The sequence below is a fragment of the Veillonella sp. 3627 genome (assembly GCF_003992195.1).
GTDB lineage: Bacteria > Bacillota > Negativicutes > Veillonellales > Veillonellaceae > F0422.
Genome location: NZ_RQVG01000007.1, coordinates 57672 through 115342, shown reverse-complemented (window position 1 = coordinate 115342; position 57671 = coordinate 57672). Strand labels below are relative to the sequence as shown.

Annotated in this window: 47 protein-coding genes and 1 other annotated feature (2 of these 48 cut by a window edge); of the genes, 42 read left to right on the top strand and 5 right to left on the bottom strand. The window is 39.8% G+C overall.

Annotation, left to right across the window (positions count from 1 at the left end; all coding sequences use genetic code 11):
* The 14 genes from menH to EO114_RS05000 form a co-directional block, all read left to right on the top strand.
* On the top strand, nucleotides 1–170 hold the 3' portion of the coding sequence (gene menH, locus EO114_RS05065) for a 2-succinyl-6-hydroxy-2,4-cyclohexadiene-1-carboxylate synthase (RefSeq protein WP_240629063.1). It extends 667 nt beyond the left edge of the window; the window shows 170 of its 837 coding nt (coding positions 668–837); its start codon lies beyond the left edge, outside the window; it ends in the stop codon at nucleotides 168–170.
* A gap of 117 nt (nucleotides 171–287) precedes the next feature.
* Entirely contained in the window at nucleotides 288–1427 is a 1140-nt protein-coding gene (gene menC, locus EO114_RS05060) for an o-succinylbenzoate synthase (RefSeq protein WP_127061886.1), read from the top strand.
* Nucleotides 1428–1573: 146 nt separating this feature from the next.
* Nucleotides 1574–2815, top strand: coding sequence for a serine dehydratase subunit alpha family protein (locus EO114_RS05055; RefSeq protein ID WP_127061884.1), 1242 nt, complete (start codon nucleotides 1574–1576; stop codon nucleotides 2813–2815).
* 145 nt (nucleotides 2816–2960) lie between these two features.
* Nucleotides 2961–3524 carry a redoxin domain-containing protein gene (locus EO114_RS05050; protein WP_009353870.1) on the top strand — a complete coding sequence of 188 codons (564 nt, stop codon included), beginning with the start codon at nucleotides 2961–2963 and terminating at the stop codon, nucleotides 3522–3524.
* Nucleotides 3525–3834: 310 nt separating this feature from the next.
* Nucleotides 3835–4185, top strand: coding sequence for a helix-turn-helix transcriptional regulator (locus tag EO114_RS05045; RefSeq protein WP_009353907.1), 351 nt, complete (start codon nucleotides 3835–3837; stop codon nucleotides 4183–4185).
* Nucleotide 4186: 1 nt separating this feature from the next.
* The gene (locus EO114_RS05040; RefSeq protein ID WP_127061882.1) at nucleotides 4187–5368 is read left to right on the top strand and encodes a DNA polymerase IV; all 1182 of its coding nucleotides are present in this window, start codon (nucleotides 4187–4189) and stop codon (nucleotides 5366–5368) included.
* 9 nt (nucleotides 5369–5377) lie between these two features.
* On the top strand, nucleotides 5378–6319 hold the full coding sequence (locus tag EO114_RS05035; protein WP_127061880.1) for a hypothetical protein: 942 nt from the start codon (nucleotides 5378–5380) through the stop codon (nucleotides 6317–6319).
* Between the two features lie 3 nt (nucleotides 6320–6322).
* On the top strand, nucleotides 6323–7108 hold the full coding sequence (locus EO114_RS05030; protein WP_127061878.1) for a sulfite exporter TauE/SafE family protein: 786 nt from the start codon (nucleotides 6323–6325) through the stop codon (nucleotides 7106–7108).
* Between the two features lie 32 nt (nucleotides 7109–7140).
* Nucleotides 7141–7563, top strand: a complete 423-nt coding sequence (locus EO114_RS05025) for a hypothetical protein (protein ID WP_009353899.1) — start codon at nucleotides 7141–7143, stop codon at nucleotides 7561–7563.
* 188 nt (nucleotides 7564–7751) lie between these two features.
* The gene (locus EO114_RS05020; protein ID WP_009353871.1) at nucleotides 7752–8186 is read left to right on the top strand and encodes a DNA starvation/stationary phase protection protein; all 435 of its coding nucleotides are present in this window, start codon (nucleotides 7752–7754) and stop codon (nucleotides 8184–8186) included.
* 237 nt (nucleotides 8187–8423) lie between these two features.
* Nucleotides 8424–8894 carry a hypothetical protein gene (locus EO114_RS05015; protein WP_127010306.1) on the top strand — a complete coding sequence of 157 codons (471 nt, stop codon included), beginning with the start codon at nucleotides 8424–8426 and terminating at the stop codon, nucleotides 8892–8894.
* A gap of 13 nt (nucleotides 8895–8907) precedes the next feature.
* Nucleotides 8908–10911 (top strand): molybdopterin-dependent oxidoreductase, encoded by a 2004-nt coding sequence (locus EO114_RS05010; RefSeq protein ID WP_127061895.1) that lies wholly within the window; start codon nucleotides 8908–8910, stop codon nucleotides 10909–10911.
* A gap of 214 nt (nucleotides 10912–11125) precedes the next feature.
* A complete protein-coding gene (gene brnQ / locus EO114_RS05005) occupies nucleotides 11126–12454 on the top strand; it encodes a branched-chain amino acid transport system II carrier protein (RefSeq protein WP_127061876.1) in 1329 nt (442 codons plus the stop codon).
* 232 nt (nucleotides 12455–12686) lie between these two features.
* On the top strand, nucleotides 12687–17153 hold the full coding sequence (locus EO114_RS05000; protein ID WP_127061874.1) for an autotransporter domain-containing protein: 4467 nt from the start codon (nucleotides 12687–12689) through the stop codon (nucleotides 17151–17153).
* A gap of 229 nt (nucleotides 17154–17382) precedes the next feature.
* On the opposite strand, the gene EO114_RS04995 is transcribed toward EO114_RS05000, so the two are convergent.
* Complete coding sequence (locus EO114_RS04995) at nucleotides 17383–18411, bottom strand: ribonucleotide-diphosphate reductase subunit beta (RefSeq protein WP_009353886.1); 1029 nt, start codon at nucleotides 18409–18411, stop codon at nucleotides 17383–17385.
* 292 nt (nucleotides 18412–18703) lie between these two features.
* On the opposite strand from EO114_RS04995, the gene EO114_RS04990 reads away from it, so the two are divergent.
* On the top strand, nucleotides 18704–18904 hold the full coding sequence (locus EO114_RS04990) for a hypothetical protein (RefSeq protein ID WP_126941176.1): 201 nt from the start codon (nucleotides 18704–18706) through the stop codon (nucleotides 18902–18904).
* 119 nt (nucleotides 18905–19023) lie between these two features.
* Here the strand turns inward: EO114_RS04990 and EO114_RS04985 are convergent, their stop codons facing one another.
* Nucleotides 19024–20232 (bottom strand): ATP-binding protein, encoded by a 1209-nt coding sequence (locus EO114_RS04985; protein WP_127061872.1) that lies wholly within the window; start codon nucleotides 20230–20232, stop codon nucleotides 19024–19026.
* A 621-nt stretch (nucleotides 20233–20853) separates the two neighbouring features.
* Nucleotides 20854–23136: a ribonucleoside-diphosphate reductase subunit alpha gene (locus EO114_RS04980; protein WP_127061870.1), complete on the bottom strand. Its 2283-nt coding sequence runs from the start codon at nucleotides 23134–23136 to the stop codon at nucleotides 20854–20856.
* A 932-nt stretch (nucleotides 23137–24068) separates the two neighbouring features.
* On the opposite strand from EO114_RS04980, the gene EO114_RS04975 reads away from it, so the two are divergent.
* From EO114_RS04975 to EO114_RS04950, 6 genes are all read left to right on the top strand, one after another.
* The gene (locus tag EO114_RS04975; protein ID WP_126940927.1) at nucleotides 24069–25787 is read left to right on the top strand and encodes an FAD-binding protein; all 1719 of its coding nucleotides are present in this window, start codon (nucleotides 24069–24071) and stop codon (nucleotides 25785–25787) included.
* A gap of 1 nt (nucleotide 25788) precedes the next feature.
* Nucleotides 25789–26745: a succinate dehydrogenase/fumarate reductase iron-sulfur subunit gene (locus EO114_RS04970; protein WP_127061868.1), complete on the top strand. Its 957-nt coding sequence runs from the start codon at nucleotides 25789–25791 to the stop codon at nucleotides 26743–26745.
* On the top strand, nucleotides 26745–27617 hold the full coding sequence (locus EO114_RS04965; protein WP_127061866.1) for a CoB--CoM heterodisulfide reductase iron-sulfur subunit B family protein: 873 nt from the start codon (nucleotides 26745–26747) through the stop codon (nucleotides 27615–27617). The genes EO114_RS04970 and EO114_RS04965 overlap by 1 nt, the downstream gene beginning before the upstream one ends.
* 381 nt (nucleotides 27618–27998) lie before the next feature.
* Nucleotides 27999–29261 carry a DNA repair protein gene (locus tag EO114_RS04960; protein WP_127061864.1) on the top strand — a complete coding sequence of 421 codons (1263 nt, stop codon included), beginning with the start codon at nucleotides 27999–28001 and terminating at the stop codon, nucleotides 29259–29261.
* Nucleotides 29251–29583 carry a hypothetical protein gene (locus EO114_RS04955; protein ID WP_240629062.1) on the top strand — a complete coding sequence of 111 codons (333 nt, stop codon included), beginning with the start codon at nucleotides 29251–29253 and terminating at the stop codon, nucleotides 29581–29583. Before EO114_RS04960 ends, EO114_RS04955 begins: the two co-directional genes overlap by 11 nt.
* A 96-nt stretch (nucleotides 29584–29679) precedes the next feature.
* Nucleotides 29680–31128: a glycosyl hydrolase family 28-related protein gene (locus EO114_RS04950; RefSeq protein WP_164723769.1), complete on the top strand. Its 1449-nt coding sequence runs from the start codon at nucleotides 29680–29682 to the stop codon at nucleotides 31126–31128.
* Nucleotides 31129–31191: 63 nt separating this feature from the next.
* On the opposite strand, the gene EO114_RS04945 is transcribed toward EO114_RS04950, so the two are convergent.
* Nucleotides 31192–32136, bottom strand: a complete 945-nt coding sequence (locus tag EO114_RS04945) for a diacylglycerol kinase family protein (RefSeq protein ID WP_126940931.1) — start codon at nucleotides 32134–32136, stop codon at nucleotides 31192–31194.
* 192 nt (nucleotides 32137–32328) lie between these two features.
* Between EO114_RS04945 and EO114_RS04940 the strand changes: the two genes are divergently transcribed.
* The 5 genes from EO114_RS04940 to purB all read left to right on the top strand — a co-directional run bounded on the left by EO114_RS04940 (nucleotide 32329) and on the right by purB (nucleotide 39924).
* Entirely contained in the window at nucleotides 32329–33024 is a 696-nt protein-coding gene (locus EO114_RS04940; RefSeq protein WP_009352927.1) for a GntR family transcriptional regulator, read from the top strand.
* 604 nt (nucleotides 33025–33628) lie between these two features.
* Entirely contained in the window at nucleotides 33629–35380 is a 1752-nt protein-coding gene (locus EO114_RS04935) for a 2-oxoacid:acceptor oxidoreductase subunit alpha (protein WP_009352980.1), read from the top strand.
* Nucleotides 35380–36252 carry a 2-oxoacid:ferredoxin oxidoreductase subunit beta gene (locus EO114_RS04930; protein WP_126940932.1) on the top strand — a complete coding sequence of 291 codons (873 nt, stop codon included), beginning with the start codon at nucleotides 35380–35382 and terminating at the stop codon, nucleotides 36250–36252. Before EO114_RS04935 ends, EO114_RS04930 begins: the two co-directional genes overlap by 1 nt.
* A 669-nt stretch (nucleotides 36253–36921) precedes the next feature.
* A complete protein-coding gene (locus tag EO114_RS04925) occupies nucleotides 36922–38265 on the top strand; it encodes an MFS transporter (protein WP_127061860.1) in 1344 nt (447 codons plus the stop codon).
* Between the two features lie 363 nt (nucleotides 38266–38628).
* Nucleotides 38629–39924, top strand: coding sequence for an adenylosuccinate lyase (purB, locus tag EO114_RS04920; RefSeq protein WP_009352931.1), 1296 nt, complete (start codon nucleotides 38629–38631; stop codon nucleotides 39922–39924).
* Between the two features lie 406 nt (nucleotides 39925–40330).
* Here the strand turns inward: purB and EO114_RS04915 are convergent, their stop codons facing one another.
* A complete protein-coding gene (locus EO114_RS04915) occupies nucleotides 40331–41848 on the bottom strand; it encodes an ABC transporter substrate-binding protein (protein ID WP_127061858.1) in 1518 nt (505 codons plus the stop codon).
* A gap of 231 nt (nucleotides 41849–42079) precedes the next feature.
* Here EO114_RS04915 and EO114_RS04910 point away from each other — a divergent pair, with 231 nt between their 5' ends.
* The 16 genes from EO114_RS04910 to leuC form a co-directional block, all read left to right on the top strand.
* Complete coding sequence (locus tag EO114_RS04910) at nucleotides 42080–43018, top strand: ABC transporter permease (RefSeq protein ID WP_127061856.1); 939 nt, start codon at nucleotides 42080–42082, stop codon at nucleotides 43016–43018.
* Nucleotides 43015–43824 (top strand): ABC transporter permease, encoded by an 810-nt coding sequence (locus EO114_RS04905; protein ID WP_127061854.1) that lies wholly within the window; start codon nucleotides 43015–43017, stop codon nucleotides 43822–43824. Before EO114_RS04910 ends, EO114_RS04905 begins: the two co-directional genes overlap by 4 nt.
* A 118-nt stretch (nucleotides 43825–43942) precedes the next feature.
* Nucleotides 43943–44650, top strand: a complete 708-nt coding sequence (locus EO114_RS04900; protein WP_240629061.1) for an ABC transporter ATP-binding protein — start codon at nucleotides 43943–43945, stop codon at nucleotides 44648–44650.
* A complete protein-coding gene (locus EO114_RS04895; protein WP_164723771.1) occupies nucleotides 44650–45396 on the top strand; it encodes an ATP-binding cassette domain-containing protein in 747 nt (248 codons plus the stop codon). Before EO114_RS04900 ends, EO114_RS04895 begins: the two co-directional genes overlap by 1 nt.
* 171 nt (nucleotides 45397–45567) lie before the next feature.
* Nucleotides 45568–47034 (top strand): energy-coupling factor ABC transporter ATP-binding protein, encoded by a 1467-nt coding sequence (locus EO114_RS04890; RefSeq protein ID WP_126940935.1) that lies wholly within the window; start codon nucleotides 45568–45570, stop codon nucleotides 47032–47034.
* Between the two features lies 1 nt (nucleotide 47035).
* A complete protein-coding gene (locus EO114_RS04885) occupies nucleotides 47036–47842 on the top strand; it encodes an energy-coupling factor ABC transporter ATP-binding protein (protein WP_126940936.1) in 807 nt (268 codons plus the stop codon).
* Between the two features lie 10 nt (nucleotides 47843–47852).
* Complete coding sequence (locus EO114_RS04880; RefSeq protein WP_062401109.1) at nucleotides 47853–48524, top strand: energy-coupling factor transporter transmembrane protein EcfT; 672 nt, start codon at nucleotides 47853–47855, stop codon at nucleotides 48522–48524.
* Between the two features lie 533 nt (nucleotides 48525–49057).
* Nucleotides 49058–49369 carry a PepSY domain-containing protein gene (locus tag EO114_RS04875; RefSeq protein WP_127061848.1) on the top strand — a complete coding sequence of 104 codons (312 nt, stop codon included), beginning with the start codon at nucleotides 49058–49060 and terminating at the stop codon, nucleotides 49367–49369.
* Nucleotides 49370–49850: 481 nt separating this feature from the next.
* A complete protein-coding gene (locus EO114_RS04870; protein WP_009353003.1) occupies nucleotides 49851–50369 on the top strand; it encodes a pyridoxamine 5'-phosphate oxidase family protein in 519 nt (172 codons plus the stop codon).
* 109 nt (nucleotides 50370–50478) lie between these two features.
* Entirely contained in the window at nucleotides 50479–51105 is a 627-nt protein-coding gene (locus EO114_RS04865) for a peptidylprolyl isomerase (protein ID WP_009352896.1), read from the top strand.
* A gap of 1 nt (nucleotide 51106) precedes the next feature.
* Nucleotides 51107–51379: a GIY-YIG nuclease family protein gene (locus EO114_RS04860; protein WP_009352827.1), complete on the top strand. Its 273-nt coding sequence runs from the start codon at nucleotides 51107–51109 to the stop codon at nucleotides 51377–51379.
* Nucleotides 51380–51415: 36 nt separating this feature from the next.
* Nucleotides 51416–51874 carry a DUF1934 domain-containing protein gene (locus EO114_RS04855; protein ID WP_038144345.1) on the top strand — a complete coding sequence of 153 codons (459 nt, stop codon included), beginning with the start codon at nucleotides 51416–51418 and terminating at the stop codon, nucleotides 51872–51874.
* The gene (argS, locus tag EO114_RS04850) at nucleotides 51840–53504 is read left to right on the top strand and encodes an arginine--tRNA ligase (protein ID WP_127061846.1); all 1665 of its coding nucleotides are present in this window, start codon (nucleotides 51840–51842) and stop codon (nucleotides 53502–53504) included. The genes EO114_RS04855 and argS overlap by 35 nt, the downstream gene beginning before the upstream one ends.
* 31 nt (nucleotides 53505–53535) lie before the next feature.
* Nucleotides 53536–55146 carry a CTP synthase gene (locus tag EO114_RS04845; protein WP_127061844.1) on the top strand — a complete coding sequence of 537 codons (1611 nt, stop codon included), beginning with the start codon at nucleotides 53536–53538 and terminating at the stop codon, nucleotides 55144–55146.
* Nucleotides 55147–55324: 178 nt separating this feature from the next.
* Nucleotides 55325–55525 (top strand) — a binding site (T-box leader).
* Nucleotides 55526–55988: 463 nt separating this feature from the next.
* Nucleotides 55989–57527 carry a 2-isopropylmalate synthase gene (locus tag EO114_RS04840; RefSeq protein ID WP_127061842.1) on the top strand — a complete coding sequence of 513 codons (1539 nt, stop codon included), beginning with the start codon at nucleotides 55989–55991 and terminating at the stop codon, nucleotides 57525–57527.
* Between the two features lie 4 nt (nucleotides 57528–57531).
* Nucleotides 57532–57671: the start of a 3-isopropylmalate dehydratase large subunit gene (gene leuC, locus EO114_RS04835; RefSeq protein WP_127061840.1), read on the top strand. The gene runs 1126 nt beyond the window's last position; only the first 140 of its 1266 coding nucleotides appear in the window; it begins with the start codon at nucleotides 57532–57534; its stop codon lies beyond the right edge, outside the window.

The following is a 57671-nucleotide window of genomic DNA, read 5'->3' as shown; positions in this document are numbered from 1 at the left end:
TGCCCATTTGTTATATTAGCGGTGAGCTAGATGCAAAATATACAGCCATTGGTGCTAAATATTTTGGTGATGTTCATCGTATTGTACCGCAGGTGGGTCATAATGTACATGTGGAAGCACCAGAGGCGTATCGGCAGATACTGGAACGATTTTTCTATAGTAGGTATTAGGGGATGTGTTAGTCATACAATGGAGTCTTCTATGTCATGCAGTCATAGATAGTTCATGTTATGAAGCTAACTAGGTATATACAGTTCTAGTGATATGATAGAAATGAGAGGTGTCCTATGATTACAAATATCACCCTGTACCATGTGCAACTACCGATGAAGTTTACTTTCAAAACGGCAAAGGGCGAAGTAGGTGTCAGGGATACTCTCATTGTTCGTTTGGAAGATGAAGCGGGCTATGTAGGCTACGGCGAATGCGTGGCCTTCGTAGACCCTTTTTATACAAAAGAAACGGCGGTATCTTGTTGGGATACCTTATGCACGAGGTATTTACCAAACCTGTTGGGGCAAGAAACAACAACCACATTGCCACAACAATGGCTGATGGAAGGAATGCCTATGACTGTGGCATCTGTGGAAAATGCCTTGCTCCATCTGCAATGTGCTCATTTAGGGGTCAATACGGTAGAATACGTGTTACAGCAGCCCTTAGCTTTGACCGTACCTACAGGTATTGTTATAGGTGAGGTTCCTCTGAATACTTTGGTGGATGCCGTGTCTAGTTATGTGTCACAAGGGTGTGAGCGTATTAAACTGAAAGTATCCCCTAAGGATGGCTATGAACGAGTACAGCGAGTGCGTTCAGCCTATCCAGACCTTATGTTAGCGGTGGATGCGAATCAAAGTTACACCTATGAAGATGTGGATAAGGTGCGGGTCTTACAGGGGTTTCATTTGGCCTGTATAGAAGAGCCCTTTCAAATACAAAGTTTAAAAATGTACCATCAATATAAGTCAACTCATGAATGGGATATTACGACTCCTATATGTTTAGATGAATCGATTTTGGGGTATGATGATTTGGTCTATGCCCATACGCATGGCTTGTTGGATGTACTTAATGTAAAAGTGGGTCGTTTAGGTGGTCTTCGAGAAACGGCTAAGGTCATTCAGTATTGTCGAGACCATGGAATCCAGTACTGGATTGGATCCATGGTGGAATCGAGTATTTCTAAATGGATGCATGTACAATTAGCGGCTCTAGGCGATGCCTATATGCCGGGAGATTTGTCAGATTCGTTACGCTATTTTGAGCGAGATTTGACTCGACCGCCTATTATTAGTACAATAAAAAACTGCAGTACAGAGAGACTTTCACAGTTTGTAGAGGTGCCTAATGGTGCTGGATTGGGTGTAGACGTTGATATAGAGGCGTTAGAGGCGTATTGCATACATAAGAAATTATGGCACCTATAACGGATTTATATACTTGTATAGGTTGTGGATGTGGTATGATACAATATACAAGTAGTGTATGAAACTATATGACATATACAGATATGATGCATTTCAAGTAGAGGTGGAATGTATCGTTGTTTTACATAGATACGTAGGAGGTTTGTATGACAGAGTACATAGAATTATTAAAACGTGAGGTAAAACCGGCCTTTGGTTGTACGGAGCCGATCGCCTTGGCATTTGCAGCGGCGAAAGCGGCAGAACTATTGGGCGTTCGACCAGATCACATTCATGGTCGGTTAAGTGGCAATATTATTAAGAATGCAAAAAGTGTGACCATTCCTAATTCAGAAGGTCGTACGGGTATTTATTATAGTCTTATTTTAGGCACCTTAGTAGGGACTGCGGCGAAAGAATTAGAAGTATTAGAAGACCTTACTCATGATCAAGTGGTAGAAGCAGACCGTTTATTTGAAGCGGATTACTGTGATATTGAGCTAGCAGAAGGGGTAGAAAACTTATTCATCGAAGTCACTGCCGTCGCTGGTGAACATACGTCTAAGGTCATTGTTCAAAACACACATACCACTATTTCTTACGCAGAAAAAGACGGAGAAGTGTTGATTGCCTTATCTGCAGAAGAAGTGGCTAAACACTCCATGGAATTGTGCTTTGACTCTTGCTATGAATTTGCTAGTACTGTAGATGCAAAAGAGTTGGAAGATATTTTAGGACCACAACTAGATTTGAATATGGCTATTGCTGAAGAAGGTATGAAAAACAATTATGGTTCCAACATTGGTAAATTGATTATTTCTAATTCTTCTTCCATTGCGGATAAAGCTCGTGCCTATGCAGCTGCTGGATCTGATGCACGCATGGACGGTTGTTCTATGCCGGTAATGATTAACTGCGGTAGTGGTAACCAAGGGATTACATTATCTGTACCTATTATGATGTATGCGAAAGAATACGGTATCGATCGTGACCATACGTTGCGCTCTTTAGCCTTAGCCAATGTGTTAGCCCTATACATTAAACAATATATTGGTCGTTTGAGTGCTTATTGCGGTGTAGTGAGTGCTGCTTCTGCTACAGCCGCTGGTGTAGCATTCTTGCTTAATGAATCCAAGGAAGTAGTTTGGGAAACATTATCAAATGCATTAGCAGGCACATCCGGTGTGGTTTGCGATGGAGCAAAAGCATCTTGTGCTATGAAAATTGGTATGTCCCTTGGTAATTCCTTATTAGCCTATACACAAGCAAAGACAGATAATAGCTTTAAAGCAGGCCAAGGTATTGTAAAAGAAGACATTGACCATACGGTGCAAACGGTAGCAACCATTGCCCGTGAAGGAATGAAGCAAACCGATGTTGTCATCCTAGAAACCATGTTAGAAAAGTAATCTATGCATTATTGGTATAGAGAATGAGAATAATTCTATATTGATTTTTCTAAAAATATAGTGTATGATAGATATATAGATTGATTTCATAGTCACATACTCAGTATGTGCTATGTATAGGTTGTAACAATAAAGGAGATTTAGCATGGCAATCATCGGTAAACAACTACCAGCTTTTGAATTAGATGCATTCCGTAAACCAGAAATTATTAAAGTAAGCAATAAAACTATCGAAGGTAAATGGAGCGTGTTTGTATTCTATCCAGCAGACTTCACATTTGTATGTCCAACAGAATTGGCAGACTTACAAGATCAATACGCAGAATTGAAAAATTTGGGCGTAGAAGTATTCTCCGTATCTGTTGACTCTGCGTTCGTTCACAAAGCATGGTCCGATGCATCTCCTACAATCAATAAAATCGAATACACTATGATATCCGATATTAAACATGAATTAGCTGACTTCTTCGAGACATTCTCTGAAGAGTCTGGCCAAGCGTATCGCGGTTCTTTCGTGGTAGACCCAGAAGGTATCGTTCGTGCCGCAGAAATCTGTGACATGGGTGTAGGTCGTTCCGCTGCTGAGTTAGTGCGTAAAGTACAAGCTTGCCAATTTGTTGCAAAACATGGTGAAGTGTGCCCAGCAAAATGGACTCCTGGTGAAAAAACGTTGAACCCAGCAGATCTTGGCTTAGTTGGCAAAATCTAAAGTAAATAAACAGCTCCTTTAGTAGTTTTGTGGTTGAAGGCTCCTCTCCCTCTCTCGAATCTTCAACAACACATGATGTACTAATTGAGTGTGTTGACTATATTTGTAAACTTTCCTAAGAACACATCTTAGATCCTTTACTTCCCATAAAAACGACAAAGCAATGCTTTGTCGTTTTTATCTTTCCCAAATTATATAGTTGTATTACTAAAAAGTATCCTTTATTCATTTAAATTATTAGATTTAGTTTAGAAATTTGTATATAATAAGGAGGTAAGGTTACAAATAGAATGCATATAGGAGAATGAGAATGTTAGAAGTTACATACGAACGATTGGCAGGGATTTTTAAAGCCCTTAGCGATGAAACAAGATTGCACATTGTAGACATGTTGTCTTGTAATGAATTATGTGCGTGTGATATTTTGGCTAGTTTTGAGTTATCTCAATCTACTCTTAGTTATCACATGAAAATTTTAATTGATGCAGGTATTGTGAATTCTGTGCGTAGCGGTTTGTGGACACGCTATTCCATTAATGAAGAAGCTTTTGATGAATTTGTTAAATTCTTGCCTGAATTATATAAAACAAAAGATGAGTGCATTTGTGCACAAATCAAATACTGCCGTATTGAGGATGCTCCACAAGCGGTGGCAGAATAATATGAAACGTTGGATTATGCATGTAGATATGGATGCTTTCTTTGCATCTGTAGAACAACATGATCGTCCAGAACTACAAGGTCACCCAGTTATCGTGGGTGGCCTTTCTTCACGTGGTGTGGTGGCTACGTGTAGTTATGAAGCACGGAAATTTGGGGTACGTTCTGCTATGCCTATTGGGAAGGCTAGAAAATTATGTCCAGATGGTATCTATCTATTGCCACGAATGGAACGATATCACGAAATTTCTGATCAAATTCATGATGTGTTGCATCGGTTTAGTCCCTATTTAGAGCCCATTTCTTTGGATGAGGCTTTTTTAGATATTTCAGGATTAGGAAAACTCTATGAGTCTCCTATGGCGGTGGGCCGTGCTGTGAAAGAAGAAATTAAGGACCTAACGGGGTTGGTCGCATCTGTGGGAATTGGGCCGAATAAGTTTTTAGCAAAATTAGCATCGGATTTACGAAAGCCAGATGGGTTATATATTATCCCCCATGGGCAAGAAAGCGCTCATATTAAACATTTACCGGTACGCAGGTTGTGGGGCGTAGGGGCTCATATGGAACAAGCATTACAGCGAGGCGGCTTTCATCGGATTCAAGATATTGAACAGTTAGATTCGTATCATGAGTTAGAACCCTATTGCGGTCATCAAAGTGAACGTGTGTATTTGTTGTCTAAAGGCATTGATGATCGGCCTATTGAGTGGAATCGTGAGTTGCAATCCGTAGGTAATGAACTGACCTATGAAAGGGACTTAATGGACCCAGAGGAAATCGACAATGAATGGCGATATTTTGCGCATCATGTAGCTAAGCGTTTGCGCCAGAAAGGACTTAAAGGACATACGATAGCCATCAAAGTACGATTGCCAGACTTTACCACCAAAACAAGGCAAAAACGATTATCCTATCAGACGGATAGAGAAGATGTATTGTATGAGACGGCCTGTGTATTATATAATAAACTTAATGTACAGGGGCCGTTCCGGTTATTGGGGATTACGGTCAGTGGCTTTCACCAAGAGGTGGAGCAAGAGTCGCTCTTTCAGAGTGAAGAAACAGAGCCAGATCGGTTAGCACAAGTACTAGATACTTTGGAAGAACGATTTGGAGAAGATATTGTTACCACAGGAGCTATGTGGAAACGAAAATTGAAGGATGACACGACATCGTCCTAGGAGGATAGTATGCAACAATATATATTGGACCAGGAACAGATTGAAAAGTTGTTACAAGGCTTGCAAACAGCGTATGGTCATTGCAAAGAAGTACAACAGCAATATGTGGCGAATTTAGAGGCGCACCATATGGAGTCCCCTGAAATGGCTATGGAAGTGGTAGAAGACTTAGAAAACTTTGCTCATATGTTGGCTCTATTGGGAAAACAATGGGAAGAATTACGTGGGCTCCAAAGTATGGTAACAGAGCACTATCTGTATGATATGATATCTTCCTTAGAAGAGACACCAACAGTAGAAGCTGTGGCGGATGAAGGTGTGGAAGGCTATGATGTAGGTGTGGCATTAGGCGTAGATTTTGTGATGGCTGAGCGTTGGCAAGGGGAAACGCCTGTAGAGAAGGTTGAACCGAAAGCAACATCGAGTTCTTTTATGAGTTTATTCAGCAATACCAGCGAAACGAAGCATATTAATGAGTATGACTATGATGACGATGGGGAGGATGACGACCCTAAAGACGATGAAGAGGATGCGGTCATTGAGTTAACGAAATATACTAACAAAAAATCTAACTTGTATGATATGTTTGAGATGGAGTCGTCAACAGAGACAAAAAAACAGCATAAAAAGCGTTGCAAACATTGCACAGAAGATTCTCCCATACCAGAAGAGCGAGACAAATGCTGCATTGTTAAACAAGAAAAAAAGAAAAAGAAGGAAAAAAGCAAAGATAAGTCGAAACATAAAAAAGAAGCTCCCTCTGTAGACAAGTGGGCAAAAAAATTGTCTAAATGGGAACGCTATGCAGAAGAGCATGGCGATGCATGGACAGAAAAAGTCTTGCAAAAAGTAGCAAAAAAGGCAGAGAAAAAAGCGGAAAAGCGAGGCATGAAAGCGGTCTTCAAAAAGCATAAGTTAGACCGATTTGCGAAGCTGTCTAAGGAGGATTAAGGTATGGATGTGGTAAGTGTATTAGGCTTTGTATTGCTAGGCGTAGTTGTAGCCGCATTGGGAACCACCATTGGTGCAGGTGGCGGATTGATTTTTGTGCCAGTATTTCTTTACTTCTTTCCAGAATGGACGCCAGCTATGGTAGTAGGTACATCCTTGTTTACGGTAACCTGTAATGCCATTTCGGGTACTATTGCCTATGTGCGGCAGAAGAAAATATTATATAGCGCAGCAATTCTATTCGGGATTGCCACCTTCCCAGGGTCGATTATCGGTGCTCATGTAGCGGAATATTTTGATCCTAGTGGGTTCCGATTCTGGTTTGGTTCTTTCTTGCTAATCATGTCTTTGTTCATTGGTTATAAAAATATGAATAAAGGGGAACGCAAAGAAGAGTCCTTGCAATTAGAAGAGTTGACCTATAATAAAGTGGTAGGTATCTTAATTAGCATGGGAGTAGGCTTTATTTCTAGCTTATTTGGTATCGGCGGTGGCTTGATCCATGTGCCGGCTTTCATTTATATCATGGGATTTCCTACGCATATGGCCACCGCCACTAGTCATTTTATCTTGGCTATGTCTACCTCAGTAGGGACTTTAACACATTTTTTGAGTGGTCATATTCATTTTGAAATTGCCATTCCTTGTGGTATTGGTGCCTTAGCGGGTGGTCAATTAGGGGCGTTCATTGCGAAACGATTGCGAGCAAAAACGATTTTAATTGGGTTATCCATTGGGATTGGATTACTGGCATTACGCTTAATTTACACATCTCACGTATTGTTCTAGTGTCATAGTATAGATTAAATAGAGAGGACTTTATGGGAAAGGGAAAGAAACGAAAACAACACCAACCACAGCCACAACAGACGATTACTACAGCTCGTTTGACTACTATGATTAAATGGATGTTGTTTATTAATCATTTAGCCTTGTGCTGGTTCTTTAATGGTCGGGCTGATATGAGTTTACTAGCTGCTAATATGCTAGGTGGCTTAGCCCTTTGCGGGATTTACTGGATGCGTTTTAAGAAGGAAATGTTTACCGATGAAGATGTAGAGCGTGGCATGCGTTATGTATTGTCCTATATTCTGATGACGATGACAGCTTTCTTTTATACCTTGGCGATGTATCGATCTGGGGAGTTAACGGATACTATGTATCTGATTATTACAGGAGCTAGTTTCTTTGTGTGGTTTTGTTTGTATAGCGCTACACAAGGGTTTATCAAAAAAAGTGAATAATATATACTACAAGTTCTCATTACGTTATAGGTAATGGGAACTTTTTATATTTAAATATTTCGATAAACTATATGAAAAGCTATTGCATTTTATGATTTACTATGCTAAGATATACACATAACAAATAATAATTATTAATTGCTAATTAGAATAATTAGCAAAATAACTAAAGAAAAGGAGAAACAGGTATGAAAAACTTACAAGCAGTCAATCAATATATTGCAAACTTAGCAATTTGGAACATTAAACTTCACAATTTCCATTTTAATGTAGTAGGATCTCAATTTGTGCCAGCTCACAAATATTTAGAAGAAGTCTACGATGTAGCATTTGATTATTATGATGCAGTAGCTGAGCATGTAAAAATGCAAGGTGAAGAACCTGTAGTGCATGTGGCAAAATATTTAGAAATTGCTTCTTTGAAAGAAGAACCAGGCAACAAATTCTCCGTAGAACAAGTGTACAACTTCTTAGTAGGAGATTTCGAATTGTTGAACAAAGAAGCTCGTGCTATCCGCGAAGCAGCTGATGAAGAAGGTAACTTCGGATTAGTGGCTATCATGGAAGACCACATTGCTTACTATGAAAAACAATTGTGGTTCTTACGTGCTACTTTAGGCTAATTCCTCCTGACAGTAACATCGAACCAATCACATAACACTCCCTTATATGTGATAACATCCTGAATATGACAACACTTACAACTATACTATAAACTATACCAAAGGACCCCTGCTCAGGGGTTCTTTTAGTATATAAGGCATACCTTTGAAAGGTGATAAAACGATGTATTGTAAAATTTCATTGCCAGGTGATACAATACAAGTAATGTAAGAGAGGTTGAGAAAGGGGCATAGAGGATGAATCGATTTTTACGACGAGGACAATTACAAACTATAGAACCACAGAAGGATACATCTGTGGTAGAAGACATGGATACGCTGGTGAGTGAAGTGAGTTCGGATGAGTTCTTGGACATGGTGCAACAAGAGGGGACGTCAAAGGATTTGAACCGAGCTATGGATATGGTGGAGATTGAAGAGTCAGAAGAAAACCGTGCACCTTTGGACCCTTATGAAGCAATGACGATTCGTGATTATAGTCAATTGGATGTATTGCCAGAGCATGCTGATGAAGATTATGGTTTTTCTAGTGCAAACGAAACAGAACAGGATCAATTTTTCCATAACAACTACAATGATATTATGGAAGATGAGTTAGAGTATGATCAACAAGAGGCTGATAGTTCTTATGATTACAATTCTGGAGATAGTTTTGACTTCGACTTTGACGTTGATTTTGACTTGTTTGATGACTTTGATAATGACTAGTAAGGAATGAATGATGACGAAGCCCATACATACAAGGACATCAGTATGTCCTTATGATTGCCCAGATGCCTGTGGATTGATCTTGACCATTGAGGGAGACCAGTTACAACGGGTAGAAGGTATGAAAGATCACAGCTTTACGAGAGGAACGCTGTGCCAGAAAATGCAACATTACGAACGAACAGTCCACCATAGGGAACGTCTAACAACGCCTTTGCGACGCATAGGTCCTAAGGGAAGCGGTCAATTTAAACCGATTACTTGGGACGAAGCACTAAAGGAAATTGCTCAGCAGTTTCAGCACTGTATCCATACATACGGTTCTGAAAGTATTATGCCCTATTCCTATGCAGGGACCATGGGAATCTTACAAAAGAGTGCAGGGGATCCACTCTTTGCCATACTTGGTGCGACCCGTCAAGATAAGGGGATTTGTTCCCCTGCTAAACGCTATGGTTGGGCTAGTCTTATGGGGAATACCCTAGGGAGTCGTCCACAAGATATACAATACAGTGATTGTGTGGTGTTGTGGAGCCTCAATGCAGTGGCTACGGATGTACATGTCCTACATGATGTGACCATAGCTCGCCAGCGAGGTGCCAAGCTTTGGGTGATTGATACGTACTATACGGAGACAACGAAATTAGCAGATGAAGTTATTATCATACGACCAGGTACAGATGGAGCCTTTGCGTTGGGTGTGGCCTATGTGCTTGTGGAAGAAGGATTAGTACATGAGGAATTTATTCATCAGTATGTACAAGGCTATGAAGGATTCCGCGATACTGTTATTTCTCAATATCCACCATGGAAAGTGGCTCAAATCACAGGCGTACCAGAGGAACGGATTATCCAGTTTGCTCGTGCTTATGGACAGGCAATGGCGCCATTTATTCGCTTAGGCAGTGGACTATCTCGCTATGGAAATGGAGCGAATACGGTGCGATGTGTAGTGGCACTGCCTGCCTTGGTGGGGGCATACCTACATACAGGAGGTGGACTCTTGTCGAGTGCCTCGGGTAGTCAATTTGTTGGGGGCAAGCGTGTTAGCTGGGAGCGCTTTCAGGTAAAAGAAACACGGTTGAACCCGATGATTCATTTAGGACCGATGCTAACAGAGGCGGACAAGCCACCGATTAAGGCACTCTATGTATATTCCAGCAATCCTGCGGTGACCTCACCGGACCAAACCGTGGTGCGCAAAGGATTGGCACGAGAGGATCTGTTCACGGTGGTACACGAACGGTTTATGACGGATACGGCAAAGTATGCGGATATTGTACTGCCTGCAACGACGTCCGTAGAGCATAATGATATCTATAATTCCTATGGACATTACACCATTGGTTGTGGTTATCAAGCCATACCTCCTGTAGGTGAAAGCCGCTCTAATTGGGATACCATTTGTAGTATTGCCAGAACTATGGGCATCGATGACCCTGTGTTTGCTATGTCAGAGTTGGAGATGATTGAAGATATTGTGCGACATGCTCCGATTTCAAGAGAAGTGCAAGATAGAATCTTGGCAGGGGAGCTAGTGGAGATGGATCTATCCAGTACGTATAAGCTAGAGTATGGTACACCATCGGGTAAGATTGAATTATATAACCCATTAGAGTGTGAGCCCTATCCTGTGTATCGTGAGGCTCATGGAGATACAGCGGAGTTCTTCCTCATCAATGGTGCTGATCCACGTATACTAGATTCGTCCTTTTGTGAGATACAAGAAGATACACCAAAGATGGTTGCTCGTATGCATCCTGATGATGCCCAGCGCAAGGGCGTATGGCACAGTGAATTTGTGCGTATGTATAATGAGCGAGGTTCCTTGCGGATTGCCTTAGTCATTGATGATGCGGTGCCAAAGGGGACTATTGTGAGTAGTGGCGTCTGGTGGCAATCGCAGTCCCATGATTCAGAATATACAATGAATGTATTAACTGCCTCACGATCTACCGATTATGGTTGGGGTAGTACCTTTTATGATGTGAAAGTACATGTAGAGTCTTGCGACTAAAAATGAGTAATGCTTGGTTATAGTTAATAGATGTAGTTTGACTATCAATTATAGGTCGGGTGTATATGCATAATTAGCATAGAAAAAGCCATTTTCTATAAAGAAAATGGCTTTTTATTTTACTTATAATTAGATATAATAAAAAAATAAGCATAAGAAGTGTTTTTATACAGTGTATATTTGTTATTATGGGATGTATTTGAAAGGAGATATTATGTCAGATCATACTCAACTATCGGGGCGAGCCTATATTGCTATCGGCCTGATGCTGTTCGCTTTATTCTTTGGGGCAGGTAACTTAATCTTCCCTGCTACTTTAGGTCAACATGCAGGTACCAATGTGTGGTGGGCTATCTTAGGGTTTATCGTAACTGGTGTAGGTTTACCATTGTTAGGGGTTATGGCCATGGGATACTCCGGCAGCCGTAACGTACAAAGTTTGGCAAGCCGTGTGCATCCAGTGTTTGGGGTCCTATTTACATTGGCATTATACTTATCCATTGGCCCTGCTTTTGCCATCCCTCGTACGGGGACTGTATCCTATGAAATTGCAGTGAAACCATTCTTAGGTGGCGCTGCCTCAGATACAGCACTATCCTTGTTCCTTGTGGGGTTCTTCGTAGTCACATTGTGGCTCTCTATTAATCCGCAAAAATTGGTCAATCGCATTGGTAAAATCTTAACACCAGCCTTGCTACTGACCATCGTGGTATTGATTGTTAAATCTTTGATTACTCCATTAGGCAGTTATGGTACACCGACAGAGGCGTACGCTACTAGCGGTACGGCATTCCTACAAGGATTCTTAGATGGATATAACACATTAGATGCCTTAGCATCCTTCGTATTTGGTATCTTGGTTATCGAATTTGTAACACTTTCAGGGGCACAAACACGTGATGAGATTACACGCGCCACTATGAAAGCTGGGTTAATCGCCGTAGGTTGTTTAGGTGTGGTGTACATCTTCATTGCTAGCTTAGGCGCTACCAGCGTAGAACAGTTAGGCATCTTAGATACAGGGGCGCCTGTATTGGCAGAATCTGCTCGTTTGTTATTCGGCGATTTAGGGGCCATGATCTTGGCAGTCATCGTATTGTTGGCGTGTTTGACGACGAGTATCGGACTTGTTACCTCTTGTGCACAGTATTTTAGCACACAATTTGGTGGCTTATCCTATAAAGCTTATGCAGTGCTATTCGTATTGATTTCTTTCGGTGTAGGCATGTTTGGATTGAAAACCATCATTACCGCAGCCATTCCTGTGTTGATGTTCCTCTATCCATTATCCATCGCATTGATTGTGTTGGCATTCTTACATCCGTTGTTCAACGGTCGCCAATGTGTATATGCTTGGACAGTAGGGGCAACCTTCATCACAGCTCTTGTATCTGGCTTAGAAACAGCGAGCGTAGACTTAGGTAGCTTAGGACAATTCTTTGCTACACAAGTACCGATGCATGGCATCGGTATGGACTGGCTTGTATTCGGCGGCGTAGGATTCGTGATTGGACTCATACATCGGGCGTTGGTGAAAGCGTAATAATTACATTATATTTGATATAGTTACATACATAGTAATACATATCTATTAGAAGGTCTTCTTTTGGCTTAGGTTTATAGAATCTAAGTTTATAAAGAAGACCTTTTTGCATGTGCTTTTTATGCATACAAAAGGTTAAAAATGTTGACGGGGGGGGGACATTTGCTATTATGAAGATATCATGAAGAAGTGATATGTTTTTGTAATGAATGTCAGAAAGGGAGATTATAAAATGAGAAAAAAACGACTTCGTTATGTCATTTTATCTGCTATAGCTGGGAGCGTATTATTAACACCTGTTATGGCACATAATTATGACTCTTACATTACAAATCCAAGAGAACCAGTTACGTATATTGTGGATGGTAAAGCAAATACTATGCAACTTGCTAAATTAAGTGAAAATGACCCTTATGAAGGTTATGATGGTAAGCATGCATTTAAATCTACTAACATTGAGGATCGCTTTGAATCTCGTGGGGCTGTAACACGATATACGCGACCAAACTATAAAGATGCAGATCAGGCGATAAGTGTGAATCCTCTCTTTAATACAACGAGGGATACTCCCAACGCAAATATAAGTTGGGGGCCGGGTGCACCTAAAAGTTTTAGCGATTCAGTCGATACAGGCGATGCAGAGTTTAATTATGTAGCTTTGCAAAATGGTACTAGTGACACAGTGTACACCGTAAATTACTATGGATTAAAGTCAAGAAATGCAAGACTTAATGTGCTAGAAATGTTCAGCGGTGATAATCTACATGAAATCGCTGCTGTAAATAGCGCTACAAATGCAATACAAAATCGTGTCATTCTACGTGATGTAGGACGGTTGCGAGATGTCATAGGTGCTGAAATCAATAATGGAGATGGCAGCGCCATTGATAATGATGTCTTCGTAGCTGGTGGTAAAGATATTGATATTATTTATGGAGCTAGAGCTTATAATACTTTTCCTGCAACAGGTTCTTTAAAAAATAATTTAGTTACCTTAGGAGCAGGCAAAGTAGTCACAGCATTTGGTGCTTATGCTACTACTCGAGATGAAGAAGAATCATTTTTCCAAGGAAAACCATCAACAGAAAAATCTAAGGAAGTTATTGGAAACCGAGTTCAATTAGGGTTTAATCCAGATGACAAATGGCAAGCGGACGGAAGAAGCCCAGCTACAGTAGGTCAAATCGTAGGAGGTTTTTCTGCAACCAATAAAGCTAATAAAAATACTGTCATAATCGGTGAAGGATCCATCGGTGGTCTAGGTATGTTCAAAGTAAAAAATGAACAATCTAAACATAGTGTTAATGGTGTAGATACAAATGGTATTTATACGGATGAAGTTCCTTATGGTGAGGATAACACAGTCTATAAATATTTCCGTCAACCAGGTAACTACTACATTATCGGTGGTATGAGTGATGTGGAAGCCACAGGTAATACGGTAGATATTAATAAATCAGAACCATTTGCTAATAAACAAGTTGGTATTTGGGGCGGCCATTATATCCTAGGCGGTTCTACTGGTGATATCAAATCTGGTAATACTTTGAATGTAAATAAAGTAAAAGGAATTACGTTATCTCATTTGGCAAACTTTGAAAACTATAACTTTGACTTACCTGAAAATACTGTGAATGGAGATACGATCCTTACAGTAACAGATCCACATGGTACAGATGTATCTAATACAAAAATTAATGTAGGCGTATCTGGTGCAGCTCCAGTATTACATAATGGAGATAGCATCAACCTTATCTATAATAGCAATGGTGTGAATACAACAGGTGTTCAATATGGCAAGTTACAACAAGGTATATCCTTAAGCTATGATATCACTGCTAAAGCTGGGACTGACAAAAAATCTGTTGTTGCTGTAGTAGGTAAAAATACAAGTGGTCGTCCAGCGACAACTAGCACAGATGAGGTGACAACTAATAGCTTGTCATCCTATACTAGTTACTTAGTAAATACTGCTAATAGTACCTCTCAACCAATTACATTAAATGCGGCTACCGCGTATAGAGATGCTAATGGAAAAATGGTATTTACAACTGACGATATCGGAAGTCGCATCCAATCTCGTGGGGAAGAAACGAAGTATGAACGTCCTGAAGGACCTAAGGTAGATATGAGTGTAAATCCACTTCATGAGTTTGATTCGCATGATAATGGCGAAGCAAGTACATCGAAGCCTACAACTTGGGGTCCTGAACTTGTAAATGCACGTGGAGGTAATAGTGCTAAAAATAATTATCTAGCATTAATAGATGATACAGATCAACAAGCATTTACGGCTAATGTCGATGGAAGTGGACATGCAATTGGAAATGTACTTGAATTATTCGCTTATCATAAAAGTGGTATACCAGCAGGTGTTAATAATAAAATAGATAAGTTAAGTCCATTGGATAAAGCTCCTAATGAATCTGATAAAGGTATAATAGGGGCAGCGATTGTAACTGGTAGCGGTAATGCCTCTAAAAACCAAGTTGTTATTCAAAGTGATGATAGACACTATAGTGATATTGTGGGTGCAGCTATAATTAAAGCTGAAGGAGATAACCCTAATAACGAGCCAAATGGTGATGCAGTAGATAACGAAGTAGTAAGTCTTGGTGATGCGACATTAGAAACTTTATATGGAGCGATATCCATTAACAAAAATGCTAAAGGAACTTTAAAAAATAATAGGGTTGTTATCATTAATGGATACCCAACTGTGGCATATGGTGCATTTGCAAATGTGCTAGATGAAGATGAAACTATATTCAAAGGCATTAGATCTAAACAAATATCAAAAGAAGTAGTCGGTAATTTGGTTCAGCTTGGTGCTGGAAGAAATGAAAAATCCTTAGTAAAAGGTAAGGATCCTGCTACAGTAGGCCAAATTGTAGGGGGATATTCTGCAACGAATAAAGCCAATAAAAATGCTGTGATTATTAATGACGGTATTATAGGTGGTGTTGGTGTATTCAAAGTTAAAAATGAACAAAAACAACATAATATCAATGGCGTAGATGCAAATGGTATTTATACAGATGAAGTATCGCCTATTGAAAACAACTCTGATCGTAAATATTATAATAAACCAGGTAACTACTACATCATCGGTGGTATGAGTGATGTGGAAGCCACAGGTAATACGGTAGACATCAATAAAGCAGAACCATTTGCTAACAAACAAGTTGGTATTTGGGGCGGCCATTATATCCTAGACGGTTCTACTGGTGATATTAAATCTGGTAATACCTTGAATGTAAATAAAGTAAAAGGAATTACTTTATCTCATTTAGCAAACTTTGAAAACTATAACTTTGATTTACCAGAAAATGCTGTGAATGGAGATACGATCCTTACAGTAACAGATCCACATGGTACAGATGTATCTAATACAAAAATTAATGTAGGCGTATCTGGTGCAGCTCCAGTATTACATAATGGAGATAGCATCAACCTTATCTATAATAGCAATGGTGTGAATACAACAGGTGCTCAATACGGAAAATTACAACAAGGTGTATCCTTAAGCTATGATATTACTGCTAAAGCAGGAGATGATAAAAAATCTGTTGTTGCAGTAGTAAAATCTGCTTCTGAGGAAACTCCAGAAAAACCATCTACAGGTGATGCAACAAAACCAGTAACACCAGTAGCACCAAGTACAGGTGATACAACAAAACCAGTAACACCAGTAACACCAAGTACAGGTGATACAACAAAACCAGTAACACCAGTAGTACCAAGTACAGGTGATACAACAAAACCAAGTACTGGTAATGTTTCTGTAAAAGTATTGCCACAAACTAAATCTTTAGTGGAAACTAGAACTGCTGTTTCTGGCTTTATTAACAATGGTCAAGATAGCATTACTAAAGCATTTGCAACTCATACTAGTGGAACTTCTCAAATTATTGCGGGCATTAACCATGATCGCATGAAAGTGGAAACAGGATCTTATGCAAATATCAAAGGATCCCATGCTGTTTTAGGATTAGGAAAACAGTCAGGAAGAACATATTGGGGACCATTCTTAGAAATGGGTTGGGCTCGTTATGATAGCCACTTGGATTCTGGTCTTCGTGCAGAAGGAAATGCAAAATATTATGGTGTTGGTTTGTATGGAAAAACAACACTTGATAATGGAGTATATGTAGAATCTAGTGTGCGTGGTGGACGTACGAATTATACCTATGAAAGCAATGAGTTAGTAACGGCTTCTAGCAATGTTCATGCTTCTTATGATGCGCATAACAGCTACTATGGTGCTCATTTAGGCCTTGGAAAAGTAATGTCTTATGGTAATCAATTAGAAGGCAATGTATATGCTAATGTATTCTATAGCCATCAAGGAGAGGCAAATGCTACTCTTACAGGTAAAGGGCTAGGTGAAACATATGCGTTCGATAGTGTGAATAGTGTTCGTACACGCTTAGGATATAAAGTTTCTAAACATATGAGCAATCATAATACATGGTATTTAGGTGTTGCTTATGAACGTGAATTCTCTGGTGAGGCACGTGCAACTGTTAAGGGATTAAGTACATTAGCTCCTTCTTTAGGTGGTTCTAGCGGTCTTGTAGAAGCTGGCTTTACATATGGTAGCAATAGAGATGCTTTTAGTGCTACGCTTAATGTTGAAGGCTGGTTTGGTCAAAAACGTGGGGCAACTCTCGGAGGAAGCATTAATTGGAAATACTAATCACGTCACGTTAGTAATCTGATATAAGAATATTAGCACTAGTTATATATGGCTAGTGCTAATTTTCGTTCCTATTTTAGCTGAATGATGTATAGTAAATGTATTACTAGTTACATATTAGAAGGCTGAGTCATTAAGTTCTTTCATTTATAGATGAATAGGGAAAACAAAAAGCTACACAGTAGAATATATCTACGTGTAGCTTTTATATATAACCTTACAGGCGTTCTTATTCTAAATCGTCGAAATCGAATGCAGCTGCTTTTGTATAGTTTGTAACTTTTGCTTCAAAGAAGTCAGTTTTCGTGCTGTTCAAATTGGAGAAACTTTCAATCCAAGCCATAGGATTTTCCTTGATCTCTGGATATAACGGTTGCAAGCCGATGGAGTCAGCACGTTGGTTTGCTAAGTATTTGATATAGCGCTCGATCAATGTGTTGTTGATGCCAAGAATTTTGTCATCTGTAATGTATTGCCCCCAAGCGATTTCATTTTCTGTACCTTCACGAAGCATTTGTGTCAATTCAGCTTCTAGTTCAGGAGTGAATAGTTCAGGGCGTTCGATGCGAAGCTCACGGATAATGTTTTGGAACAATACTAAGTGAGTCACTTCATCACGGTTGATGTATTTAAAAATCGTGGAAGTTGCAGTCATTTTACCTTGGCGTGCCAATGTGTAGAAGAAGCTAAATCCAGAGTAGAAATAGATGCCTTCTAAAATATAGTTTGCCATGATAGTGCGGATTAAATTGTGCTCTGATGGCTCATCGCTAAAACGTTGGTAAATGTCGGCGATGAAGCGGTTACGAGCTAGTAAATGTTCATCTGTACGCCACTCATCATAAATGCGGTCACGAGTAATTGGATTTGTTACCGTATCCAAAATGTAAGAATAGGATTGTGCGTGAATTTCTTCTTGGAAGGCTTGAATGTTCAACAAAGAAGCTACTTCAGAAGCCGTAATATAACGGCTTAAGTTTGGCAAGTTCTCGCTTTGAATGGAGTCCAAGAAATTTAAGAAAGAAATAATCTTGTCAAAGGCACGGCGCTCGCTATCCGTTAAATATGGGAATTGCTTAATATCTTCGTTCAAAGAAATTTCTTCAGGAATCCAAAAGTTGTTGAGCATCGTACGATACAATGTATTCGCCCAATCGTACTTAATACGATTCCATTCCCGTAAATTCGTCGTATTACCGCCCACCATACTTTGCGTGCCACGGTCACCATGTTCATTAAAAATCAGTTTCTTTTCCATGAAAGTTGATCCTACCTTATCTATAATAACAATATATTTATAAATTATTATGAAAGCCTGGATAGAATACATGCTTTCATAGGTATATAGTTATAAACTACCTCTTATTATACTAAAAATGCATACTAAAAAGATAGGGGGAGAGATGATTAATAGGTAGAGTGTTGTGAGCTTTGATGCAGCAGTGTATAATGATATTAGATAAAAGTTAAAACAATAGTGTATTAGTATTTAGTAGCGGTATTATAAAAATAAAGCCATTAATGAAATAAAAAAGGATAGGTATATAAATATGGGGAATATAGGTCGTGTATCTAAAAATACACATGCGGTACCAAAAGAAAATAAACCGGATACATTAGTATCCTTAGCTAGTTTATCGAAGGAAGAATTAGATAAGGAATTGCAAAAAGGAATAGATTCGTTAAAGAATGATAAAACCTATGGTATAGATGAAGTAGATGCATTTTTTATGAAGAAATATGGTATATAAAAAGCACAGGGACGCGAGCCCTGTGCTTTTGTATACTTTATATTAGAATGTGGGGGCTATTCATTTAGTACAGTCTTATATCATCATTTCTGTACATTCTTATGATAGCATTTATACATTTATAAACTGTTTTCCAACAAAAAATCAATCACATGTTTGTGAACGATTCCATCCTGGCTAAAGTCAACGGTATCCATGGAGAGAACAAACTTAGGGTAATTATCTTGTACATGCGCATAGACGCCAAACTCACGTTGTCGTGTGGATTCTGTTTCCATGAGATAGGACACTTGATAGTATATTCGTTCTTTATCTTTAGTGGCGATAAAATCGATTTCCATATCTTTTACCTTCCCAATTTCTACGGTATATCCTCTAGATATCAGCTCAATATATATGATATTTTCCAGGGTTCTTTCAATATCTTTCGTATTAGAATACCCTTTGGCAGCCCGAAATCCATGATCTGTAAGGTAATATTTCTCATCGATTTTAAGATTCTTTTTACCGACCGTATCAAATCTAGACACCTTTTTCAGGATGAAAGCTTGCTGACAATAGTCTAGATAATTTAGAATCGTATCAATGGAAACATCTCGATGCTCGCTCTTTAAATATTTTTTAATACTAGTTGCAGAAACGGGGGACCCTATATTTTGTATAGTAAATGATAGGATTCGATTGAAAATATCCACATCGCGAATTTTATTGTGTGTCAATACGTCTTTGATCAAAACCGTATGATACACATCATTTAGATATTTATAACTACTATTTTCTTCTAAGTTAAAGTATTTTAAGGTAGGCATACCACCTAATTGGATGAACTTAGTGAATAGCTCTTCTTTACTAAGCTGTTTTTCTTGGAATACTTCTACAAACTCATCAAATGTAAATGGCTGTATTTCAAACTCTACATATCTGCCAGCAAGAAGTGTAGCAAGTTCGCCAGAGATTAAGGTGGAGTTGGAACCAGTAATATAGATGTCGCAATCTTTACCAACACGTAGACCATTTACAACTTTTTCCCAATCTTCCACTAACTGTATCTCGTCAAAGAAATAGTAAAGCTTCCCATCCAAGTACTTTGTTGTTTCTATGAGATATTTTGCCAATAATGTGGCATTGTTTATCTCTAAAAATTCTAAGGATTCAAAGTTAATATAAACTTTACGTTCATTAGGTACTTCTTGTAAGATAGTGTCTTTAATTATTGTTAATAAAGTAGACTTCCCAACACGGCGCATACCTGTGAGAATTTTAATTACAGGCTTATCAATGAATGGTTCTATTTGGGTTAAGTACTTAGGACGTTTAATATATTCCATAGCTAACACCTCACTTTCATTGATTCTATTATACTCGAAACAATTAAAGATTCCAATAATGATTTCGAGTATAGTCGAAAGTGTTGCAGGTTGTACATATCGATTCGATTATACTCGAAAGGGTGGGAGAGAATTTGGTTTTGATTATAAACGAAATCCATAGAAGAGTCATCAACGTGAGTTGGGCTCATCTCTTCCTATTATGGGAGGAGGTGATACTATGACGAAATATGAAACAATCAGCTTGATCATTTCTATTTTATCATTAGTAGTTAACATTATTGCTTTATATAAATAATGAAAACGCCTAACGTAAAGAGGTATCTCACCACCTCAACACGTTAGGCAAATCACATTTCACTACTTTTGAGATGAGCCTAACGCCACCACACGTTGAAGGCTCTTCTTGTTTGTAAGTCAAGTATACCATAGTTACTTACAGAATACAAATCCGCCCCTCCCCGACAAAACGACGTCGTTCCGACTAGATTTTTGGTGGGGAATTTGCCTAATTCGAAATATATCAAAAGAGCACGGTGTGCCCCGAATAAACATCATGAAATGCCGTTTGTGAGGAGCATGCCGTGCTCTTATATGTATAAGGGTTAATCCCACCAAAGATTAGGAGGAACAGCTAGTGCATTCATCCATTTCTAAGGATTGGTTACGGATATAGTAAATTGTCTTAATGCCTTGTTTATAGGCTTCCACATATAAATCAAGAATTTCTTTTGCTTTCATTTGCGGCGTAATGTACAAATTGAAAGACTGTGCTTGGTCGATGTGGCGTTGGCGGATACCGCAAGCCTTGATAGACCATTGTTGATCAATCGTGTGGGCTTCTTTGTAGAACCACATGGTTTCGTTGCTCAAATCAGGTGCTGTTTTAGGTGTAAAGCTACCTTTTTTCTCTTCAATGAAGAATTTTTTGAAGATAGGATCGATACCAGCTGTGGTATTAGCAATGTTGGATGTACTGCCTGTTGGAGCGATAGCCATTAAGTAACCGTTACGGATACCGTATTTTGCCACATCTGCTCGCAGTTGTTGCCATCTTTCAGAGGTGTAACCACGGCGTTCAAAATATTCTCCCGTTTCCCATTGCGAACCTTTGAAAGCAGGGTAAGCACCTTTTTCTTTCGCCAATTCCATGGATGCCTTGATGGCAGCGTAGGCAATATTTTCAAACAATGTATCAGCCACAGCCAAATGCTCATCGCTTTCCCATTGTACTTTATGTTTCACCAAGTAGTGGTGGTAACCGCTAGTGCCTAAGCCGATAGCGCGATATTTTTCACTAGTTACGCGTGTTTCAGGCACAGGGAATTGGTTGATAGTAATAACGTTGTCTAACATACGGACTTGTAAGGCGATATTTTCTTCCAATTCTTCATCAGAGGTTTGACCTAGGTTGATAGAGTTCAAGTTACAGGTTACCATGTCACCTGCTTTTGTGCGAGTCACGATGGATCCATCGTCTTGGATAATTTCTTCATCTAAATCGGTGAAACCAACGTTTTGTGCGATTTCATGGCACAAGTTGGACGCATAAATCATACCTGCATGCTTATTAGGGTTCGCACGGTTCGTCGTATCTCGGAAGAAAATGAAAGGTGTACCAGTTTCTACAGCAGAACGCATGATTTTTTTCATCATATCCAAAGCACTTACTTCGATGCCGTGTAAATCTGGGCTAGCTTCACAAGCTAAATATTTTTCTGTGAACGCTTTATTCGTATCGTCATCGTAATAGTCTTCTAATTGGAAGCCCATTACACGAGATACTTCATGTGGGTCGAATAAAGTGAAGTGTTCACGGTTGATAACACGTTCCATGAAAATATCTGGTACAGATAGAGCAGGGAAGATGTCGTGCGCTTTACGACGGTCATCACCATTGTTCGTACGAAGTTCAACAAATTCGTAGAAGTCTTTATGCCACACGTCAAGTGTTACCGTAGCGCCACCTTTACGTTTACCTAGTTGGTCTACCGCAACAGCTGTGTCATTGTACAAACGAATCCAAGGGATAACACCGCCAGAAGAATTTTTATAGCCACGAATGTCGGAGTTCAAGGCACGTACTTTACCAAGATAAATACCAAGAGCGCCACCATGTTTAGACACACGGGAGAATTTTGCGTTCACATCGTAAATGGACCATAGATTATCTTCTACACCAGAAATAAAGCAAGAGCTTAGTTGATGGAATGGTGTGCCTGCATTAGCCAATGTTGGAGTAGCAGTAGTCATCTTTAACTCGCTCATTAAGTCATAGAATTTTTTCGCGTAGTGTACCTTTTTGTCGCCTTCAATGACAGCTAGGTGCATAGCGATAGCCATGAAACGTTCTTGAGGAAGTTCGTAAATTTCTTTGTTGAAGCCTTTCACTAAATAGCGATCTGCTAATAGTTTAATACCTTCATAGTTAAATAAGTAGTCACGTTTTGGCTTGATATAGTCGCCAAGTTCTTCTAATTCAGCTTCTGTATATTGTGTTAAGAAAAAGTCTGCATAACGACCAGCAGCGACTAAGGTTTTTACTAAATCAGTGAAGTTGCCATAACCAAAGGCTTTGTATTTGCGGTTGATAGCAGCTTCTTTGTATAAATCGAATAAGTATAGACGAGCAGCCACGAATTGCCAATCTTGGTTCATGCGGTTTACCATGTTGCCAAAACCATCATCTACCTTTTGGATAACTTTCTCGATGGCAGTTTGAACAAGAGTTTGTTGAATCTGTTTCGTAGTCATGCCGTCCACGAACTGCAATTTACAGTCCATTTCAAGCTCGATAGGGTCACAAGAGTCTAAGCCTAAACAAGCGAAGGCAACCATTTTCTTCGTTTTTTCTACCGACAATGGCTCATAATGGCCATCCCGTTTCTTGATCATAATGCTCATGAGAGTCTCCTTTTTCTGACGATGTAGTTTTTGTACCTGTTGTAAAAATTATCCACATATATTGAATATATGTGAAAGCATATCCGGTTAACATAATGTATTAGGCCTTGACCATAAAAGGCCTCCCATTTACGAATCGCAAATGAGAGTGCATAGATATGTTTTCACACGGACTCAATATCAATATATTGTATAGAGATAAAGTGCTTTGGCACAACATCTTCTAAAATTATACTATATCAGTCATTTTTTCACAACGCCCTCAGCATGTCAAAAATGCATACCATAATGAGGAAAAGATACTTTACAAAATACAGAGGATGAAAAATTTCGTCGTTTTTGTATAAGATAGTTTGTAGTGAGTACTTTTAGAAAAAGAAAATGGAAAAAAATAGATATGACTTGTAGTCGAGGTGTGATAAAAATCAATATATTGTAATATGAGTTTTAGTAATTTTAATAATGCAAAATAAATATATAAAAGAAAGAAAATAAATTATGAGAAAAACTATCACATAATTAAAATGAGTAATTTTAGAAATAGTAAGAGGAAATTATTTCTAAAGAAACTTTTAATAATGACAAAAAATTATATAACCTAAAAAATTGTGTAATAACAAGATAGTTGGGGGAAAAGATAAAAGTACACTGTATAAGTATAAATTGAATGAGAATTACCTTGAAAATAGTATATTGTTATATACTTACTTAAAACCTATGAAAAACGTTATCAAAACGGCTTAATCCCTTGTAAAAAGGGGGTTTTTAGGGGCTGTTGTGACAATTGTAACACTTTGGAATACCGTATATAATAAGGCTATAGATTGATGCATATATCAGTCATATATGCAGTTAAACATAGTTCCTTATTTTAAGAACAGTATGTAAGAGGTATAGTTCAAAATAAGACAAGTGTTTTTGAGGAGGTACGTATGGAACAATATGATGTTCTCGTAGTAGGTAGTGGTGGAGCAGGCCAACGAGCTGCTTTAGAAGCTGCACGACGTGATGGTTTACGTGTAGCATTGATCACAAAAATTTTCCCAACACGTTCTGCCACAGCAATGGCACAAGGTGGTGTTAATGCGGCGTTAAATAACGTAGCAAAAGAAGACTCCACAGAAGTTCATACATTCGATACTGTAAAAGGTTCTGACTATCTTGGCGACCAAGATGCTATCGAATTCTTCTGTCAACGTTGCCCAGAAGGCGTATTAGAAATGGATTTCATGGGAACTCCTTTCTCTCGTACAGACGAAGGCAAAATCGCACAACGTAACTTTGGTGGACAATCCTATCCACGTACATGCTACAGTGCGGATAAAACTGGTCACGTAATTCTTCATACAACATATGAACAATGTCTTAAAGAAGGCGTACATTTCTTACAAGAATGGTACCTATTAGATATCGTTGTAAAAGACGGTAAAGCTGGTGGTGCTATTATCTGGAATATGAAAAAAGGTAAAGTAGAAATTATCAAAGCTAAATCCATCGTATTATCCACTGGTGGTGCTGGCCGTGTATTCTGGACTCGTACAACTAACCCATTCCTTTCTACTGGTGACGGCATGGCAGTAGCTTTCCGCGCTGGTGTAGGCTTAAAAGATATGGAAATGATCCAATTCCATCCAACTGGTCTTGGTAAAACTGGTATCTTGATGTCCGAAGCTGTTCGTGGTGAAGGCGGATACTTGTTAAACGTTGAGGGCGAACGTTTCATGAAAAAATACGCTCCTAACAAAATGGAATTAGCGTCTCGTGACGTTGTAGCAAAAGCAATCGAAGATGAAATCGCAGCTGGTCGTGGTTTCAATGGTTCTGGCCTTGATGCATACGTAGTAGCTGACCTTCGTCACTTAGGACCTGAAGTTATCATCGAAAAACTTCATGGTATCCGTGACTTGGCTCTTTGCTTTGAACATTGCGATCCTTTAACAGATCCAGTGCCAATTCGTCCTACTTGCCATTACATCATGGGCGGTATCGACGTAGTTGACTACAAAACTTGTGCAACAGAAATCCCTGGTATCTTCGCATCTGGTGAAGCATCTTGTATCTCTATCCATGGTGCTAACCGTTTAGGTGGTAACTCCTTAGCTGACGGCGTTGTATTTGGTAAAGTATCTGGTGCAGGTGCTGCTGATTATGCACAAGCTAGTGCATTTGCAGATTGCGATGCTGAATTGAAAGCAAAAGCTGATGAGTGGGAAGCTAAATTCGTTGAAGTTACATCCCGTACATCTGGTCGTCCAGTAGCTGAAATTCGTGATGAATTAGCTGTGGCTATGTGGAATAAAGTAGGTATCTTCCGTAACGAAGCAGGTATCACAGAAGCTCTTGAAGTGATCGATCGTTTGACAGAAGAATATGAAACTTGCTATGTAGGTGACTCTAACCGTACTTACAATATGGCATTCGTAAACTACGTAGAAATCAAATCTATGTTGACAGTTGCGAAAGCTATCGCTTTGGGCGCTTTACACCGTAAAGAATCTCGTGGTGCTCACGTTCGTGAAGAATTCCCTAAACGTGATGATTCCCAATACTTAAAACACGCTATTTGGAAACTTGGCGAAAATGGCGAATACGTAATGTCCGAACGCGATGTAGTGTTCACTAAATATGAACCACAAGAAAGGAAGTACTAAGATGAGACAAATTACTTATCATATCCACCGCTTTAACGAAGGCCGCGCGTATGTACAGTCTTATACTTTCGATTATGAAGCAGACCGTACTATCCTTTGGGGCTTACAAAAAATTAAAGATACATTAGATCCAACATTAACTTTCGTAGCAGCTTGCCGTTCCGCAGTATGTGGCGCTTGCTCCGTGAAAGTTAACGGTCAAGCAATGCTTGGTTGTGAAGCTAAAATCGACGAAATTACAGAACGTTTTGGTTCTGATGAAATCACAGTAGCACCAATCGGTAACTTTGATGTCATCCGTGACTTAGTAGTTGACTGGGAAGCAAAAGTTAGCCGCTTGAAAGAAGTAGCTCCTTGGATCTTCGTAAAACCAGAATTCACTACTAAAACTGGTACTCGTCAAACAGCTGCAGACTTCAAAAAATTCGTTATGAATACAGAATGTATCCTTTGCGGATGCTGTGCTTCCGAATGTAACAAATTGTCTGCTAACCGTGAAGATTTCTTGGATCCATATGTATATACAAAAGCTAACCGCTTTGTAATGGATTCCCGTGATGTGTCTCCAATGGCGCATACTACACCAGCTTTCAATCATGGCTTGTGGAAATGTGTACATTGCATGAACTGTATCACTCGTTGTCCTAAACATTTGAAACCAGAAAAAGATATTTCCAACCTTCGCCGTGTAGCGACAGAAGCTGGCTTGTCCAACAAAGGTACTCGTCATGCTATCGCGTTCAAACAAGACTTGTTAAAAACTGGTCGTCTAAACGAAGTAACAATGAGCTTGAAAACAGACGGATTATTAGATTCTGCAAAACAAGGTCTATACGCTCTTCGTTTATGGAAACATGGCAAAATCAATCCATTTGAATTGGTAGTTCCTCATAAACCAGTAAATGGTATTGAAGGTGTTCGTACAATCGGTCGTGCAGTAGAGGAGGCTGGAAAATAATGAAATACGGATTTTTCCCAGGTTGCGTATTAGAAGGCGCATCTAAAGAAGACTACTTAGCAACCGTTGCAGTAGCGAAAAAATTAGGTATCGAAATCCAAGAATTAGACGGATGGACTTGCTGCGGCGCATCCCATGTTCAAGATATCGATCCATTATTGACTCTTTCCACTAACGCTCGTAACATCGCGTTGGCTGAAAAAGAAGGTCTAGATATTCTTACAGTTTGTAACACTTGTACGTTAATGCTTCGTGAAGCTAAAAAAGAGCTTGATGAGCATGAAGTAACTCGTCAAAAAGTAAACAACATTCTTGGCGAAGCAGGTATGAACTACAAAGGTACTAGCGAAGTAACACATTTCTTGTGGGTGCTTATCCGCGAATATGGTTTAGATAATTTGAAAGCAAAAGTGACTCGCCCATTGACTGGCCTTCGCGTTGCTGAATATTATGGTTGCCATATCCTTCGTCCAGAAGAAGAAATGGGCTTCGAAGATATGCAAATCCCAACAAGCTTGGCAGATTTAATTACAGCATTAGGTGCGACTCCAATCGATTTCTCCCGTAAATTAGATTGCTGTGGTTTCCATGCAGTATATCCTGCACATGATTCTGTAATGCAAATGACTGGTTCTATCAATGCTGATGCGCAAAAAGAAGGTGCTGATTGTGTCGTAACACCATGCCCACTTTGCCAAATGCAATTGGATATGTTCCAAAAAGAAGCAAAAGCAACTGTTCCAATGAATGGTGATATGCCTATCATCCACATGAGCCAATTAATTGGCCTTGCATTGGGTTGTACTCCAGCAGAAATGGGTATGACAGATCGTCACTTGGCAAGCACTGCTTCCTTGAACCGTTTCTTATAATCAGAAATACAATCGTATTACACAAACTTACAACAGGTTGTCCCTCGGGGCAACCTGTTTTTTATGTGCTCATGGAAGCCTTATATTGTAATTGTACATGTCTAACTGTGGCTTATAGGACAAAATGAGTTGGTTTTAATAGAGGTGATCCTAGTTAAATACTAGCTTTGTTGCATGTTAAAGTTGTTTTAAAAACGTTGAGGTCGGATATAATGAGATGCATTTCCTAGTGGTAAACCAAGTCAAATACAGAGTATATTGTGTAGTAATCTTTTTAAAATATAGTAAATTACTATAACTATTGTAAGATTGATATACCGAACATATATATTGAAAATATAGAACAAATATGCTACTATACTAGTATAAAGGAGGGATAGTATGGCAGTGTATATGTGTTTAGATTTGAAGAGTTTTTATGCTTCTGTGGAGTGTGCAGATTTGGGGGTAGATCCCTTTACGACCCCATTAGTTGTAGCCGATGCATCACGTGGGCTAGGAGCAATTACACTAGCTATTTCTCCGGCATTAAAGCAATTAGGCGTCAAGAATCGATGTCGGTTGTTTGAGATTCCCTCTACCATTGAGTATATGGCGGTAAGGCCTAGGATGCGACGATATATGGAAGTATCTGCCTCTATTTATGGTGTTTTATTGGACTATGTGGCACCAGAAGATATTCATGTGTACTCTATTGACGAGTATTTTATTGATGTGACTCCCTATAGCCGATTGTATAAGAAAACATGGTGGGAACTAGCATTGCTCTTCAAATATAAGGTATTAGAACAGACTCATATTCATGCTACAGTTGGATTAGGAACTAATTTATTTTTAGCTAAGGTAGCTCTCGATGTGTTGGCCAAGCATGCGCCACAGGGAATTGGTGTTCTTAATGAGAAGCTATTTGAAGAAAAAATATGGCATCATCAACCGATTACAGATATTTGGCAAATCGGAAGGGGAATCGCAAGTCGGTTGCATAAGTATGGCGTAGTGGATTTACATGGTATTACGACTGTGCCTGAGGAACGCTGGTATAAGGAATTTGGGATTAATGCGGAGCTGCTCATTGACCATGCTTGGGGGCGTGAGACATGCACTATGAAAGAGATTCATATGTACCGACCAGCGAAACACTCTCTGTCGAGAGGGCAAATTCTGCTGAGGAATTATTCCTACGAGGAGTGTTTTGTGCCTCTTCGGGAGATGGTGGAATCTTTATTGTTGGAACTGATTGCAGAGAAAGCACTGACAAAATATATTTCCTTAGGGGTGCGGTATGCAGATAAAAAGGTGAAAGGTACCGGTGGATCACGACGATTATCGAAGTATACGTGCTCCTTAGAGGTACTTTCACAGGCAGTATTGGAACTGTATAAAAAAACTACTCACCCTCATCAAGAGATTCGGCAGTTATCGGTGGGATTTGATGATTTGGTTAGTCGTGAGGCGGTACCTTGGGAAGAAGATTTGTTTTCTACGTCTCAGGATAGAGAAGAAAAAGCATACCAAGTGGAGCGGACTGTATTGTCGATTAAGGAAAAGTTTGGCGGTAATTCCATACTTCGTGCTAGCAGTTTGCAAGAAGAGGGGACCATGCAGTTTCGTAACACCTTGGTGGGAGGGCATAATGCAACATAAACGACCGAAGATGACATTGTTACAGAGGGCTAAACAATTTATGCCCTTTGCTGCATTGAAAGGATTTCAAGAGTTATTGGAGGAAACTGCACGATATAAAGAGAATCGTAAAGAACTTTCAGAGGAGCAATTGGAAGTATTGGATACACAGTGTAAGGGGCTAGTGATAGGGGACGTAGTTAGTGTAGTCTATTACAATGGACGAGTTTATGATACGGTGCAAGGGCGATTACAACAGATTGATACAGTGTATCGAACGATGACGGTAGGAGATGTGCTTGTACCTATGTCTCATATTATGCGGGTTACCATCATCGGTTGAGTATTGACCATTTTTGTAAATCATGTAGAATGGTACATATAAGCTATGTGCTAGATATGCGAGCCATAGCGAACACATGAGAACAGGATGGACATAATGAAACAAAAACGATATAGAACCTATGGGTGGTGGGCTATAGGATTGAGTCTAATCTTGGCTTTGCTAGGGTTAGGCTGGAATATGTATGTGAAATATACAACGCCGGTGACGAAATATGTGGTAGAAGCAGGCGATTTTGAATTGCAAATCCCTAAGTTAGGCACAACTAGTACAACTATCTCTTTAGCTTGGAATCCAGTAAATGATGAACGATTGGTGGGATATGATATTTACGTTAATCAAGAAAAAGTGAAAGAAATTCGTCCTAGTGCAAAGGACGTATCTATCATTCCTAGAATAGAGTTGAAGGGACTAGAATCTGATACAGTATACTTAGTGCAAGTAAAAGCTGTAGATGATACGGGCTCTACCTTGTTTGATTCTTCCAAGATACCAGTCAAAACATTACCTCAAGAACCGCGTTTAGAGGCTACCGCCTATGGCGCAGTAGGAGATGGAATCACGGACAATACGTTAGCGTTACAAAAAGCGATACGTGATACCCCAGCGGGAGGTATCTTACATATTAGTAAAGGTGTATATCTCACAGGAACGCTATTCTTGCACAGTTATATGACCTTAGAATTAGATGAGGATGCTGTACTGATGGCGGTTAATAATAGCTCTGCCTTTGTGAAACCTAATTATGTGGTGACAGGAGGTACGCCATATTTAGGACTTTTACAGTTAGAAGGCGATGAGCAAGGACCTATCGAAAACGTTGTCATTCGTGGTGGTACTATTGATGGATATGGATGGAAAGAAGACCTTTTACAAGAGGAGAATACACCTGAAGCGGATGCAGTGACGCAAGATGTGCTTGATCATACTGGTTTATTAAGTAAGTCGGAAGTACAAGCTGCTATGCGTAGAGGGGCTAGTTATGAAAAAGGTAATTCTACACGGTCTTCTTTAGTGGTTATCCATCATGGTAAGGATATTTTTCTGAAAAATACGGTGTTAAGAAATGCATCAGCTCATATGGTGGAGGCTACACAAGTGGATCAACTAAGCATCCAAGAGGTGCGTATGGAAGGTAGGCACAGTGGTGATGGCTTACATTGGGATGGTGTAGGGTTACTGACACAGAATCTTGTGATGGAACGTATGCAACAAGGGATTGTGGTATTAGCAGGACACCCTGTAGGATCCAGTGTAACGGAGCAGTGGAATGCGTACAATTTACAGATTCATCATAGTCGTGTAGGCATTGTCTTTACTAATACAGGAAATACTTGGATTCAACATATGTATTTACAAGGATTGACTATGGAAGATGTACTACTCGCTATGCGTGTTCGTGAGACTACAACCATAGGAGGCGGCATTCGTGATATTGTGGTACGAGATACTCAACTGCGAGGGATTGCACAACAAATAGATATAGGAAACAGACGAAATAGTCCTACAGAATGGATTCATACTACTGTAGAGCCCCTAAATTAACAAATAATAAAGGAGAGTTGATGTATCAACTCTCCTTTGCTATAAGTATTTTATCTCTTGAGATTAGATTTGTTTTTGTAATGGATTGTAGAATAATCCCTGTGTTTTTTTGCGGCGCTTATTAGGTACGTAGACTTGTAAAAACTTAGGCAATACTTCTAAGTCTACTGGTGCATCAGGTCCGATATCGCCATCCATATTGGTGGACGCATCCATGGTGTCACACACTTCGATGCGAGCTTGTTTGACTTTTAATATGGTTACATATTTTGAATTATAAATAGAACCACTTAGAATGAGTGGCAAGATGAAGAATAGGTTCATGATGAAGTATTCTTTGAAAATAATAATCCGCATATACCCATCATCTACGGAAGCAGTAGGCATAAAATGTTCAAAGCTAGATACCACATTGGTCAATAAGGCGATGACCAATGGGGACATAAATTCTTGGGTCCCTTCTTCGGTAGTGATGCGGAACTTATAATCCTTGGTTGTAAATAAAGCTTGTCCACCTTTGGCAAAGTAGGCTAAGGGGCCCAGTAATTGTTTTTCTTTTGGCGTGACAGAGGCTACAACCTCAGGGATGACTCCAATGGCGATATTGTTGCAAAAAAACGAATCGTTACAACGACCTACATCGACATGGCGGATGGTACTATTTTTTAAGCCGTGAATAGCTTCTAATGGTTGTAAGGGGATGCCCAGAGCACGGCTCATATCGTTGACAGTGCCAAGGGGAATGAAACCGAATTTGGAGCGACAGCCAGCTTTCACAATACCATTGACAGTTTCATTGATGGTGCCATCACCGCCCATACAAAAGATAGCATCGAACCCTTCGTTGGAGGCTTCGATGGCGAAGCGGGTGGCGTCGCCGGATTGTCGGGTAAATTTTACTTCTAAGCGATCAAAGAGCGCGCTTAGTTGCCATTGTAGTTCCATTACGTATCGGCGAGCCCGACCGCCACCTGATACAGGGTTTATAATAATTAGACAACGACTCATGGTTGATTCCTATGTTAAACATAAATATAGTAGTTATTACTATTATAGCATAGGAAATTTAATTGTGGGAAAGGGTTGTTTCTGTAGATTTCATTGATTTTTAGGACCTACTTCACGTATAATGAAAGAAATGTGTTACGTATGCCAGACTAGGTGAAAATATAGAAAAGTAACATCCTGGAGGGGGATTTGATGGATAAGACGGAAGAGTATCGTTTGCATAGTATTGACTCAATTGGGCGACTGCCGTTGAGTGAGCAAGTATATATGTCGCTAAAGCAAGCCATTTTAACGGGTTCTTTAAAGCCAAAAATGAAATTAAGTGAAGTGCGTATTGCAGAGCAATTAAATGTGAGTGCCACACCGGTACGTGAAGCATTTCGTAAATTAGCGAAAGATAATTTGGTGGTTATCAAGCCATGGAAAGGTGTGACGGTAAAAGGTTATTCTCCAGAAGAGATTGTAGCCATGTATCAATGTCGTGAAGTAATGGAAGGCTTGGGTGCTAGACTTTGTGCAGAACGATGCACAGAGGAGCAACTAGTAGAGTTACAAGAAGTGTGTGATGCAGGGATTCACACGGAAGATCCAGAAGAACGGGTGGCTATTAATAGTCGCTTTCATACGTTAATTGCAGAATTTTCTGGAAATGATCGTGTAGCAGATTATCTAGCAGATTTTCGGGAAATGGTCAATCGCGATATGTACATCAGTACATCAGATAAAACTCGAACAATCTCTTGTGACCTAGAACATCAACAAATTATGGAAGCTATCCATGATCGCAATGGACAGCTGGCAGAAGAACGAATGCGAGCTCATGTACGGAATGCGTTTGTATTTAAAAAGGCTCATGCAGAGTTATTGGCAAAACAGAAAGAGAAGTAAATATCCTATTGAAAGAATATTAATAGGCTATAATATAAATATTTTATAATGTTATATGTAAAAAATATATAAAAAAGCTTTAAATTTATGGTTCATGTGTTTACTTTTAAAGTATCATTTGCTATAATAACTCAGGCAAAGGGTTCACACTACCTTTGCTAGATAAAGATCTCTCTCTTTATCTACCTAACTTACAATAGGGAAGGGTTTATCTTATACCTTCCCAGGTAAAAGACCCTACTTTTACCGAAGGGGCGCCCCCCATTGCCCCAACAAAACATTTGAAGCTATTTCAAATGTTCTCTCTCTTTTTTCTCAAATACAAAGACCTCGGCTGTATTCTCTTGGCCGAGGTTTTTGTATTTTTTTGCTTATAGGGAATGTCTATATATAGAGAGTATTATATATGTTTAGAAAATAGATGTATAAATAGTCTTTAAGTGGCGCAAAAATAGTTTATAAATATAGGGAATATGATTGATGAAAAACGGTAAAAATGCTATTATTAAAGATGAACTTTGAGAGATTGATGTGTATCGAAAACACTTAATAAATAACAGTCTTTCTGTGGTCCTATATTACAATCCTAAGGAGGGTGAATCTCTTGCAAAAACGTAAAGATTTTATCTGGAAAATGGGCGGTCAGCAAGGTGAAGGTATTGAAAGCTGTGGCGAAATTTTAGCTACGATTCTTGCCAAAGAAGGTTATTCCTTGTACAGCCAACGTTTGTTTGCATCTCGTATCAAAGGTGGTCATACAACATTTGCATTACGTATCGCATTAGAACAAATTATGACAGTAGGCGAGCATATCGATTTCTTGGTAGCGCTTGACCAAGAAACTGTAGATATGCACGGTAAAGAAGTACGTGAAGGTGGCTTTATCATTTGCGATAGCAAAGTAAATCCTAATTTTGAAGCTTTCACAGGCACAGGTGTGACTTGTTTGGCCTTGCCAATTTCTGAAACGGCATTACAACAAGGTTCCTTGTTGATGCGTAACATCGTAGCATTGGGGATGTCTGTTGCCTTATTAGGCTTTGAAACAGAATTATTCTTAACAGCCATTAAAGCTCGCTTTGCGAAAAAATCCGAAGATATTATTAACAAAAACTTACAAGCATTCCAATTGGGTTATGATCTTGTAAAAGAACAATTGGGTGATGTAGAAGTAGATACATTGGACAAACCAACACCAAAAGATCAAATGTTCTTACTTGGTAATGAAGCCTTAGCATTAGGTGCGATTGCAGCGGGATCCCGTTTTATGGCGTCCTACCCAATTACACCGGCTTCTGAAGTAATGGAATACATGATTAAGAAAATGGATAAAGTTGGTTCTACTGTGGTACAAACAGAAGATGAGATTGCGGCATGTATGATGGCTATGGGTGGTGTATACGCTGGTGTTCGTGGCTTTACATGTACATCTGGCCCTGGCTTGAGCTTGATGGCGGAGTCTTTATCCATGGCATCTATGGCTGAATTGCCAATGCTTATCATCGATGTACAACGTTCTGGCCCATCTACAGGCATGGCTACAAAAGTAGAAACATCCGATATCGATGCAGCTTGCTACAATGCGCATGGCGATTATTCCAATATCGTTATCGCACCTACAAGCATTGAAGAATGTTTCTACGAAATTCAACATGCCTTCAACTTGGCAGAACAATACCAATGTCCAGTTATTTTCATGCCTGATTTACAACAAGGCTTGAATAAACAATCTGTACCAACATTTGATTTGAACCGTGTTGGTATTGAACGTGGTAATTTAATGAAAGAAGAAGAATTGCCAGCATTGGAAAATCCTAAGTATTTCAAACGTTTTGAAATTACTGAAAGTGGTATTTCCCCTCGTACTATCCCAGGTATGAAAAATGGTCTATTCTTGTCTACTGGTCTAGAGCATAACGAAGAAGGTAAACCAGCAGAAGCACCTTCTATGCACGTGGCACAAACAGATAAACGTTTCCGTAAATTATCTACAGTAGCAGATGTATATGAACCATTCTTAAACAATGCAAAACATGAGGAAGCAGATGTTCTTGTCATCGGTATTAACTCTAGCCGTGGTGCTATTGAAGAAGCTGTGGTGGAATTAGAGGCAGAAGGCCATAAAGTGAACCATTTACAACTTCGCTTGATTAAACCATTCCCGAAAGAACAATTGCTACCATTCTATAACAGTGCTAAAAAAGTTGTGATCTGCGAACAAAATGCTACAGGTCAATTGACTAACTTATTCCGCATCAACATGCCGAATAAAGAAAAACTTTCTAGTTGCTTAAAATATGATGGTAATCCATTTACAACATCTTATGTAAAAGCGGCAATTAAGGAGGTTTTATAATGGCTACAGCAAATGAATATAGAAATGATATCCGCCCTAACTGGTGTCCAGGTTGTGGTCATTATGGGGTACAAGCAGCCATCGCTGATGCAGTAGCTGCTCTTGATATTGCGCCTGAAAAATTGGCTGTTATCTCTGGTATCGGTTGTTCTAGCCGTATCGGTGGTTACTTCTATGCCTATGGTGCGCATACTACACATGGTCGTGCACTTCCTTATGCACAAGGTGTGAAATTAGCGAATGAAGATATGAACGTTGTGGTTTGTGGTGGTGACGGTGATGCCTTCGCTATCGGTATGGGTCATACGATTCATGCTTTCAAACGTAATGTAAATATTACCTATGTGGTTATGGATAACCATGTATATGGTTTGACAAAAGGCCAAACATCTCCTCGTTCTGATGTGGGATTTGTGACAAAAACATCTCCTCATGGTTCTTTTGAAAGTCCGTTGCCAATCTGTGAAACAGCTATCGCTTCTGGTGCTACTTTCGTGGCACAAAGCTACATGGTAAATCGTGCACAATTGGTGGATTTAATTAAACAAGGTATGCAACATGAAGGATTCTCTTTCATTAACGTGTTCAGCCCTTGCGTAACGTACAATAAACAAAATGGCTATGATTACTTTAAAGATAATCTAGTAAACTTGCCAGAAGGTTACGATCCAACAAACCGTGCACAAGCATTCGCTACATTAGGTGAAACAAATGGACTTGTAACAGGCTTGATTTATCAAGATACAACAAAACCATCCTTTGAACAAGCATTATATGCTGCTAATGGTGGTCCACATGCTCGTGCATTAGTGCATGATGTAGTGAAACCAGATGCAGAGATGTTTGCAGCTCTTTGCAACGAGTTTAAGTAGAAACGACATATCTCATTTGAGGATATGAAATGTGGCGAAAAGCCGTACAACTTCAGAAATTGTGGGAAAAGCCGCGTCACTTCTAAAAACTGCCCTACGCGAAAGTTTTTAGTAAGTAACGCGGCTTTTCTTCGTGAATATTTTGGTAAAGTGATTCAGCTTTTGGCATTATCGTATTGTATGGCGAGATATGTTGTTTCTACTGGGGGAACTCGAGGGGGAAGAAAAAGCCGCAGCGCTTCTGAAAACTGCTCTGCGCGAAAGTTTTCAGTAAGCACTACGGCTTTTCTTGGTGGATATTTTGGTGGAGTAATGTAGATTGTTATAATGCGTACATGTATTTTTGTTGTGTTAGTTATTATTTCTGTAAATGGTTAGACAGGAGATTTAAGGGTAACTAGCCTAGTATGGAGGATGCTCTCTAAAAAAGTAGAAACCCCACAGATGCCACTGTGGGGTTTTTTTGTTTCGATGGAAACACTCAACCTATATGTCTATAGTATAGCATAAGTCAAGAAGGCTGTCATATACATGTTAAACTTCTTTTTGAGGTATATGTACAATATATGCCGAAGGTTTAGATTAGTATAGCCTATAAGGTTAGTTGCTTTCAAAACCTCAATTGTATTGTTATAATGAGAGTATATTGAAACGAGGAGTGATAATTAGATGAAATCTGTTTTATATACGATGATGATAGCGGCGTTTTTGAATCCCTTTGTATCGAGCTCTCTTACGATGTCTTTTCCAGATATGATGCAAGAGTTTGGGGCTACTACGAATGATATGGCATGGGTGGTGGAATCTTTTTTACTGTGCTGTACGGTGGCGGTGATTCCTGCTGGTAAGCTAGCGGACATCTATGGAAAGCGCAAGTTGTTTTATATAGGTAGTATTGTATTTACGATGATATCTGGGTTTATGTGCTTTGTTGACTCAGTAGAGATGCTGACGGTGTATCGAGCCTTGCAAGGGATTGCCTTAGGGGTTGTATATACTACGTCTATGTCTATTTTAACTTTATCAGTACCATTAGAACGGCGCGGTTATGCATTTGGTATGATCGGAGGTATGGTCTATTTGGGATTATCCTTGGGGCCGGCCGTAGGTGGATTTCTAAATTATTATTATGGTTGGCGCAGTATTTTTGTGTTTACTACCTTACTAGGTGTTGTAGCAAATGTGATGGCTTTTCGCTCTTTGCATGAAGAATGGGTACATACACCAGATAGTAGTATTTCTACGAGAAGTTTACTTTTATACGCCTTGGGTATCAGTGCAGTGATGATTGGTATTACCGAATGGGTTCGATTTTGGTGGAGTGCCTATGCTGTGGGAGCTGGTATACTAGCATTATGCCTATTAGGTTATGTAGAGTGGAATAGTAAAGATCCACTTATACCAGTTAGAATGTTCTTGTCTAATATAGTATTTACGATGTCCAGTATAGCTGCGATGATGAACTTTAGTGCCACCTTTGGCGTAGGCTTTGTATTATCTTTATTTTTACAAATGATTATGGGATTTGATTCTCGTATGACCGGACTGATTTTGTGCATACAAACCGGAATTATGGTGTTCTTGGCACCTCGTATGGGCGCACTGTCTGACCGATATAATCCAGCGGTATTTGCTCGGTGGGGCATGGTACTCATCGGTGTAGGTTTGCTAGCTATGGCGTATGGCACTTTCACTGAAAGCATGACAATCATTATGGTGAGCTTAGCTGTTGTTGGTATTGGAGTTAGTTGCTTTGCACCGCCGAATAATAATCTAATTATGAGTTCTGTACCGAAAGAGTACATCGGTTTTGCATCGTCTACCATTTCCACAGTGCGGCTATTGGGGCAGACGTTGAGTATGGCACTTATAGGGATTATTCTTGCGTATACAATAGAAGGAAGAACGGCGCTACAAATGATGGAGTATAACAGTACTATCGCATTAGTTGTGTTTGGTATTATTTGCTTGGTTGGGGCGATTCCTGCTGGATGGAATAAAAAGAGTATATAATGCAAATGTACTTGATTATGGTTTTTTATCATGAGATAACGAATAGTAGTGCGTAGAGATTGATTAGAACAGCCATGTTGTTTCTAAAAACTTTCACGTAGGGTAGTTTTTAGAAGTGATGTGGCTGTTCTTGCCATGTGCTAGTTTGATATAGTAAGAGAGTTGATAGAGTGGTTTCTGCTGCTAAGTGGTTGTTAACTATTAGTTAACAACCACTTTATACTTGTGGGATTACGAACTAATAGCTGACAGTTGGTCCTGATTTTTGTATAATGATAAAGTAATATGGAATACCCAAAAGGTATGAACAATGGATAATAAAATATTTCTATAAGGAAATGGATTAGATAAAGGAGTTATAGTATGATTAATCGCTACACTCGTGAAGAGATGGGACATATTTGGAGCGAACGCAATGAGTTCGATACGATGTTATTAGTTGAAATTTTGGCATCGGAAGCGCAGGCGGAATTGGGGATTATCCCAAAAGAAGCGGCCGTAGCGATTCGTGAGAAAGGGGACTTTCAAGTAGAACGGATTCGTGAGATTGAACGAGAAACGAATCATGACATCATTTCCTTTGTCACTGCTGTAGGCGAATACGTAGGACCTGAGTTTGCGAAATACATTCATCTTGGCTTAACGTCCACAGATGTAAAGGATACTGCATTAGGATACATGATGAAACAAGCTTGCGACTTGTTGTTAAAAGGCTTGCGTAATTTCCGTGAGGTCCTAGCTCGCCGTGCGGTAGAGTTCAAATATACGCCGATGATTGGCCGTACGCATGGTATTCATGGAGAGCCGATTACATTTGGCGTGAAGCTAGTGAACTGGATGTCCGAAATTGACCGTGATATTGCTCGTTTAGAACAGGCTCGTCAATCTGTAGCAGTAGGTAAACTGTCTGGTGCTGTAGGAACATACTCTAATATTGATCCATTTGTGGAACAATATGTATGTGAAAAATTGGGGTTAGAACCAGTGAAAGTAGCTACACAAGTAGTATCTCGTGACCGTCATGCAGAATTGTTGTCCATGATAGCTGTTATCGGCGGTACCTTGGATCGTATCGCTTTGGAAATTCGTCACTTACAGCGTACAGAAGTGCGTGAAGCAGAAGAGTATTTCAGTCCGAAACAAAAAGGGTCCTCTGCGATGCCTCATAAACGGAACCCTATTACTTGTGAAAGAATTTGTGGTCTAGCTCGTATCTTACGTGGTCATGCACAAGCAGCCTTTGAAGACCAAGCTTTATGGCATGAGCGCGATATTTCTCACAGCTCTGTAGAACGTGTGATTTTACCAGATGCGACAATTACATTAGATTATATGATTCATCTAGCTACCCGTACGGTAGATAAATTATTGGTATATCCTGAAAATATGATGAAAAACTTGAACTTAACAGGTGGTCTTGTATTTAGCCAAACGATTTTAACGCATTTGGTGGATAAAGGTGCTGTTCGTGATGAAGCCTATCGCTGGGTACAACGTCATGCTATGGCTCGTTGGTTAGAAGGTAAAGATTTCGCTACAGGATTGAAATCTGATCCAGAGATTGCAAAATACCTAAGTGCAGAAGAAATTGATGCTTGCTTTGATCCAACACCATTGTTACGTCATGTAGATACCATTATGGCTCGCTTTGGATTATAATAAGGGATGCGGGTATATAATTAGAATAGTAAAACTAAGCATTGACTTCAACATGTTGTCAAACAAAAAGGACGGTGGCTGCCGTCCTTTTTTTACGTTCTACTTTTTGTACTACCCAGTATCCTCTGTGGTAACAAGCAAACGCGTTCATAATGCACAAGCATTCTCAATCGATTACTATTTAATGACGAAGGATATTACTGTTGACTAAATATCATCGCAAATTTTATTCATGATGTTCTTTTGATGAGAAACGTAAAACTATAAAAAAAGAAACATAAGTGAGGTTACTTTGTTATACCTGAAATCAGTTATATATCATGCATCTCACTTATGTTTCTTTTTATTTTATTATAGTTATATTTTGTACAGTTCTTGTATAAAAGAAACTGAACATAGTATACCTTTATTCTACAGTGGTATCTTTTGTAATCACATAGTAGTCAATAGGGAATACTTTTACATTTTTTACTCGTTTTGTTGTTACTACAGTGGCACTTGGATAGTATAAGAAATAACCAGCGTTATCTTCTAGCAACACATTTTGAATATCCTTGACAATCGCTGTGCGTTCTTCTTCGTTAAATGTGGTTGTCATTTTATCAATTAACTCATCAACCTTCGGATTCGAATAGTCGCCACGATTGGATTTGGCACCACTTTTGAAAGCTAGGCTAAGGAACCAATATGGATCATTTGTGGACATTGTTACCCAGTTTGTTTCTCCCATATCAAAACCATTAGGAGCTAAAGTTAATAATTCATCAGGACCTTGTACACGTTTTAATTCGACTTCAACACCAGCTCGTTTTAAATCATCTTGAAGTTTTTCGTAAACGCTACTATCTTTACCAAAAAGAGCTAGCACTAAGTGTAATGGTTTGCCATCTTTCATGTAGGTATCACCTTGTTTTGTGTAACCAGCTTGTTTTAGTAATTTATCTGCTTTAGCTAAATCTTTATGTTGTTTATTTTTTAGCTCGTCAAAGCCTAGGTTGGCTGTTGGAGGGAATGGCGCACCTCCAGTAACGGCACCATTACCGATTACTTTTGCTAATGCATCATAATCGATCATATTTGCGATAGCTGCTCGTACGGTTGGATTTGATAATACATTGCCTTCACGGACATTCAACTGTAGCATATATGTGCGAACCCCTGCGGACTCAATGATGTTATAATCACCCTTTTCAAATAAACTTCGATTAGCACTATCTACCTTTTGGATCATATCTACATCTTTAGACTGTAGAGCCATAGCACGTTTATTATTATCTTCTAGATCTTTAACTGTTAAAGAATCTAAAGCAGGTGTTCCACCCCAGTATTCTTTGAACTGCGCCAACTGAATTTCTTCTTTTTTTGTATGTTTTACAATTTTGTAAGGACCAGTCAAAATTGGCGTATTATCCATATCTGTTGTACCTTGTACATCTACGATGACAAAAGCAGGCTCAGTTAAACTAGCTAGTAAATCAACATTTGGTTCTGTTGTTTTAATAATTAGATTTTGACCATCCACTGTAATAGAGTCTATCTTTACAGCTTCTTTGGAACGCTTGCTCTCGGCGATTGTACGTTCAATAGATGCTTTTACCGCCATAGGCGTCATCATAGAACCATTATGGAATTTTACGTTTTCACGAATATGGAATTTCCATGTTAAAGGATCCACCACTTCCCAGGAATCGGCTAACTGAGGTTCAAATTTCATATCTGAACTTACCGTTGCCAACGTTTCACCCGCACCGATTCGTGTCAATGTCCACGCATCCCATTCATGTGTAGGGTTCAATGTTTCACCAAACCAATATAAACCAAGATTCAAATGCTTGCCAGTTTTGCTTGATTCATTAGAACCACAGCCAGCAATTAAACCGATAGCAACAAACAGCGTCATTGCTAGTGCAACCCATTTTTTCATATATCCTCCTTATAAAAAACTTAATAATAACTATAGTATACTGTATTTCCCTATAAAAGACAATGATTCTCATAAAAATTAATGCATATTGGGAGTATATAATTTGCTAAATGCCTTTGTAATTATATATTTAATCATAATATCACGGATAAATTAAATTTTGATATTTACAAAGAAAGGCCCTATCCTATATACTTTAAGAGAAAATATATAAAGGAAAGGTGGATTGATATGGTACGAATATTATTATATAAATTGGCATCTATGGTAGGTGTATTATTGGCAGTCACATTGGGAACGTTTCTCTTAATGCAAATGTCTTCTGTAGATCCAGTGTCGGCACGGTTTTATCTGCAAGGTATGACGCCAGATCCTACTATAGTGGAACAAATTCGACAAGAGTTAGGCCTTAATGATCCATGGTATATACAATATGGTCGTTGGTTGTGGCAAATGTTACATGGAGATTTTGGGCAGTCTATCTTCCTGAATGTGCCCGTTGTAGATTTGTTGCAAAGTGCTTTGCCAAGGACCTTATCCTTGGTGGCAGTTTCCATTGGTTTAGGCAGTATCCTATCGATAGGTTTAGGAGGACTGGCAGCGCATTATAAAGATACTTGGGTCGATTATGTGGTGCGTATAGTATCCTTTTTAGCATTGGCAGTACCAGCATTTTGGGTAGGATTGTTGTTATTATATGCGCTAGCTGTGAAGATTCCTATTTTCTCTGTGACAAATACGAAGGGGTTAAGTGCTTACGTGTTGCCGAGTATTACCTTGGCGATTTGGTTTTGTGGCTTATACATTCGTCGTGTTCGCAATGCAGTGGTGCAGGCGTATGCATCGTTACCGGTGATAGGAGCAAAAACGATGGGTATACGTACCGCATATATCTATCGTGATTACATCATTCCTCAAGTGCGCCTTGTGCTGTTATCCATGTTAGGGATTACGACCGGCGCTATGTTGGGCGGTTCTGCAGTGATTGAAACGGTATTTTCTGTCAAAGGGATGGGCCAACTCATGGTACATGGTATTATTAGTCGTGATTATATTGTGATTCAAAGTTATATCGTATGGATTTCTCTAGTCTATGTGGTGGTCAATACATCAGTGGATATATGGATGTACTTACTTCATCCTGAAAGAAGATATGGAGGGCGCCCATGATTCGTTTATGGAAACAAGATAAGCTACTCTTAGGGGCCATTTTACTGACTATACTTTGGATGGGACTCTTTCTATTTGGTTCTCAGTTAGCTCCCTTTGACCCTAATGAAACAAATTTAGGGGCTAGATTACAAGATATAAGTGCAACGCATTTACTAGGCACGGACCAATTGGGGCGTGATGTACTTTCACGGATATTATGGGGCGGACAAGATTCGTTGTTCATAGCCATATCCATCATTGCCATTAGCAGTGTCATTGGCATTTGTATCGGTGGTTTGCTAAGTATGAGTCCTTGGTATATTGATGAATTGGGATCTCGTTGCATCGATATGATACTAGGGTTCCCTAGCATGATCGTGGCTATTGCCTGTATCGGTATATTGGGGCCGTCTGTGGAAAATATTATCATTTCACTGTGCCTAACTCGTTGGGCAGAATACGCAAAGATTACGCGGAACTTGGTGAATTTGGAAAAACAAGCACAATATGTGGTTGTAGCACGTATGTCTGGGGCGTCCTTGTGGCGCATTATCCGTCGCTACATGATTCCCAATCTTCGAGGGACTCTATTGTTGGTCATCATTCAACATATGGGGGACACGATTATTACGGTGGCAAGCTTTTCCTTGATCGGTATTGGCGTACAACCGCCTACACCAGAATGGGGTGCTATCTTGCTGAATGCTCGAGATTTCTTGCAAACAGCGCCTTGGTTGTTGATCTATCCAGGGTTAGCAATTTTTATCACTGTTGTGTTATTAAATTACATTAGTGATGCCTTACAAGATGGTAGGCATGTGTAAAGGGCGAAATAGTAGCCCCAATTTAATTCTTGTGTAATGACAAAGGATAGTACCATTGACTAATACAGATTTAGTAAGCGTAGACAATTTATCCGTCTCTTACGATGGAGTAAAGGTCGTGAAAGAGGTATCTTTCACGTTAAAACAGAATGAAATCTTTGCCATCATTGGTGAAAGTGGGTCCGGAAAATCTACTGTAGCGAAAGCTTTCTTAGGTTTGTTAGAACAGGCAGACCTAACGGGAGCCATCCACTATGGGGGAGATAATTTGCTCACTTATGGACCTAAGGAATGGCAAGATGTACGTGGTGTACATATAGCCATGATTTACCAAAATCCAGGTAATTATTTAAACCCATTCAAACGTATTGGAGAGCAGATGAAAGTAATCTTAGCCTCCCATGGAAAGGCCTACGATGAAGGCGATATTTTGAACCTGCTAGAGGCGGTTTCCTTACCACAAGGAAAGGCATTACTTGCGTCCTATCCATTTCAACTGAGTGGGGGCATGCAACAACGTGTGGCTATCGTTATGAGTTTACTCATACATCCGCAACTACTTATTGCAGATGAACCGACTAGCGCTCTTGATGTATTGGTGCAACAGGATATTGTGAAAGTCCTAGAAGAGGTGCAACAGCGGTTGCAGAATACGTTGCTGTTTATCACACACAATATTCAGATAGCCCGTAGATTGGCGGATCGCGTAGGCATTATGCATGAAGGTGTGTTAGTGGAAATCGGTAAGACCGAAGAGGTTTTATCGAATCCGCAACATGAATATACGAAGCTACTTTTACAGTCCTTGCAGGAGGTGAAAGTATGATACTAGAAGTTCAGGGCGTCAGCAAACTATATACCCGCAAAGGGGAAACGGTGCCAGCACTGCAAGATGTGAGTTTGTCCGTGCAAGAACGAGAGCGCATCGGAATAGCGGGGGGCAGTGGATCTGGTAAAAGTACCTTATTGCGATTGCTATCCTTGCAAGAAGAGCCAACTTCAGGGAACCTTTCTTTGTTTGGAAAATCTACCTCCCAATGGAAAGGAAATGAGAGAGAGCTCTATCGTTCCTTGCAAGTGATGTTCCAAAACTCCTTTCACAGCATTAGCCCTCGCATGGCAGTAGGTGAATTTATGCTAGAGCCTTGCGTGAATTTTGGGATAGGCACAAGACAAGAGGCGAAAGAGCGCTGTGAATGGTGGCTTTCAAAGGTGGGATTGGATACATCGGTGTGGAAGAAATACCGCCATGAATTGAGCGGAGGCCAGTTACAGCGATTGGTTTTAGCCCGCATGATGGCAGTTGGGTCTGAGCTTGTCTTATTTGATGAGCCGACGAGTGCCCTCGATGTGTGCAATCAAGCTCGGGTCATCGAACTGATTCAAGACGTTTACGAAGAGCAACCGTTTACCTATGTGTTTGTCAGCCATGACTTAGGCGTTTTGCAAGCGCTTACCGATCGGATTATAGTGATGAAAGAAGGTGCGATTGTAGAAACCTTGACATCAAAAGACTTGGGATTGGCAACACATCCGTATACAAAACAATTATTGGCAGCTAGCCGTGGGTAAATGGCTATCGTCTATACAGTAGCAAAGACCACAACATTTCCTTGGGAAAGTGTTGTGGTCTTTTTTTGATATAAATATTATCCTAGTGATAGCATGAATCATAAAAAAATAGTATAATTGTATTTTAGAATATACGATACAAGTGATATAGAAGATGATAGGGAGGAACGTATGAAAGAAATCAAAGATGTGTCGAAACTGACTTACACGCATGTACAAGGTGGTCAGTTTCGTTGGATAACGGTGAGTACCATCATGCTAGCTTTGGGAACGATTTTACATGCTGTATCCCCAAGTGTGGCAGGGGTCACACCGAACTGGACTATAGCTACTTATTGCGTAGCTATCAACTTAACGCGTCCAACCCTTAGACAAAGTTTAGGTATTGGTTTGGTAGCGGCCTTGATTAATGTATTCACGTCAAAATCGGCATTGCCATATGGTAACCTGATTAGTGAGCCTTTGGGGGCTTTCACTTGTGCTGTGTTAGTGCATTATATTTCTAATCTGAAAATTGGTAGGCTAAATGTAATGCCGATTTTAAGTGCTTTCATCAGTACTGTAGCATCTGGTGGAGCTTTTATTACTTGCTTATATCTCGTGTTAGGATTGCCTAGCAATGTGTATTGGAATGCTATGTGGCCATTGGTGTTGATGGTATCCCTTTGTAATGCGGTAGTGGCACCATTCTTGTACATTCCAGCGCAAAAATTATTGGCTCGTCAAACTGTGAAAGGGCAAGAATTGACGGATAGCAGTGATCACAGTGATTTACACATTGTACCGTCTGTGAAAGCACCGATTGTTATCGAGCATATGAGTTATCGCTATGGGAATCAAACGCAGTATGCCGTGAAAGATATTAACTTAGTGGTGAACGAAGGGGATTTCCTTGTCATTACAGGCCCAGCAGGCTGTGGTAAATCTACCATTTGCATGGCTATGGCAGGAGCTGTACCGAAGTTCTATGGTGGTACCATGGAAGGCATGGTATTCATCAATGGAAAAGCAGTGACGCAATTAGAAATTCCAGATGTAGCAGATGATATCGGTATCGTCTTAGCCGACTATGATACACAACTAGTGACCATGACGGTGGCAGAGGAAGTAGCCTTTGCCCTTGAAAATCGTGGTTATACAGCGGAGGCGATTCAAGAGCGTACAGCCATCGTATTAGAACAAGTAGGCTTAACTGGATTGGAAGACCGCAATGTGTACAGCTTGTCTGGAGGACAACGTCAACGGTTGGCCATTGCCTCTGTATTAGCGGTCAACCCATCCATTTTAGTCTTAGATGAACCGACTAGTTCTTTAGATCCAGAAGGCACAGAAGAGTTATATCGCTTAGTAGGTTCCTTGAATCGTGACCATGGTATTACCGTTGTGGTTATTGACCATGATTTACATGCTGTCTTACCATATGCAAATCGTATGGTATTAATCGATGGTGGGGAGCTAAAAATCGACAGCTCTGTAGAAAATGTATTGTCTTATATGTATGATACGAATACATACGTAGATGCATTGCCATCCTTATTTGTGACTTATAAATCCTTAGCAGCAAAAGGGATTGCTTTAGATACCCCATGGTTGTCTTTAGCATCTGCGAAGTCTAGTCTTATGAAAGGAGAACGCTAATATGTTACAAGTTGAAAATCTGCGCTTTTCCTACGTACCGGGACAAGATATTATGAAAGATGTAACTTTCACAATTGGGAATGGTGAGTTCATCACATTAGGTGGTCGAAATGGTTGTGGAAAAACCACTGTGACCCGTTTATTAGTGGGTTTGGAAACACCTGTAGAAGGTAAGATTTCTTACGACGGCCAAGATATTACGAATATGCCTACCTCTGAAAGAGGACGTTTTATTGGCTATGTATTTCAACAACCAGATCGCCAAATGTTCCGCCAGACTGTGGCAGAAGAGGTGGCATTTGGTCCTGAACAGTTGGGATACGACAAAGCAACGGTAGATCGCATCGTACAAGATGCTCTAGAACGAGTAGGTATTTCCCATTTAGCAGAATCCTATCCATTAGGCTTACGCCGTGGAGAAAAGCAACGAGTAGCGATTGCCTCAGCGTTAGCGATGCAGTCTAAACTGTTGATTCTTGACGAACCTACTAGTGGACAAGATGGAACAGAAACAAAAGGTTTACTTGTGTTGTTACAAGAATTGCAAGCCCAAGGTTTGACCATATTACTCATTACCCATGATATGGAAATTATGGCGGAATATTCTACACGAGTGATCATTATGGGATATGGCACAAAAGCCTTCGATGGATCCCCGGAAGAATTATTTACGCATCGTGAGGATCTATTAGAACTCGGTTTAACGAAGCCACCGAGTGTAGTGCTTAGTGAAACGGTACCAGCCTTAGGGTATTGTAAATCTATGAAAGAATTTGAACTGCGCTATGCAGAGTATGTGAAAGGATAGGAGGAGACCGATGAAATTTGTACCATTAACAAAAATTTGGGCAACAATCTTCGTGTCCATCTTAGCCATTGCTATGAAAACTCCGGAACTATTGTTAGCATTATTTGGAGTAGAATTGCTGGTAATGCTGATTGGTGGTATCTTGTTGCGTCAATGGAAAGCATTATTCGCCTTAATCGGGTTTTCTGCGTTCTTAGGTATTGTACAGTATTTGGGTAGCTGGTCCGTGGACTCTGCGGTTGTAACAGCTTTGCGCATGTTGACGATGACCACCATCTTTATGATGCTCATTGTAACAACAAAAACGCAAGATTTAACAGTGGCTCTTGTACAACAATGTCGTATCCCCTATGCGTATGCCTTTATGTTTACAGCGGCGTTACGCTTTGTGCCTGACTTTTTACGTGAAAGTAAAGCGGTGCAAGAAGCACAGGCCTGTCGAGGCATGTCGTTAGAAGGGAATTGGCTGACGAAGATAAAATCTTACATGACGGTCATCCAACCGTTGATGCTGAAATCATTGAGTCGTTCGGAGACAATGGCATTATCTTTGGAACTTCGAGGCTTTGGAAATCAGCAACATACATTTATGCGGAAAGTTAGCTTGCAAGGCATTGATTATGTGGCAGTTCTTGTTATGTTGGGCATCACATATGCTGTGATACATTACATCGTACTATAAGGGTCACTGGTGATGCTATATAGCCTGTGGGGCGTCACTAGTTCCGCTATATAGCCTGTGGCGTTCTTAATTAGCATAAGGGAAGAGCACGGCATATTCCTCCGCAAACTGATACAGTGGTTAGGTTTGCTCCGGAACATGCCGTGCTCTTCTTGTGTTTGTGTGACTTAGGTAGTTAAGGGAACGCCACAAGGCTACTACTCGTAACTGCGTTCCTTAGGGGATTGGAAGACCGCAACATACTCCTTCTCAAACTGATACAGTGGTTATGTTTGTTTAGGAGCATGTTACGGTCTTCTTGTGTTTGTGTGAGTTAGGTAGTAAGGGAACGTCACAAGTCTACTACGGCTAACTGCGTTCCTTAGGGAAAAAGAGGGCTGTTTATTTTGTTATAGTTTATAACTATGCAAATTTAGCATAGAGAGATCTATGGTTATATTTGACGTCCTATTTGCATCTAATATATACTAATATCATAGGATATAGAAATATATCGATATAAAAGATAAGTTTCGTTTATTGAGGAGCATACTATGAATAAAGTAATGAAACAATTAGCGTTAGCAGTTGTGGTAGGTGCAGGTTTATTTTCAGTGGCTGTGCCAACACAAGCGGCTTTCAGTAAATATACACCGGTACAAGCGCAAGCAGCCATTAGCTATGATCGTGCGGTGGAAATTTTTAAAGCACAATATCCAGATTATCAAATTAAAGATGTTGATTTTGATGTGGACTATGGTCGCCCTCATTATGAAATTGAAGGTTTCCGTGGATACGAAGAAGTTGATGTAAAAATTGATGCGGATACGGGTGAGATTTATCGCGTGAAATATGATCGTGACTAAGTCGTCTCTTGTTTTGCTATGCAGCCTGTGGTGTTTTTAATAAGATAAAGGGAAGAGCACGATGCTCTCCTGTTGATGATTGTCACGTTCAAACAATACTATATAAAGCAAATAAAGAGCACGGCACATTCCTTCAGAAACGGTATTTCATAATGTTTCTTCAGGAACATGCCGTGCTCTTTTAGGATAGGTGTAATTATGATATAAATGAACGTGACATTACCTTAGTTTATTTGGAGCACACCGTGCTCTTCTTGCGTTTGTGTGATTTAGGTAGTAAAGGAACGCCACAAGGCTGCTACGCTTAACTGCGTTCCTCAAGGTGTGGGGTGATATGCAAACTTGCGCTTTGCTTAGTTTGCTTCGAATGTATCGTATTTACTTTGGTTGAGCTAAGTTTTTAATAATAACTTTCAAAATTATTCTGCAAGTACTTGAAATGGACATGGCTGTTAGTGCTATAATAGAATGAGGTAAGTTCGTGCAGGGGTTGAAAGGAGAATTGATGGATTATAAAGTAGCAGCTTCTTTTTGGACAGAGAAGGATAAAACTGCAAGAAAGATGGACCCACGTGAATTGCATGTTGAGATTGTTGATTTTTTGAAAGCCCATCATACGTGTGCTTTGTCGACGCATAGTGAAACGGGTGTCCGTTGCACTCCATTATCGTATACTGTGCATGGTGGATACATTGATATTTTCTCTGAAGGTGGTGAGAAATTCTTTCACTTAGAAGAAGATAAAAACGTATCTCTTACTGTGTTCGACCCTTATGAGGGTCCAGGTACGGCGAAGAGTGTTCAGATTCAAGGTGTGGCAACGGTGCTAGGCCCTGATGATGAAGAGTATGCTAAGGTACTAACAGAAATTGGTATGGAAAAATTATTAGAACGTGATGATGCATTGTATTTGATTCGTGTGAAATCGAATGAGATTGTTTACTTGAATGGTTCTTTGCGAGCACGTGGCTATTATATTCGCCAAGTCTTGGCGAGATAGGGTAGATTCTTTTTGCACATCTGCGTCAAGTATGATATAATAAATAAAGACCGCCGTTAGAGGTTTCATCTAACGGCGGTCTTTATTTTAGAAATGGAGACAACAATTAATGAATATACAACGTATCTTACTGAGTGCGCTATTAGGAGCAACGTTAGTAGTGACGGCTGCTTGTGGTACTGACGCAGCTCAGCAAGCAAAATCTGAAGTAGGGAAAGAAGTGAAAGTAGAAACAAAAATGCCTAGCTTTGATGCGACACCAATTGCTGATGAATATGCAACGATTCATACGAATAAAGGCGATATCAAAGTACGTCTATATGGCAGTAAGGCCCCTATTACTGTGAAAAACTTTAAAAGTTTAATTGAGCAAGGATATTACAATAATTTAACCTTTCACCGTGTTATCGATGGATTCATGATCCAAGGTGGAGATAATAAAAAAGGTGGTCCTGGATATACAATTCCTGATGAAGTAAGCAATGATTTACACTTTAATAAAATGGGGATCTTGGCGATGGCTAATGCAGGCCCTAATACAGGGAATGCTCAGTTCTTTATTACAGTGGCACCAACCCCATGGCTAGATAACAAACACACTATCTTTGGAGTGGTTGTACAGGGTATGGACGTGGTAGAAGCGATCAGTCGTGTGCCGAGAGATAAACGGGATACTCCAAAAGAACCAGTGGTGATTCAGTCTGTTGATTTAGCACCAATTCCAGCTGGTGAATAAGATGGAAGAAAAATTTTACACCTATATGGTACGCTGTGCAGATGGCTCTCTATATACGGGATGGACTACGGATTTAGAAAAACGTATACGAGCTCATAATGGTGAAATTAAAGGGGGCGCCAAGTATACACGAAGTCGAAGACCAGTCACTTTAGTATGGAGTACAGCTTTCAGTAGAAAGCAAGATGCTCAATCCATGGAACAGCAAGTAAAGCGCATGGAACGGGCCCAAAAAGATGCCCTCATTGCGGCAAATTGTGATATAATGAAATGATACAGATAGTGCGTGAATACGAGAGGAGGAATGCTAATGAAACGAGTCATTGTGTCCGTGAAAAGTACGCAACGTGATGCGGATGGAGAAGATACGGTGGTGGAATTAGTATCCTCTGGTAAGTATTATGAAACAGCCTTGGCGAAACACATCATTTATGATGAAAGTGAAGTCACTGGTTTGGGGAATACAAAAACAACCATTAAAGCCTATAAGGATTCGGTGGTACTCCTAAGAACTGGTGAATTTTCTATGCGCCATGAGTATCAACTGGGGAAGACTAACATTGCAAGTTTGGAAACGCCATATGGGGCGGTAGAACTAGCTATGCTAACACATGAATTAGATATAGATTTGAAAGATGGCAAGGGTCATATTTGTTTAGGATATGATATCTCTGTTGGTGGTGAATGGCAATTTTACAACCAACTATATGTAGAGATTCGGGAGGATGTACATTATGGACATGAAAGAAGTTTTGAAAGCAGCCATTAAGGATGCTTTGCAGATAGCTCTAGAACAAGGAGAATTACCAGAAGGTGTCTATCCAGAGGCACATTTGGAAGTGCCACCGCAGAAAGAATTTGGCGATTTTTCTACGAATATTGCTATGCAATCTGCACGAGTAGCGAAATCTAACCCACGTGCCATTGCGGAAACGATCATTTCCCATATGAACTATGATTGGTTAGAGCGCGCAGAAGTAGCTGGTGCGGGATTTATTAATTTCTTCCTAGCCTCTGATGTGATTTACGATACTTTAAAAAATATATTAACAACAGGGGACACATATGGTAATGCACCACTTCGTGAAGAAGATACAGTGCAAATCGAGTATGTTAGTGCAAACCCAACTGGTTTGTTACATGTAGGCCATGGTCGTGGTGCTGCCTATGGTAGTGCGTTGGTAAATTTAATGCGTGCAGCTGGATATAATGTGTTTGCTGAATATTACATTAATGATGCAGGTAAACAAATCGACAACTTAGCGGCCTCTGTGAATGCTCGTTATTTGGAATTATTAGATATGAAACATGAGTTCCCTGAGTCTGGCTATCGTGGTCAAGATGTCATCGATACAGCGCAGGAATTGATTAACTGGAGAGGCGATTTCTTTGCAGTGCTTCCAGAAGAAGAGCGTGTTCCATTCTTTAAAGAATTTGCTTTAACAGAAAAATTAAATGGATTACGCAAAACATTACGTAATTTCCGCGTAGGGTTTGATCGTTGGTTTAGCGAACGTAGTTTGCATAAAAGCGGTGAGATTCGCACATTGGTGAATCAGTTATTAGAGTCTGGCGGAATGTATGAAAAAGATGGCGCTTACTGGTTGGCATCTATGCAATATGGAGATGACAAAGACCGTGTAGTTATCCGTGATAATGGAGAACCAACATACTTAGCCGCAGATATTGCGTACCACAAAGATAAATACGAACGTGGTTACAAACAATTAATTAACATTTGGGGTGCTGACCATCATGGTTATATTGCTCGTGTAAAAGCAGCTATGGAAGCGCTTGGGTTCAATCCAGATAAGTTAGAAGTTCTGTTATTACAAATGGTATTTTTATACCGTGATGGGGAACTTGTAAAAATGTCCAAACGTACTGGTGAAACTATTACTTTGGATGAATTGATTGAAGACGTAGGAGTGGATGCAGCAAGATACTTCTTCTTGATGCGCTCCTTAGATAGTCAATTGGACTTCGACATCAATTTGGCATCCTCTAAATCTAACGACAATCCAGTGTACTACATCCAGTATGCACATGCTCGTATTCATAGTATTTTTGGACAAGTAAAAGAAGCGGGTATTGCCTATGGCGACTGGGCAAATACATCTTTCACAGCATTGCAAAGTGAACAAGAAGTGGAATTGATTAAAAAATTAGCGGCTTATCCAGAAGAAATTCAACTATCTGCTAATAATAAAGCACCACATCGTATTGCTAAATACTTGTACGATGTAGCAAGTCTATTCCATTCCTTCTATAAACAAGGTCGTATCATGGGCGTTGAACCAGAATTGCAACAAGCTCGATTAGGCTTGATTACGGCAACAGCACGTGTATTACAACATGGTCTTGGTATCTTAGGTATTTCTGCTCCTGAAAAAATGTAATCAGAAGCGCATAATTTATTAGGGAGGCATCATGTCAACAAAGTATATTTTCGTAACAGGTGGCGTCGTATCATCATTAGGTAAAGGCATTACTGCAGCATCCTTGGGACGTTTGTTGAAAAACCGTGGATATAAGGTGACAATTCAAAAATTTGATCCATATATTAATATTGACCCAGGTACAATGAGTCCCTATCAACATGGTGAAGTGTTCGTCACTGACGACGGTGCAGAAACTGACTTAGATTTAGGTCACTATGAACGTTTCATCGACATTAACTTAGGTAAAACATCCAATATTACAGCTGGTAAAGTGTATTGGTCTGTGATCAATAAAGAACGTAAAGGTGAATATCTTGGCTCTACAGTGCAAGTTATCCCTCATATTACGAATGAAATTAAAAATGCTGTGTTCCGCGTAGGTAAAGAAGATAATGCAGATGTGGTGATTACAGAAATCGGCGGTACTGTAGGGGATATTGAAAGCTTACCGTTCTTGGAAGCTATCCGCCAAGTGAAAAAAGAAGTCAACCGTGATGATGTGTTATATATCCACGTAACATTGGTACCATATATTAGTGCAGCTGGTGAGTTGAAAACAAAACCAACACAACATAGCGTAAAAGAACTTCGTGGCATCGGTATTCAACCAGATATCATTGTATGCCGTACGGAAAAAGAAATTTCCCGTGAAATGAAAGATAAATTGGCATTATTCTGTGACGTGGATCCAGATGCTATCGTGGAAAACCGCACTTGCAGCACGATCTATGAAGTGCCTTTGATGATGCAAGATGAAGGATTAGACAGCATTGTTGTACGCAAATTGAACCTAGAAGATCGTCCTGCAGATATGACAGAATGGAAAGAAATGGTTCATAAAATCTTACATCCTAAACAAGAAATTACCATCGCTCTTGTTGGTAAATACGTAGCATTACATGATGCGTACATTTCTGTAGCAGAAGCGTTGGGTCATGCAGGTATCGTAGAAGATACAAAAGTGAACATTAAATGGGTTGATTCTGAAGCGGTAGAAGCTGAAGGTACTGATTTAGCCGAAGTATATAAAGATGTAGATGGTATCTTAGTACCAGGCGGTTTTGGTTGCCGTGGTGTAGAAGGTAAAATTTCGACCATCCAATATGCTCGTGAGCACAAAGTGCCGTTCCTTGGCATTTGCTTGGGCATGCAAACATCTGTGATGGAATTTGCTCGTTCCGTTTTAGATATGAAAGGCGCTACTTCCACAGAATTTGATGAAAGTTGCCAGTTCCCTGTCATCGACTTAATGGACGAACAAGTAGATGTAGATGAAAAAGGCGGTACAATGCGTCTTGGCGTATATCCATGTAAAACAGTACCTGGTACAAAAGTACATGAAGCATACGGCGAAGACTTGATTTACGAGCGCCATCGTCATCGTTGGGAATTCAACAATGCCTATCGTCAACAATTGACAGATGCAGGTTTGATTATCTCTGGTACATCCCCTGACAATCGTCTAGTAGAATGCGTTGAAGTAGCAGATCATCCTTGGTTCGTAGGCGTACAATTCCACCCAGAATTGAAATCTCGTCCAAACAATGCACATCCATTGTTCAAAGGATTTGTGAAAGCGGCCATCGAAAATAAAAAATAAGACATAGTGAGTATGTAATATAGAAAGGACTGTAACGAGAATACAATAGATTCTGGGTGCAGTCCTTTTGTACTATATAACAGAATTTATTCGTATTGTGTACACACTTAAATGAAAAACACATTAGTCTATTGACAAGCGACTCGAAATACTATAGAATAGTCTTCAGTTACATAAAGCAAATGCGATGAACAGGTATAAAGATATAGTTAGTTGCTTTCAGAGAGCTACTGGTCGGTGTGAAGTAGTAGGACGATTATATTGAAACTCCCCTGTGAGCAGCGATGGTGAAACTAAGTAGTCATTGACGGTAGTTCCGTTATAACTGTGAGAACCAACTAGGGTGGGACCGTGTTATTGAAATGATAATGCCCCTTGATGTGCGCTGCACATTGAGGGGCTTTTTTGTATCATAGGTTGATTATGAAGTTCTTACATTTTACGATGAGATCTGTATAAGGTATACAGTACAAGTAAACTCTATTGGAATGTTCTGATAGATGTAAGCATGGCTTACTAACAGTAGGATAGGCGGATGATTATGACAAACAACCGCACTTAACAATGTTAGAATCTGTAATGTACTACTAGGACAGACAGTATGTAAAATGTAAAAACTACTTTACAACCAATATATTATATAACGCCCCTAGGGATGCATAGACATCTCTGGGGGCGTTTTTCTATTCTCTGAAAGAAATCTCAGAGGGCACGTACTTAAAACCACCATAGGAATGATTTTAGCAAAGGTGAGATATGGAGGCCACATATTCAGTTTTTTAAAATCATCCATTAGAATAGATATACGAACAGATATAGATTAGTCAGAAAGAGGAATAACCATGGATAACAGAATTTATTTTTTTGATACTACACTACGTGATGGGGAGCAAACACCTGGTGTTTCCCTTCAAACACCAGAAAAAGTAGAGATTGCACAAGCTCTTGTGCGCCTTGGATTAGATGTCATCGAAGCTGGTTTCCCAGCGGCGTCGGAAGGTGACTTTGAAGCGGTAGCTACGATTGCTAAAGAAGTACGTGGATGTACTATCGCAGCATTGGCTCGATCCAATGAAAATGACGTTACAAAAGCAGCAGAAGCACTAGCAGGAGCAGAGCGCAGTCGTCTTCATGTGTTTATCGCTACTAGCGATATTCATCTAGAATATAAATTGAAAAAGACTCGTGAAGAAGTGTTAGATATTGTGAAACACATCCTTGAATTTGCAAAAGGTAAATTCGATGAAATCGAGTTCTCCGCAGAAGATGCGTCTCGTACAGATTTAGATTATCTATGTCGTGTCTTTGAAGTGGCTATTGAAGGTGGAGCTTCTATCTTGAATGTACCAGATACTGTAGGCTACATGACACCAGAAGAGTTTGGTAATCGTATTCGTTACATCAAAGAACATACGAAAGGTATAGAAAAGGCAATCATCAGTGTACATTGTCATAATGACTTAGGCCTTGCTAATGCGAACACATTGGCAGCTATCGAAGCGGGGGCTCGTCAAGTGGAATGTACTATGAATGGCTTGGGAGAACGAGCTGGTAATGTGGCTATCGAAGAAGTGGTGATGGCTATTAAAACTCGTCATGACCATTATCCATTCGATGTACACATCGACACACCACTATTCACTCGTACTAGTAAATTGGTGAGCAAACTTTGCGGTGTTGCTGTATCTCCTAACAAAGCTATCGTAGGTGCCAATGCCTTCGCACATGAGTCCGGCATTCATCAACATGGTATGTTGAACAATCCAACGACGTATGAAATCATGACTCCTGCTAGCGTAGGAGCAGAAAAAACGTCCATCGTATTGGGTAAACATTCTGGACGCCATGCTTTTGAAGATCATCTAGTGAATCTAGGCTTTCAGTTAGAAGAAGAACGAGTGAATGAATTGTTCATTCAATTCAAAACCTTAGCAGATAAGAAAAAACAAGTGTATGATGAAGATATTTATGCTTTAGTGATGGATACTATGCATCACGAGCAAGCATTCCACGTGGTACAACACGATTATCATTCCGATCAAAATGGATACGTGCTTGCTAGCATTCGTGTATTAACTCCGAATGGGGAACGCATGGATGCCGCTGTTGGTGATGGTCCAGTAGATGCTTCTTTCAGAGCTATCGAACGGTTAGTGAATACACCATTTGTATTGGAAGATTTCCAAATCCGCTCCGTAACAGTGGGTAAGGATGCCCTTGGTGAGGCGGTTGTGAAAGTTAACTACAATGGCCGCAGATTCCAAGGCCGTGGGGTGAGCACAGATATCGTAAAATCTAGTGTAAACGCCTATATCAACGCAGTGAATGCCATTTATTTAGCAAAAGAATTAGAACAAGAGTTTGGAAACCAGGAGGGTTAATGTCATGGGTATGACCATAACAGAAAAAAATATGGCTCGTCACGCAGGGCTAGCAGAAGTAAAAGCAGGTCAAATGATCGAGTGTCAATTAGATTTCATCTTAATGAACGATATTACATTTCCGCCAGCGAAAAAAGAGTTTGA

Excerpts from the sequence above, each read along its gene's own strand:
- EO114_RS05055 (WP_127061884.1), top strand. The coding sequence starts at position 1,574 with ATGACAGAGTACATAGAATTATTAAAACGTGAGGTAAAACCGGCCTTT.
- EO114_RS05020 (WP_009353871.1), top strand. The coding sequence starts at position 7,752 with ATGAAAAACTTACAAGCAGTCAATCAATATATTGCAAACTTAGCAATT.
- EO114_RS05030 (WP_127061878.1), top strand. The coding sequence starts at position 6,323 with ATGGATGTGGTAAGTGTATTAGGCTTTGTATTGCTAGGCGTAGTTGTA.
- EO114_RS04960 (WP_127061864.1), top strand. The coding sequence starts at position 27,999 with ATGGCAGTGTATATGTGTTTAGATTTGAAGAGTTTTTATGCTTCTGTG.
- EO114_RS04930 (WP_126940932.1), top strand. The coding sequence starts at position 35,380 with ATGGCTACAGCAAATGAATATAGAAATGATATCCGCCCTAACTGGTGT.
- EO114_RS04980 (WP_127061870.1), bottom strand. The coding sequence starts at position 23,136 with ATGAGCATTATGATCAAGAAACGGGATGGCCATTATGAGCCATTGTCG.
- EO114_RS05015 (WP_127010306.1), top strand. The coding sequence starts at position 8,424 with ATGAATCGATTTTTACGACGAGGACAATTACAAACTATAGAACCACAG.
- EO114_RS05000 (WP_127061874.1), top strand. The coding sequence starts at position 12,687 with ATGAGAAAAAAACGACTTCGTTATGTCATTTTATCTGCTATAGCTGGG.
- EO114_RS04885 (WP_126940936.1), top strand. The coding sequence starts at position 47,036 with ATGTTACAAGTTGAAAATCTGCGCTTTTCCTACGTACCGGGACAAGAT.
- EO114_RS04925 (WP_127061860.1), top strand. The coding sequence starts at position 36,922 with ATGAAATCTGTTTTATATACGATGATGATAGCGGCGTTTTTGAATCCC.
- EO114_RS04915 (WP_127061858.1), bottom strand. The coding sequence starts at position 41,848 with ATGAAAAAATGGGTTGCACTAGCAATGACGCTGTTTGTTGCTATCGGT.
- menC (WP_127061886.1), top strand. The coding sequence starts at position 288 with ATGATTACAAATATCACCCTGTACCATGTGCAACTACCGATGAAGTTT.
- EO114_RS04965 (WP_127061866.1), top strand. The coding sequence starts at position 26,745 with ATGAAATACGGATTTTTCCCAGGTTGCGTATTAGAAGGCGCATCTAAA.
- EO114_RS04940 (WP_009352927.1), top strand. The coding sequence starts at position 32,329 with ATGGATAAGACGGAAGAGTATCGTTTGCATAGTATTGACTCAATTGGG.
- brnQ (WP_127061876.1), top strand. The coding sequence starts at position 11,126 with ATGTCAGATCATACTCAACTATCGGGGCGAGCCTATATTGCTATCGGC.
- EO114_RS05050 (WP_009353870.1), top strand. The coding sequence starts at position 2,961 with ATGGCAATCATCGGTAAACAACTACCAGCTTTTGAATTAGATGCATTC.
- EO114_RS04990 (WP_126941176.1), top strand. The coding sequence starts at position 18,704 with ATGGGGAATATAGGTCGTGTATCTAAAAATACACATGCGGTACCAAAA.
- EO114_RS04995 (WP_009353886.1), bottom strand. The coding sequence starts at position 18,411 with ATGGAAAAGAAACTGATTTTTAATGAACATGGTGACCGTGGCACGCAA.
- EO114_RS04840 (WP_127061842.1), top strand. The coding sequence starts at position 55,989 with ATGGATAACAGAATTTATTTTTTTGATACTACACTACGTGATGGGGAG.
- EO114_RS04955 (WP_240629062.1), top strand. The coding sequence starts at position 29,251 with ATGCAACATAAACGACCGAAGATGACATTGTTACAGAGGGCTAAACAA.
- EO114_RS04890 (WP_126940935.1), top strand. The coding sequence starts at position 45,568 with ATGAAAGAAATCAAAGATGTGTCGAAACTGACTTACACGCATGTACAA.
- EO114_RS04855 (WP_038144345.1), top strand. The coding sequence starts at position 51,416 with ATGAAACGAGTCATTGTGTCCGTGAAAAGTACGCAACGTGATGCGGAT.
- argS (WP_127061846.1), top strand. The coding sequence starts at position 51,840 with ATGGACATGAAAGAAGTTTTGAAAGCAGCCATTAAGGATGCTTTGCAG.
- EO114_RS04905 (WP_127061854.1), top strand. The coding sequence starts at position 43,015 with ATGATTCGTTTATGGAAACAAGATAAGCTACTCTTAGGGGCCATTTTA.
- EO114_RS04970 (WP_127061868.1), top strand. The coding sequence starts at position 25,789 with ATGAGACAAATTACTTATCATATCCACCGCTTTAACGAAGGCCGCGCG.
- EO114_RS04880 (WP_062401109.1), top strand. The coding sequence starts at position 47,853 with ATGAAATTTGTACCATTAACAAAAATTTGGGCAACAATCTTCGTGTCC.
- EO114_RS05045 (WP_009353907.1), top strand. The coding sequence starts at position 3,835 with ATGTTAGAAGTTACATACGAACGATTGGCAGGGATTTTTAAAGCCCTT.
- EO114_RS05040 (WP_127061882.1), top strand. The coding sequence starts at position 4,187 with ATGAAACGTTGGATTATGCATGTAGATATGGATGCTTTCTTTGCATCT.
- EO114_RS05035 (WP_127061880.1), top strand. The coding sequence starts at position 5,378 with ATGCAACAATATATATTGGACCAGGAACAGATTGAAAAGTTGTTACAA.
- EO114_RS05010 (WP_127061895.1), top strand. The coding sequence starts at position 8,908 with ATGACGAAGCCCATACATACAAGGACATCAGTATGTCCTTATGATTGC.
- EO114_RS04910 (WP_127061856.1), top strand. The coding sequence starts at position 42,080 with ATGGTACGAATATTATTATATAAATTGGCATCTATGGTAGGTGTATTA.
- EO114_RS04860 (WP_009352827.1), top strand. The coding sequence starts at position 51,107 with ATGGAAGAAAAATTTTACACCTATATGGTACGCTGTGCAGATGGCTCT.
- EO114_RS05025 (WP_009353899.1), top strand. The coding sequence starts at position 7,141 with ATGGGAAAGGGAAAGAAACGAAAACAACACCAACCACAGCCACAACAG.
- EO114_RS04845 (WP_127061844.1), top strand. The coding sequence starts at position 53,536 with ATGTCAACAAAGTATATTTTCGTAACAGGTGGCGTCGTATCATCATTA.
- EO114_RS04975 (WP_126940927.1), top strand. The coding sequence starts at position 24,069 with ATGGAACAATATGATGTTCTCGTAGTAGGTAGTGGTGGAGCAGGCCAA.
- purB (WP_009352931.1), top strand. The coding sequence starts at position 38,629 with ATGATTAATCGCTACACTCGTGAAGAGATGGGACATATTTGGAGCGAA.
- EO114_RS04865 (WP_009352896.1), top strand. The coding sequence starts at position 50,479 with ATGAATATACAACGTATCTTACTGAGTGCGCTATTAGGAGCAACGTTA.
- EO114_RS04985 (WP_127061872.1), bottom strand. The coding sequence starts at position 20,232 with ATGGAATATATTAAACGTCCTAAGTACTTAACCCAAATAGAACCATTC.
- EO114_RS04945 (WP_126940931.1), bottom strand. The coding sequence starts at position 32,136 with ATGAGTCGTTGTCTAATTATTATAAACCCTGTATCAGGTGGCGGTCGG.
- EO114_RS04950 (WP_164723769.1), top strand. The coding sequence starts at position 29,680 with ATGAAACAAAAACGATATAGAACCTATGGGTGGTGGGCTATAGGATTG.
- EO114_RS04875 (WP_127061848.1), top strand. The coding sequence starts at position 49,058 with ATGAATAAAGTAATGAAACAATTAGCGTTAGCAGTTGTGGTAGGTGCA.